The sequence below is a fragment of the Streptomyces sp. NPDC057428 genome (assembly GCF_042803195.1).
In the GTDB taxonomy this organism is placed as follows: Bacteria; Actinomycetota; Actinomycetes; order Streptomycetales; family Streptomycetaceae; genus Streptomyces.
This window is the reverse complement of the sequence record NZ_JBHVCT010000061.1, coordinates 1-41,509: the sequence shown is the minus strand read 5'-3', so window position 1 is coordinate 41,509 and position 41,509 is coordinate 1. Positions and strand designations below refer to the sequence as shown.

Here is a 41,509-nt window from a genome sequence, read left to right as displayed (position 1 = left end):
CCGCGCCCCCGCCCCCCCCCCCCCCACCCGCGCTTTTCCGCATGCATCGCATATTCGATGTGTGGACCGGAGAAGCGCGGGCAGCCGATATGTTGAGCGGCACTCATCCTCATTCCGATGAGATACGCCGCGCCGGACGAACCGTCGAGGAAGGAGCCAATGATGAGCAACAACCTGTGGGGCTACCAGCCTTCTGCCGGGCACACCGCGGGCGCCGACCTGACCGGATACTCGGTCGAGGCGACGGACGGGAGCATCGGGAAGGTCGACAAGCACTCCGACGAGGTGGGTTCCGCCTATCTGGTCGTCGACACCGGTGTCTGGATCTTCGGCAAGGACGTCCTGCTTCCGGCAGGCACGGTCAAGGCGATCGACACGGAACACCGGACGGTGTTCGTCGACCTGACCAAGGACCAGATCAAGGACTCCCCCGAGTTCGACAAGCACAAGCACGCGGGCGATCCTGGCTATCACGCCCAGATCGGCGGCTACTACGACAGCTACCGGGTCATGTGATCCCCGCGCACCGCGATCAGAGGCGGGGCCGGCTCCTCATACGGAGCCGGCCCCGCTGTTCGCGTGTGCCGACGGCTCACCCAGCCCCGACTGGGCCCTGCCGCCCCGGATACCCGTCAGGGAGCACAGCACGGTGCACCTGTCCCCACCCGCGACCTCCTGGATCGCGAGGCAGGGCGTGGGACGGGGGACGACGGGTCCGACGGTCGAGGGCCTGTCCGGCATCCATGTCACAGCCCCGAGAGCGGTCCGCATGACAGATCGTCATCGCGGCAACTGACCCTCCCGGTTGACCTCCGTCACCCGGGCCCGCAGCACGAGCCCCGCCGGGGCCGGCCGGACGACGTCGGGTGGACAGTCCCACTCCGCGCCGCCGCCTGGCGGACGCAACTGCACATACGGCCCGACCCGCCCTATCACCCGGCCCACCCGGCCGTCACGGCCGTCCACCGCGAACGTTCCGGGCTCCGGCACACACGGCTCCAGACCTTCAACTGTCATGAGCAGCCGCCGTTTCCAGCTGCACACTCAGCCGCAGCGCCGTGTCGAGCGTGCACCGGCCGAGGTCGACGAGCGGAACCGGGTCCTCACCCGCGCACGACACCGGGTCGATGCGCAGCGACGGCAGTTTCACGCCGACCCCCGCGAGGCCTGCCTTCAGCCGCACCACCGCGTCCTCCGCGGCCCGCACCCTGCCCGCTGCTTCTTCGCGCCGTTCCGTAGCCGTCTTCATGATCCTCCCCATTTCCACGCTGAGTAGTGACTATGCCTACTCAGCGTGGCCAATTCACGGCTACCGTGGAAGAGGCGCAGATCCAACACCCGCACGTGTGCGACCGGGAGCCGCTATGCCAGGACCGAAGACCCTCGACCCTTCGTCCTCTCCTCGCGCCCTCCTGGGGGCCGAACTCCGCCACCGGAGAGAGGCCGCAGACCTGTCGCAGGACGACTTGGGGGCGCCCCTGTTCGTCAGCGGCTCCTTCATCGGCCAGCTGGAGGCCGGCACGCGGCGGATGCAGGCGGACCAGGCCCGGCGACTGGACGAGGTGCTGGGCGCGGACGGCTTCTTCGTACGGAACTGCGCCGCCCTGAAGCAGTCGAAGTACCCGGACCACTTCGCGGAGGCGGCGGAGGCGGAAACAGCGGCGATCACGATCCGCGAGTACGCGCCCCTGCTCATTCCTGGGCTCCTCCAGACGGAGGCGTACGCGCGAGCCGTTTTCCGAGGGGGGTTGCCTACCCATCCGAAAGAGGCGATCGACGAACTCGTGGCAACAAGACTGGCCAGGGCCGCACTGCTCGCCGATCCAACAACTCCCTTGTTGTGGGTGGTCCTCGATGAGGCCGTTCTGCGCCGGAGATCAGGTGGCAGCGCTGTCATGGCCGAGGCGCTGCAGCACGTGGCATCGCTGGCGCGTCGTCATCGAGTGATCGCGCAGGTGATGCCGTTCTCCGCAGGGGCCCACATGGCCCTCGAAGGCCAGTTGAAACTCATGTCCTTCAACGACGCACCCCCTCTCGCCTACCTACAAGGCCTGGGAACAGGCCAGTTGCAGGACGATCCGGCAACCGTCAGGCACTACGAACTGACCTACGATCTGGTGGCGGCCAGTGCGCTGTCACCGCAGGCATCCCTGGCCCTGTTGGAGTCCGTGGCAGAGGATTACGCCCATGAAGATGATCAGCTTTGACTACGACCTGTCCAAGACGACCTGGCAGAAGTCCTCGTACAGCGGAGCCAGCGGCGGGGATTGCCTCGAAATCAACACCGCCCACCCCGACGCGGTCCCCGTCCGCGACTCCAAGGTGGCCGACGGCCCGGCGCTCGTGTTCCGGGCCGCCGCCTGGTCCGCCTTCGTCGCGGACCTCAAGCGCGACTAGGACGGACGGCCTACGAACGCCGGTGGGTGCGCCGACTCAGGACAGGGAGGCGATGAGGCGTGCGGCTACCTCGGAGGCCGAGGGCATGGCGGCGATCTCGTCACGGATGCGCTGTGCCTCGGTGGTGAACGAGGGCTCGGCGAGCACCTGGACGAGAGCGGCTGCGATCGCCCCGGGCTCCTGCTCCCCGATGGGCAGTGCCAGTCCGGCCCCCGCGGCCTCGACACGCATCGCCTGGCGCTGTTGCCCCGCTGTCCCGGGGACGACGACGGCCGGGACGCCGTGGGCCGCCGTGCCGAACGTGGAGCCGGACCCGCCGTGGTGCACCACGGCGGAGACGCCTTCGAGCAACTCGACCGCCGGCATGAAGGAGACCAGCTCCACCCGTCCGGGAGTCAGTCCGAGACCGTCGGTCGGGGCACCTCCCGTCGTCGCGACCAGGTCGATGTCGAGGGTGCTCAGCGACTGGAGCACGGGGCCGAGCTCCGACGCTCCGCTGGTGGTGAAACTGACCAGTACCCGAGGCCGGCCCGTACCCGGGACGCGAGGCGTGAGCGGCGTGCCCTCAGGGGCGCTGTGCGCCTCCGGCCTCAGCGCGATGCGCTCCAGGACCTGCGGTGCACCGTCGCGCTGGAGGCTGGGCGGGCAGAGGTCCAGCAGCCAGTCGCCGGACTGTGCGTGGGCCGGTGCCTGCAGACCGCGTTCGAGATACTGCGAGCTCGCCGCCGATGCCAGGGCGGCCAGGAGTTCCGGCTCCAGCGCGGGGTCTACGGCGACCACGGCGGACGGGAGCTTGAGAACGGCGGCGACGAGCGGACCCACGAAGTCCAGGTGCTCGGAGACGATCAGGTCGGGCGCCCACTGCCTCGCCCCGGCCAGAGCCTCCTCCACGCCGAGATCGACACGCGCTCCGGCGAAGAACCCTCCGACCAGTTCGGGCGTGGGTGCCGCCAGCATGTTGATGCCGGTACGGCGGGTCACCTCGGCCAGGGTGACCTCGGTCGCGGGGCCGGCCGGGATCAGTTCGAACCCCTGTGCCTCGACGGCGGAGGCCATACCGGCGGCGGAGCAGAAGGCCACGGCATGTCCCTGCTTCTGCATTGCGCGTGCCAGCGGGAGCAGCGGCAGGAAATGCCCGGTCAGCGGGTTGTTGTAAAAAATGATGCGCATGGCAAGTATTTTAGACGTCGTGTGGAGCCACTGGCACTCCACCGCATCCCCGCATAGGTGACGACGGGCCCGGAGCTCAAGCCTTGGAGTCCGAGCGCTCTTTCAGCGGAATGGGTGGAGGGCCTGCCCCCACCCACCCTCCCTGCCTGGCGCGTTGACCTCGTGTGACCGGTTTGCGGCGGAGCGTCGTGACGCTCTAGTGCAGCGCGTCGCAGGTCCTTTGCCGGTAGCTCGTGGCTGCATTAGTCACGCTGCGTGAGTGCTCCGGCCCCTGCCGGAAGCGGTCCTCAAGTTGGGTGGGCGCCTCTGCCCAGGCCAGTGCGGTGCCTTTGGTGTCTGGCTGCTCGCCCATGGCCCGGCTGCTGCCCGCGCCGCGGCGGGGCTTGGCCGCCGCGGCGGCTGGGTTGTGTCACCATCGCCTGGTCGGGCTACTCGCGGATCGGTGTCAGCAAGCTGTGAGCGCGATGGCCCAGATCCGCATCCGGAACGGTCGTGCCGTCGGCGTAGGCCCGGGTGCGTCCGCCAACCGCGGCCGGCAGCCTGGAGCGCTCAGTGAGCCAGGCCGCCAGATCCGGGACGAGACGTAGGACGACCGGTGCGAAGTCGCTGGTGTAGAAGTCGCGGATGTGCGCGGCCAGCAGGGCGATCCGGTGCGGGGAACAGGCATGGGCGAGTTCGGGGAATTCGGTGCTGAACCAGCCATCGGCCAGCTCTCGGTAGAGGTCGTCCTCGGTGGGAGGTTCCTCGCCCTCCTCCTCGACCGGGAAATCGTCAGGGACCGCGTTGTGGCCGGGCCGGTGCTCGGCGCGCCAGGCCGCGAACTCGGCGATCCACGCGTCCTTGCCGATCGGCTGTGCCGGTGCGGGGGTGCCGGCGGTCGCGGTGCTCCCGTCCAGGAGGTCCGAGTGGCGGAGCTCTTGGGCCAGCCGACGGCAGCGGTGGAATTCCGCGTACTGCCGTTCCGACTCGCCCCCGGGGTGGAAGAAGTCTGCCAGGCCCGGGAGCAGCCGAGCAGCGAGGCGGGGGTCCGAGACGGGTTCGAGACGGCACCCGGAGGTGGCGTCCGGTCCGACCGCGGCCAGCCAGAATGCCAATGCCTGGTCTGCATCCGGGAAGTATCCGGCGCCGACCGTCAGCGCGTCGCTGCCGCAGGCGTCGATGTCCCACAGGTACCACCGGTCCGGGCTATCCGCGGCGGCGAACGGCGCGGTGATGGCGAAGCGGGTGCCGTAGGCGTCCCGGCACCACAGGGCCGTGCCGGTCGGTGCGCTGGCGATCGGGTCCTCCGGAAGCGAGACGGTACGTTCCCGCAGGTCCGTGACGGTCTGGACGGCGACTTGGGCTGCTGGGTGCGGGGTGATCCTGGCGAGGGCCAGCAGCAACCGCCACGTGCCGTTGCGGGATTGAGGCTCGTCGGCGGCCGTGACGGCCTGGAAGGCTGCTCGCGCGGTGGCATCGGTCACGGCGTCGAGCAGCTGGTCGGTGCTGTAGGTGTCGAGGATCTCGGCGGCCCCTGCTTCCTGCCGCGCGTCGCTGGCCGCGTCCTGCCCGGCAAGCGTCCGGCCCAAGCGGCGGCACAGCTCGTCCTCGGCCCAGGACACCGAGCCGTCCGCGGCGACCAGACTCGCGACGATCGGTTCGGCGTCGCGGGCCGCGAGATCCATCCGCTGCCGGTCGAGCCGGCGACGGTACTCCCCGAAGTTGGCCGACTCCCCCCACAGGCTTCGCCCCGACTGCCCCCATGGCGCTGCTTCCTGTCCGGACCTGCGAGTGGCGGGATGTCCCGACCGCCCCGCCCTGGCGGCGGACTGCGACGACGACTTCTTCTTCTTGCGAGGCTTGGAAACTGGCATCCGACAATTCTACGAACGCGCTGCGGAGCACCACCGCCAGAATCCCGATTTGCCCGGATAGGCGATGAATGTGCACCACTGCCGGCAGGCCACGGCCATTTCAAGCCTTATGTGAGTGTGAGAGTCCGAGGAGGTCGAACGGGCGGTGCAGGAGGTCGGTGGTCGGGGCGCCGTCGTGTAAGGGGTGCCGGTACCCGGCGAGTGTTATGCGGCTTGCGTGAAGGTGTCGGGGGCGGGTTGGGGGCGGCGTGCGAGGTAGCGGGCGTGCTCGGCTTCGGCGTCGTAGCGCCAGCGGTAGGGGCGGGCGGTGCGGTTGTAGCGGATGGTGTAGGTGGCGATCTGGGCTTCGAGGTCGTCGCGGGAGGCGAAGTCGCCGCGTCGCAGTACGCGGCGGGTCAGCGCACTGAACCACTGCTCGACCATGTTCAGCCAGGAGGCGTGCTTGGGCGTGTGGGTGACGGCGAAGCGGGGGTGAGCGGCCAGCCAGCCCCGGGTGGCCTTGGACTGTGCGAGGAGCCGTTGTCCATGACCAGGTGGATCCGCAGGGCAGGGTCGGTGCACTGGTCCAGTTGCCGCAGGAACGCGGTGAACGTCGCCCGCCGCTACCCGACCCCGCGCGCCAGCCCCGGACGCGAGGAGCGCCGCGAGTTCGAATACCGCCGCCACGGCACGGTCTCCATCGCCCGGTCACGGGCCCCGGTGCCTGCGTGCCGCCCAGCCCCTCGGCCCTGTGATCAGTGCTCCACGCAGCGGCCTGGCCCGTCCCGGCGCCCGCCACGTCGAGAAGTCAGCGAGGACGCCGGGTGCATTCCATCGATCGCGGGGAGGGCGTCCGGCCGCGGCCGGACCTGGACCAGTTGATGGCTCCGCCGCCCGGGGTAGCCGGGATGCCTTCACCGACGTTACGACACGGTGGCCGGCCCGGTCGTGGGCCTGGTGCTCCGGACTGGAGGCGCTGGGGTTTGCGTTGGGAGGATGCTGGTGAACGGTCCTGGTCATGCCGGAGATCTACGGCATGGCCAGGACGGTCTCCTCGACCGCTGTACGGGCTACGCTGACGTCATGTCACCGTCGGACTGGAGACGCCTCACCGAAGCGCACGGAGTGCGTCGCCGACTAGCCATCGTGGGCGGTCACGTCATCAGGCGTCCTTTCCTGCTCCTCGCCCTTGCAGGCCTGGCCTTCCTTGTCACCAGGTTCGGCAAGGACTTCCCCGTGCTCTACGGGATGGCCCCTCTGGGAGCCGTTCTGATCTTCGGGAGCATGGGGCGCTACCGTCCGGCCAGTCCTGCTGCAGAGAGCGGCGAGGACCCCCTGCCGCAGGACGCCGAGGCGAACTGACCGACAGTCGACGCTGCGGTTGAGAGGGCCCTGCGGTACCGACTCCCACCGGCTCGCCGGCACCCGCGCACGAACGCAAAAGCCCACCAAAGCTGGCTGACTTGCCGAGCGTAAGGGCCGTGTCACCGTTGACTTCCGGCAGGCTTCGGCCTTTACGCTCTGCCGGTCATGGCCCTTCTGGATCTCGCCTGTTCCTGCCAGCCTGAGCGTCCGGGGAACGTGGTGGAGTGGCAGAGGGAGCAGGGTGGGGGACGTCGCGGTGCAGGTGAACAGCGACTTCGACGGCCGGTTGAAATGGCGGTCTCGCTATCTGATCCGTAGCGCCCGGCGCCGAGGCCAGACCGGTCTTCTGTTACAGGTGGATCTGCGTGACCCGCCCCGCAGCATGTCACTCAATTGGTGCCTGGTGTCGGTCACCGAGAGTCGGCAACAGCTCTGCAGCGTCGATCGGACCAGCATCAGAAAGGTTCGTTTCATCCCCTTGACCCCAGGCCCTCATCCGCTGCACCTCGAGGTCACGCGGCATTGCGAGCGTCGCTCCACGCAGGTCCAGCGGAACGTTGCACTCGGGCAGGGAGACGTTCTCCTGGTGACGTGTGACCCGGTGCAGCCGAACGTCTTCTACCGGTGCAGTCCCGCGGTGGACACCTGGAGTGCGCAGGTCCTTCAAGCGGATCCGAACGCCTGATGAGCTGAGGCTCGTCAGGGGCCCGCCCTTGTAACGAGGGGCGGCAAAGCGTGTCCCGAGCTCGCCGTACTCTCGAGGCACGAACCATTCCTGCGCGGGCGGGGCGACACGACGACCGCCGTTCATGTGTCGAACCGCGCAGGCCTCAGCGCCGGGGGCAATGACGGGCTGCGGGGACCGCGGCCCGGGCAGCTCTCTCCCCCGGCCGCGCGCGGGGACCCGGCACGCCCCGCCCCCGCCGATGGGCGTACCTCACGCGCCCACGGTCCCGTCGACGCCCTCGCGCAGGAAGTCCGCGTGGCCGTTGTGGCGGCCGTATTCGAGCAGCACGTGCACCATCACCATGCGCAGGGACACCTCCTGCTCCCAGCGCGGCTGGAGCCCCGTCAGGTCCAGGGAGGCGGCCTGCCGCTCGATGCGGCGGGAGTTCTCGACCTCTGCCTCCCAGGCGCCGAAGGCCTCGGCCCGGTTCGAGGTGCTCGCGTCGTACGCGGCCTGGAAGTCGATCCGGTCCGACCACACCATCGGAGCGTCGTTGTCGTCGAACACGCGGCGGAACCAGGCCCGTTGCACTTCGGCCATGTGCCGCACCAGTCCCAGCAGCGAGAGCGTCGAGGGAGGCATCGACCGCTGCCGCAACTGCTCGTCGTCCAGCCCTTCGCACTTTATGGCGAGGGTGGCGCGGTGGTAGTCGAGAAAGGCCCGCAGCGTCTCGCGCTCCCCGCCCACGGCGGGCGGCCCTTTACGCACGTCGGTGGTCACCGGTCGCACTCCTTCACGAGGGGACAGAAGTGCCCAGTATCCGGCTCCGGGACGGGGCGGCAGGCGGCACGTACGACGCCGGCCCCCGGGACGAATCCCGGGGGCCGGCGTCGTACGGATACTGCGGGTACCGCTGGAGCTGCTGATCCGAGGATCAGAAGTCCATGTCACCGCCCGGCATGCCGCCCGGAGCGGCCGCAGAGGCCTTCTCCGGCTTGTCGGCGATGACGGCCTCGGTGGTGAGGAAGAGCGCGGCGATGGACGCGGCGTTCTGCAGGGCGGAGCGCGTGACCTTCGCCGGGTCGATGATGCCCTCGGCGATCATGTCGACGTACTCGCCGGTCGCGGCGTTCAGGCCGTGACCGATCGGCAGGTTGCGCACCTTCTCGACGACGACTCCACCCTCGAGACCACCGTTGACGGCGATCTGCTTGAGCGGGGCCTCCAGCGCGAGCTTCACGGCGTTGGCGCCCGTGGCCTCGTCGCCCGTGAGGTCGAGCTTCTCGAAGACGGCCGAGGCCTGGAGCAGAGCCACGCCACCACCGGCGACGATGCCCTCCTCGACGGCGGCCTTGGCGTTGCGCACCGCGTCCTCGATGCGGTGCTTGCGCTCCTTGAGCTCCACCTCGGTGGCGGCGCCGGCCTTGATGACGGCCACGCCGCCGGCCAGCTTCGCGAGGCGCTCCTGGAGCTTCTCGCGGTCGTAGTCCGAGTCGGAGTTCTCGATCTCGGCACGGATCTGCTTGACACGACCCTGAACCTGGTCGCTGTCACCGCCACCGTCGACGATCGTGGTCTCGTCCTTGGTGATGACGACCTTGCGGGCGCTGCCGAGCAGGTCCAGGCCGGCGTTCTCCAGCTTGAGACCGACCTCCTCGGAGATGACGGTGCCACCGGTGAGGATGGCGATGTCGCCGAGCATGGCCTTGCGGCGGTCACCGAAGCCCGGAGCCTTGACGGCGACGGACTTGAAGGTGCCACGGATCTTGTTGACGACCAGGGTCGACAGGGCCTCGCCCTCGACGTCCTCCGCGATGATCAGCAGGGGCTTGCCCGACTGCATGACCTTCTCGAGCAGCGGAAGGAGGTCCTTCACGTTGCTGATCTTGGAGTTGACGATCAGGATGTACGGGTCGTCGAACGACGACTCCATGCGCTCCATGTCGGTGGCGAAGTACGCCGAGATGTAGCCCTTGTCGAAGCGCATACCCTCGGTGAGCTCGAGCTCCAGACCGAAGGTCTGGGACTCCTCGACGGTGATGACGCCTTCCTTGCCGACCTTGTCCATAGCCTCGGCGATCTTGGCGCCGATCTCGGTGTCAGCAGCGGAGATGGAGGCCGTCGAAGCGATCTGCTCCTTGGTCTCCACGTCCTTCGCCTGCTCCAGAAGTGCGGCGGAGACGGCCTCGACGGCCTTCTCGATGCCACGCTTCAGAGCCATCGGGTTGGCACCCGCGGCGACGTTGCGCAGGCCCTCGCGGACGAGCGCCTGGGCGAGAACGGTGGCGGTGGTCGTACCGTCGCCGGCGACGTCGTCCGTCTTCTTGGCGACCTCCTTGACCAGCTCCGCACCGATCTTCTCGTACGGGTCCTCGAGCTCGATCTCCTTGGCGATGGAAACACCATCGTTGGTGATCGTGGGCGCGCCCCACTTCTTCTCGAGGACGACGTTACGGCCCTTGGGGCCGAGGGTGACCTTGACGGCGTCGGCGAGCTGGTTCATCCCGCGCTCGAGACCGCGCCGTGCCTCCTCGTCGAACGCGATGATCTTGGCCATGTGAAGTGGTCCTCCCGGACTGATGGGGTCTCCCCTGCTCGAACGCAGTTGAGAGCTTGGGGAAGGATTGCTCCGGACCGGGAGGCGCCCGCGACGGACGGCCAGCCTGCTCAGTGGTTCCTTGCCCCGCTGAGCCTGCGGGCCTCACCGGCCCGGTCCAAGTTTCTGTCACTCTCACCTGGAGAGTGCTAACGCCAATGATTAGCACTCGACCCCCTCGAGTGCAAGCGCCTGAGGCCGAGGCTCGCTGGGGAGCGGGCCCCGCCCGGGGCGCACGCGGACGCACGCAGGGCCCGTCCCCCTGCGGAGGAACGGGCCCTGCGTGCGTGAGTAGTGTCGTTGGCCGACCGCGCCGAGCTCAGCCGACGGCGAGCTTGACCATGTCCGCCTGCGGCCCCTTCTGGCCCTGCGAGATCTCGAATTCAACTCGCTGACCCTCTTCGAGGGTGCGGTACCCGTCCATCTGGATCGCGCTGTAGTGGACGAAAACATCCGCACCACCGTCGACCGCGATGAAGCCGTACCCCTTCTCCGCGTTGAACCACTTGACGGTGCCCTGAGCCATGCCTAACTCCCCTATTACTGGCCCTTGCACGAGACCGCACTTCGCGGGCCCGGGTCAGAACTCACCCTCCGACAGGAGAGGGTGGCGTGCGCCGGAACGCGTCGACCGCGGCCGAATGTATCTGCCCAACTGCCCTCTGCAACAGGGCAATCGGACGGGAATTCTGGGCAGGCGCGAACGCCCGGATGGGGAGAATCGGCAAGATTCCAGGGCAAGTCGGGCCTGACAAAGGCGACTTATGCCTCAGGAGGTTCACGTACTTTGGCTGCTTCTTGTCACGGCCGGGCGCATTCTCATATGCGGGCGGCACGGGCAGCGGCGGGGACTTCCCCAACTCTACCGCGCTCAACCATGCAGAATGGCCCCCTCCGCTTCTGATGCGGAGGGGGCCTTCGTGTTCACACAGCGCGGGCGCCCGGCCGGGGTGTCTCCCCGGCCCGCGCGCCGCGACGGGGATCAGCCTCCGGCGACGGCCGGGATGATCGATACGCCTGCGCCGTCCGGCGTCGCCGCGTCCAGACCGCCCTCGAAGCGCACGTCGTCGTCGTTGACGTACACGTTGACGAAGCGGCGCAGCTTGCCCTGGTCGTCCAGGACGCGGGCGCCGATGCCCGGATGGTTCTGCTCCAGCGACGCGATGACCTCGGAGAGGATCGCCCCCTCGGCCGGGACCTCGGCCTGACCACCCGTGTAGGTGCGCAGGATGGTGGGGATACGGACCTTGACGCTCATGTCGGTGCCTTCCTCGGGTCTCGGGTGGTCAGTTGGCGGCGGCGAGGCCAGCGTCGCGGAACGCGTCCAGGCTGGGCCGGATCGTCGCCGACAGTCCGGTCGTGGGGGCGACCGCGTCCAGCGTCTTCAGTCCGTCCCCGGTGTTCAGGACGACGGTGGTCAGGGCCGGGTCCAGCAGGCCTGCCTCGATCAGCTTCTTCGTGACGCCGACGGTCACACCGCCGGCGGTCTCCGCGAAGATGCCCTCGGTGCGGGCCAGCAGCTTGATCGCGTCCACGATCTGCTCGTCGTCGACGTCCTCCACCGCACCGCCGGTGCGGCGGGCGATGTCCAGCACGTACGGGCCGTCGGCAGGGTTCCCGATCGCCAGGGACTTCGCGATGGTCTTCGGCTTCTGCGGCCGCACGACGTCGTGGCCGGCCTTGAAGGCGGTGGAGACCGGGGAACAGCCCTCGGCCTGAGCGCCGAAGATCTTGTACGGCTTGTCCTCGACGAGGCCGAGCTTGATCAGCTCCCGCAGCCCCTTGTCGATCTTCGTGAGCTGCGAACCGGAGGCGATGGGGATCACGAGCTGGTCGGGCAGCCGCCAGCCCAGCTGCTCGCAGATCTCGTACGCCAGCGTCTTGGAGCCCTCGCCGTAGTACGGCCGCAGGTTGACGTTGACGAATCCCCAGCCCTCGCCGAGCGGGTCGCCGATGAGCTCCGAGCAGAAGCGGTTGACGTCGTCGTAGTTGCCCTCGATGCCGACCAGCTCGCCGCCGTACACCGCGGCCATGACGACCTTGCCCTGCTCCAGGTCGTGCGGGATGAACACGCACGAGCGGAAGCCGGCGCGGGCCGCGGCGGCACCGACCGCACCGGCGAGGTTGCCGGTGGAGGAGCAGGAGAGCGTGGTGAACCCGAAGGCGCGGGCGGCCTCGACGGCGATGGCGACGACACGGTCCTTGAAGGAGTGCGTCGGGTTGCCGGAGTCGTCCTTGACGTACAGGCCGCCGGTCACGCCCAGCTCGCGGGCGAGGTTGTCGGCCTTGACCAGCTTCGTGAAACCGGGGTTGATGTTGGGCTTGTCCGCGACATCGGCGGGGACGGGGAGCAGCGGCGCATAGCGCCAGATGTTGTCCGGTCCCTCGGCGATGCGCTTCTTCAGCTCTTCGGGGGAGCCGCTCGGGAGGTCGTACGCCACTTCGAGCGGCCCGAAACAGGACGCGCAGGCGAAAAGGGGGCCGAGTTCGAAACGCTCGCCGCATTCGCGGCAGGAAAGCGCTGCGGCGGGACCGAGATCCACGGCGGAAGAATTGGCGTTTGCTGCGACTGTCTGCGCGGCCATGATGGCGGAGGCCCTTTCTCCTCATCTTCCTTGCGACGTATTTCGCCACAAGACGGAATTGGCACCTTCCCCACCGTGACCTCGCGGTCGGCAGGAGGGTTGCCGGGACTTCAACGGGCCGTTCCCTCAGTCCCTCTGGATGAGCGCGATGGCACCGGACCGTCGATCCGGGCGTTTTTTCGCGGAGCCACCCCGACATGAGGGGGCCATCCGCGTTGTTCAAGACTGTAACCGAAGCACCGGGCGACCGGATGAGTCGTCCGAACCGCGAGATGGATCACACACAGGGAGAATCGACCGTGCTGGAAGAGGTGGAACGCTGGCTGACCAGGCGTTCCTGGTCGGCCGACGACCGCCCGCTCGACCACCTCACCGCCGCGCGGGCGAGGGATCCGCGCGCCGCGCGCGTGAGCGTCGTCCTGCCCGCGCTGAACGAGGAGGCGACGGTCGGCGCGATCGTCGCGGAGATCCGGCGCGAGCTGATGGAGAAGGTCCGGCTCGTCGACGAGCTGGTGGTGATCGACTCCGGTTCCACCGACGCCACGGCCGAGGTCGCGCGGCGGGCGGGCGCCCGGGTCGTGCACCGGGACTCCGTCGTCCCCCGGATCCCCGCCCTGCCCGGCAAAGGTGAGGTCCTGTGGCGGTCGCTGCTGGTGACGAGCGGCGAGATCGTCTGCTTCGTCGACGCCGACCTCAAGGACTTCTCCGCGGACTTCGTGTCCGGGACAGTCGGCCCCCTGCTGACCGACCCTTCGGTGCAGTTCGTCAAGGCGATGTACGACCGGCCGCTGGGCGAGGCAGCGGGCCAGGGCGGGCGCGTGACCGAGCTGGTGGCCCGCCCGCTGCTCAATCTCCACTGGCCCCGGCTTGCCGGGTTCGTCCAGCCGCTGGGCGGCGAGTACGCGGTGCGCCGCTCCCTGCTGGAGCGGCTGCCCTTCCCGGTCGGCTACGGAGTGGAGCTGGGCCTGCTGGTCGACGCCCTGCACACCGTGGGCCTGGACGCCCTGGCCCAGGTCGACGTCGGCGTACGCAGACACCGCCACCAGGACGGCCAGGCGCTCGGGCGGATGGCGGCGGCGATCTACCGGACGGCGCAGCTGAGGCTCTCCCGGGGCCCGCTCGTACGGCCCGAGATCACCCAGTTCGAGCGGGGGCCGGGCGGGTTCGTCCCGCGTACCCACGCGGTGGACACGGAGGAACGGCCGCCGATGCGGGAGATCGCGGAGTACGCGGCCCGGAACGCCGCGTAGCGGTTTCGCGCCACGACGGCTCCGCTCCGGATCTCCGGCCGTTCCTCACGTTTGGCGGCTTCCCTCACGGGCTAGGTTCGGGTACATGGTCTCCGAGCACGCTGCCCAGGTCCTCGTCGCGTCCAACCGCGGCCCGGTGTCGTACGCCCGGCGGGAGGACGGCACGCTCGAATCGAAGCGGGGTGGCGGCGGGCTCGTCTCCGGCCTCAGCGCCGTCGACGACAAGCTGTGGGTGTGCGCCGCTCTCGGCGACGGCGACCGCGAGGCGGTCCGGCAGGGCGTGTCCGAGCCCGGCGTGCGGATGCTCGACATCGACGCCGGGGTCCACGAGGACGCGTACAACGGCATCGCGAACTCGGTGCTCTGGTTCGTGCACCACATGCTCTACCAGACGCCGGTGGAGCCCGTCTTCGACGCGGAGTTCCGGCGTCAGTGGGCCTCCTACGAGAGCTACAACCGGGCCTTCGCACAGGCACTCGCCGAGGAGGCGGGCGAGGACGCGGCGGTCCTCGTGCAGGACTACCACCTCTCGCTGGTCCCCGGGATACTGCGCGAGCTCCGCCCCGACCTGCGGATCGGGCACTTCACGCACACCCCGTGGGCGCCCGTCGACTACTTCCGGCTGCTGCCCGACGACATCGGGGAGCAGCTTCTCAAGGGCATCCTGGGCGCCGACCGCGCGGCCTTCCTGACGCGCCGCTGGGCGGACACCTTCATCGGCTGCTGCACGGAGATCCTCGGCGGCACCGGCCGCACCAGGATCGGGGTGCACGGGCTCGGGGCCGACGCGGACTTCCTGCGCCGCCGCTCCCGCGAGGCGGACGTGGACGAGCGCATGGAGACGCTGCGGGAGCAGGTGGGCGCCGGCCGGCGCACGATCGTGCGGGTGGACCGCACCGAGCTCTCCAAGAACATCGTCCGCGGGCTGCACGCCTACCGGGCGCTGCTTGAGGAGCGCCCCGAGTGGCGCGAGCGCGTGGTGCACATCGCCTTCGCCTACCCCTCACGGCAGGACCTCGCGGTGTACCGGGACTACACGGCCGAGGTGCAGCGGGTCACCGACACGATCAACGCGGACTTCGGCACGGAGGGCTGGACCCCGGTCCTGCTCCACGTCGACGACGACTTCGCCCGCTCGCTCGCGGCGTACCGGCTGGCCGACGTCGCCCTCGTCAACCCGATCCGCGACGGCATGAACCTGGTGGCCAAGGAGGTCCCCGTCGTCTCGGACGACGGCTGCGCGCTGGTCCTCTCCCGGGAGGCGGGTGCGTACGAGGAACTGGGCGAGGACGCGCTCGTGGTCAACCCGTACGACGTGTCTGCCACGGCGCGGGCACTTCACGAGGCGCTGACCATGGAGTCCGGCGAGCGGGCGGCGCGCTCGAAGCGTCTCGCCGCCGCGGCGACCGCGCTGCCGCCGCAGCAGTGGTTCCTGGACCAGCTGGAGGCGCTGCGGGCCTGACCGCCGGAGGACCGGGCCATCGGGCCCGGTCCTCGTCACGCCTCAGCCCCGGGCGAGCTGGCCGGCCAGTGACCGCAGCAGGCCGGCCACCGCTGCCGGGCCGGGCAGCACCAGGTCGGCGCGTTCGGCGAGTTCGGGCACCTCCGAGCCGCTGCACACCAGCAGGCCCTGGGTGCCCCGGGCCCTCAGCTTCTCCACGGCGGCGTAGGCGGCGAGGTCACCGAGGTCGTCGCCCGCGTAGAGGACGGTCTCCGCTTTCGTCTCCCGCACGAACTCCTCCAGCGCCACGCCCTTGTCCATGCCGGCGGGGCGCAGTTCCAGGACGAGGCGGCCGGGTTCGACGATCAGGCCGTGGCGGGCCGCGAGAGCGCTCAGCGGCGCCCGCAGCGCCTCGAAGGAGGCCTGCGGGTCGGCGGCGCGGCGGGTGTGCACGGCGACCGCGCGGCCCTTCTCCTCGATCCAGGTGCCGTCGCCGGCCCCTGCCTCCTCGATCACCCGGGGCAGCTCCGCGCGCACGGCTTCGACGCCGGGGTCCGGGGCGGGTGCGTGGACGTCGCCGCTGACGGCGTCCCAGCGTTCGGCGCCGTAGTGGCCGAGCACGACGAGGTGGTCGAGGCCGGGCGCCCCTGCGAAGCCGCCGAAGCGCACCGCTGTGCCGGCCGGACGCCCGGTGATCACCGCGACGGCGGCGACGCGCGGCGCCAGCGCCGACAGGGCCGGGACGACGTCGGGGTGGGCGCGGGACCGCTCGGGGTCCGGGACGATGTCGGCGAGCGTGCCGTCGAAGTCGAGCGCGACCACCGCGCGGCCGGGCCGGGCCAGGAGCGCGGCGAGGCCGTCACGGCCGGCCTGGGTGGACGGGGTCGGGAGGGGGTGGTCCTGATTGCCCATGCGGCCGAGCGTAGCGGGCGGGCCGCCGGGCCGCGCGGTCCCCCTCGGGGCCGCCCCGCACGGCCGGTGTCCTGTGACGACACCGGCCGGAACGGCACTCAGCGGCGGCCCCGCCTCGCGTCGCGGACCCGCCTGAGCCGGTTGACCGTCACCGGGTCCTCCGCGAGCGCGCGACGGTCGTCCAGGAGCGCGTTGAGCAGTTGGTAGTAGCGGACCGGAGACATGTCGAGCTCTTCGCGGATCGCCCGTTCCTTCGCCCCGGGGCCGGACCAGGAGCGCCGCTCCATGGCCAGCACCGCGTACGCCTGGTCGGAGAGCGGGTCGGCGGTCATGTCGGTCAACCTACTCCGCGGTCTCCGCCTGCCGGGCCTGGGTCGCGATGTCCACGAGCACGGTCTCCGGGTTGGCGCCGGGTTCGACCGCGGTGCCGATCTTCTTCTTGATCGTCTCGCTGGCCTTCGCCCAGGACGTCTTGCCGAAGGGGGGCAGCTGCGAGTTCGGCAGCGCTTCCAGGAACGCGTGGAGCGCCTTGTGCTTGTCGTCGGCCTCCATCACCTCGGAGGCCGTGCCGGTGACGGGCAGCAGGTCGTACTGGTCCGCGAAGGACAGCACGTTCTCGTCCTCGTAGGTGAAGTCGAGGAACTTGCCTATCGCCACCCGGTTGCCGCGCTCCTTGAAGCCCATCATCCAGTCGGCCACGCCCATCGAGCCCTCGGTGGGCCCGTCGGCCCCCGGGAGCGGGACCATCCCGACGTCGACGCCCTTCTTCTTGGCCTCCTGCATGAGCGTGGGGTGGCCGTTGAGCATGCCCACATCGCCCTTGGTGAAGGCTTCGAAGGCCTGCGCCCTGTCGAGCTTGCCGGGCGACACGGGACCGGTGAGGCCCTTGTCGACGAGGTTGTCCTTCAGCCACTTGAAGGTGGCTATGTTCGCCGGCGAGTCGATGTCGTAGTTGCCGACCTCGTCGGTGTAGCCGCCGCCACCGCTGAGGAGCCACATCAGGGTTTCGGCCTGGGACTCCTCCTCGCCGAGCGGCAGCGCGAAGGGGTAGCTCACCCCGCGCTGCTTGAGGGCCGTGGCGTCGCTGCGGATGTCGTCCCACGTCTGCGGGGCCGTGATGCCCGCCTGGGTGAACATCCTCTTGTTGTAGAAGAGCAGCCGGGTGCTGGCCACGAACGGAAGGCCGTAGAGCTTGTCGTCGACCTTGCCCGCGTCGGTGAGCGAGGGGAGGAAGTTGGCCCCCGTACGGATCGTGATCATCTCGTCGGCGGTGTAGAGCTTGCCCGCCTCGGCGTAGTCGGCGTACGCCCCGATCTGCGCGATGTCGGGGGCGTCGCCGGCCTTGACCATCTCGGCGACCTTGCGGTCGACGTCCTTCCAGGAGTAGACGGCCACGTCGACCTTGATCCCGGGGTTCTTCTGCTCGAACTTCGCTGCGATGTCGTCCCAGTAGTGCTGGGAGCTGTTCTCCGCGTCGGTGCCGTAGTCGGCCGCGACCAGCTTCAGAGTGACGTCACCGCCACCCGTGTCCGACCCGCATCCCGACAACGTTGCCGTCATTCCGAGTGCGGCAACCGCCGCGGTCAGACCCACAAAGCGCCGCTGCACAGCCTGTCCATCCCTACATTGGTTGCCGGGTCCACCGCACGAGCGGTGACCCGCGATCCTGCCTCAGGTCCGGTGTGGAGGTCTACACCACCCGGAGTGTCGATGCGGCAATCTAGCAGGGCCGCTTTGTATGGGTGATCAACAAACCACGATAGTGGACTAGACCTTTTAGGGTCGGCGGGCGAAACTGTCTCCCGTGAGACACGTCATCGCCCTCGATGTGGGCGGCACAGGAATGAAGGCCGCCCTGGTCGGGGCCGACGGCACCCTGCTCCACGAGGCCCGCCGGGCCACCGGCAGGGAGCGTGGCGCCGAGGCCGTCGTGGAGACGATCCTCGGCTTCGCCGCGGACCTGTACGCCCACGGGCGGGAGCGGTTCGGCGAAGGCGCTGTCGCCGCCGGCGTCGCGGTGCCCGGCATCGTCGACGCGGAACGCGGCATCGCCGTGTACGCCGCCAACCTGGGCTGGCGCGACGTGCCCCTGCGGAAGCTGCTCGGCGAGCGGCTCGGCGGCATACCGGTCGCACTCGGCCACGACGTCAGGACCGGCGGCCTCGCGGAAGGCCGGATCGGCGCCGGCCGGGGCGCGGACCGCTTCCTCTTCGTGGCGCTGGGCACCGGGATCGCCGGCGCCATCGGCATCGCGGGCACCATCGAGGCGGGCGCCCACGGCTACGCCGGCGAGATCGGCCACGTCGTCGTGCGGCCGGACGGCCCGGACTGCGGCTGCGGGCAGCGCGGCTGTCTGGAGACCCTCGCCTCCGCATCGGCGGTGTCCAGGGCCTGGGCGGCCGCTTCCGGCGACCCTGACGCCGACGCCGCGGACTGCGCGAAGGTGGTGGCCTCGGGCGACCCCGCGGCCGTGCGCGTGTGGCAGGACGCGGTCGACGCGCTCGCCGCCGGGCTGGTCACGGCGCTCACTCTGCTGGACCCCCGCACGCTCATCATCGGTGGCGGTCTTGCCGAGGCAGGGGAAACGTTGTTCACACCACTGCGTGCAGCCGTCGAGGAACGGGTCACGTTCCAGAAGCTGCCCCACATCGTCCCGGCGACCCTCGGGGACACCGCCGGATGCCTGGGCGCAGGGCTGCTCGCCTGGGATCTACTCTCCACGGAGGTATCCGCCTGATGGCCGGACGCGCAGACAGCACAGTTCTCGCAGGTGCCCGGGTGGTGCTTCCCACCGGGACCGTCGAGAACGGCCGGGTGATCATCGAGGGCACCCGGATCGCCGGCGGCACGCCGGAGGGCGCCTGGACCGTCGACCTCTCAGGCCACTGGGTGGTCCCCGGATTCGTGGACATCCACAACCACGGCGGCGGCGGCGCGTCCTTCGCGACCGGCTCCGCCGAGGACGTCCTGGCCGTGGCGCGGGCGCACCGCGCGCACGGCACGACGACCGTCGTCGCCTCCACCGTCACCGGTGAGATGGACTTCCTGGCCCGGCAGGCAGGCATGCTGTCCGAACTGGTCGAGCAGGGCGAGCTCGCCGGAATCCACTTCGAGGGCCCCTTCATCTCGCCGTGCCGCAAGGGTGCCCACAGCGAGGGACTGCTCCGCGACCCCGACCCGGCAGAGGTCCGCAAGCTGCTCGACGCGGCCCGCGGGAGCGCGAAGATGGTCACCCTGGCCACCGAACTCCCGGGCGGAATCGAGTCCGTACGGCTGCTCGCCGAGCACGGCGTGATCGCGGCCGTCGGCCACACCGACGCGTCCTACGAGCAGACCGCCGAGGCGATCGACGCCGGCGCCACCGTCGCCACGCACCTCTACAACGCGATGCCCGCCATCGGGCACCGCACACCTGGCCCCGTCTCGGCCCTCCTGGAGGACGAGCGGGTCACCGTCGAACTGATCAACGACGGCACGCACCTGCACCCCGCCGCCTTCGAACTCGCCTACCACCACGCGGGCGCCGACCGCGTCGCGCTGATCACGGACGCCATGGACGCGGCCGGCGCCGGCGACGGCCACTACGAACTCGGCCCGCTCGCCGTCGAGGTCAGGGACGGGGTCGCCCGCCTCGTGGAGGGCGGCTCCATCGCGGGCTCCACCCTCACCCTGGACACCGCGTTCCGCAGAGCTGTCACGATCGACAGGATCCCCGTCGAGGACGTCGTCCAGTCCATCTCCGCCACCCCGGCGAGGCTGCTCGGCATGTACGACCGGGTCGGCTCGCTGGACCCGGGCAAGGTCGCCGACCTGGTGGTCCTGGACGCCGGCTTCACGCTCAGGGGCGTCATGCGCCGCGGCGAGTGGATCGTCGACCCCCGCACGGGATGACGGCCCGTCACCGGCCGGCGGCAGGTTGAACACGTAACGAAGAGACGGCGGTTGTCCCGGAGGCCTGGGACGGCTGCCGCCTCTTTGGCATGATCACCGGGACAGCGCCGCGGGGAGAGGGCGCGCGGGAACGGACGACCAGGGAACCGGAGGCCGGTGCGGGTGATACTGACCGTCACGCTGAACACGGCACTGGACCTGACGTACGCCGTCCCCGCCCTCGTCCCGCACACCACCCACCGCGTGGGCGAAGTGACCGAGCGGCCGGGCGGCAAGGGCGTCAACGTGGCCCGGGTGCTCTCCGCGCTCGGTCACGACACCGTGGTCACCGGCTTCGCCGGCGGGTCCAACGGGGCCGTCCTGCGGGAACTCCTCGGCGCCCTGCCGAACCGCCCCACCGACGCGCTCGTGGCCGTCGCCGGGAACACCCGCCGCACCCTCGCCGTCGTCGACGGCTCCACCGGTGACACCACACAGCTCAACGAGCCGGGGCCGCACATAGGGTCCGACGAGTGGGCCGCCTTCCTGGGGACCTACCGGGAACTGCTCGCCGGCGCCCGGGCCGTCGCCCTCTGCGGCAGCCTCCCGCCCGGCATCCACGTCGGCGCGTACGCGGAGCTGATCCGGCTCGCCCGTACCGCCGGTGTACCCGTGCTGCTGGACACGGACGGGGAGCCCCTGCGGCGTGGCATCGCCGCCCGCCCCGACCTCGTCAAGCCCAACGCCGGAGAACTCGCCCGGCTCACCGGAGCCCGCGAACCCCTGCGCGCCACCCGCGACGCCCGCCGCCGCGGCGCGCGCGGCGTCGTCGCCTCGCTCGGTCCCGACGGCCTCCTCGCCATGACCCCGGACGGAGTCTGGCGCGCGGCACCGCCGTCCCCGGTGCGGGGCAACCCCACGGGTGCGGGCGACTCCGCCGTGGCCGGACTGCTGTCCGCCCTCGTGGAAGGGCTGGGCTGGACGGAACGGCTGACCCGCGCTGTGGCCCTCTCGACCGCGACCGTCATGGCACCGGCGGCCGGTGAGTTCGACCGCGCCGCCTACGAGGACCTGCTGACCCGCGTCGCCGTCGAACAGCACGCACCGGCGGCCTGACACCGGGCGCGGACCCGGGAAAACACCACGTCCCGGTCATCGCCGTGCGACGACCGGGACGGTGGCTCGGATCAGTGGTGACTAACCCTTGACGTGGCCCGACTTCAGCGACAGCTGGTCGAGGTTGGCGTCGCACGAGTCACCCTCGTTGCACGACAGCATCAGGGTGTTCGACCCCTTCTTGAGCTGGACGTACGCGAACGTCGTCGTCCAGCCCTTCTCCAGGTCGCCCTCCGCCGCGTGCGCGAAGTTCGTCATGTTGATGGACCGCGGGTCCTCGTCGTTGACCGTCAGGGAGGTCTTCGCATCCCTGCCTGGCACGCCGTACGTCACGAACAGCGTGTACGCGCCCTTGTCGGGCACGTCCACGGTCCAGGTCGCCGACCGGCCGACCTCGTTGAGGTTGATGTATTGGCCGTTGGCACCCTTGGCGCCCTTGACGGTGTTGTCCAGCGAGGCAGTACCGCCCAGCGTCAGCGTCGCCGCGTCCTGCTTGGGCAGCTCGACGGGCTCCTTGGACGGCTTGTGGGACTTCTCCGGCTTCGGGGACTCCGACACCTCGCCGGCCGCACCCGTCGACGCACCCGCCTGGTCCTTCTTCTTGTCGCTGTCGTCGCCCGTCATCAGCGCCGCGCCGATGCCGATGAGCACGACCGCGACCACGGCGACGGCCGCGATCAGCAGCGCCTTCGTGTTGGGGCCGCCACGGCCGGGGCCGCCGTTCCTGCCGCCGCCGTGCGGCACCGACCCGTGCTGCGCGGTGACCGGACCGCCCGGGTAGGTCTCGGGCGCCGCGTACTGCGCGCTGGGCTGGCCGTACTGCTGGTTCGGCTGGCCGTACTGCTGGTTCTGGCCGTACTGCTGCTGCGGCGGGACCTGCCCGTACTGGCGCTCGCCGACCGCTCGCACCTGGTTGTACGACGTTCTCGGCCTGCCTGGCTGTGCTGCGGGGCCGGGGTATCCGTAACCACTCTGCCCGGGCGGCTGTGCGCCTGCCGCCCGCCCGTCCTCGTACAGATAGCCGAACGGATCGTCGTCCTCGGGCTTGCTCGCGCCGTTGTTTCCGGCCGTCATCCCTGGGTCACTCCTCACCATGTCGCCAGCCGTCGCCGACCGGCCGAGCCTACCCCGAACGGAGCACACGTCGAATTGGCGTCGGCCGCACAGGAAACCGGGCGTGGTACGGGAACCGCCGGGGCGTGAACGTCAGCCGGCTCTGCGGTGAACCTTGGAACGGGACCGCTTCTCCACGTACATCCGCTGGTCGGCGGAGTGCAGGACCTCTTCCCCGGTCATGCCGCACTCGGCCCAGCCGATACCGAAACTCGCCCCGACCCTGACGGCCCGGCCGTCCACCCGGATGGGCGGAATGATGGCGTTACGCAAGCGTACGGCCAGGTCCGCGGCATCTGCGGCCCCGAGACCGTCCGCGAGGACGACGAATTCGTCACCCCCGAGCCGCGCGACCGTGTCACCGTCCCGTACGCAGGTCGTGAGCCGCCGGGCGACCTCGATGAGAACCGCGTCACCCGCGTGGTGCCCGAAGCGGTCGTTGATGGACTTGAAACCGTCGAGGTCGCAGAAGAGCACCGCGAGCCCCTTGGTCCCGTCGTCGCGGTCCGGGTCGGGCGCCACGGTGTGCACGTGGTGGTCGTACGGGCCGACGCCCGCCACCGTCTCGGGCTCGTACCCGTGCACCGGGGAACCGTCGCCGTACGCCGCGTCGAGGGCCTCGACCGCACTGGAGGTGACCGAGGAGTGAGGCCTCTCACACAGTCGCGCGCCGAGCCGCGAGCGCAGCTCCGCACTGTTGGGCAGCCCGGTGAGCGCGTCGTGCGATGCGCGGTGCGCGAGGTGCATTTCGTTGCGCTTGCGTTCCTCGATGTCCTCGACGTGGGTCAGCAGGAAGCGGGGGCCGTCGGTGGTGTCCGCGACGACCGAGTTGCGCAGCGACACCCAGAGATACGTGCCGTCCCTGCGGCCCAGACGCAGTTCGGCCCGGCCTCCCTCGGCGGACGTGCGGAGCAGGGTGCCGACGTCTTCGGGGTGGACGAGGTCGGCGAAGGAGTAACGGCGCAGGACGGACGCCGGGCGGCCCAGGAGGCGGCAGAGCGCGTCGTTGGTGCGCAGCAGCCTGCCGTGCTGGTCACCGCCCATCTCGGCGATGGCCATGCCGCTGGGGGCGTACTCGAAGGCCTGGCGGAAGGATTCCTCACTGGCCCGCAGCGCCTGCTGTTCGCGTTCGAGCCTGACCAACGCGCGCTGCATGTTCGCTCTGAGGCGGGCGTTGCTGATCGCAATGGCCGCCTGGGAGGCGTACATCTGGAGGGCTTCACGCCCCCAGGCGCCCGGACGGCGGCCGTTACGCGGCCGGTCGACGGATATGACCCCCAGGAGGTCCAGACCTCCGCCGGATGCGTACATCGGCGCGTAGAGGCGGTCGAGGGGGTGCCACTCGTCCTCGAAGCGGGGCTCGGGCCCTTCGGTGTGCCACTGCGGCACGTCGTCATCGAGGAGCACCCAGCCCTCGGTGTGGGGTATGAACCGGAGGCCGTCCCAGGCCTCGCCCATCGACAGCCTGCGCTCCCATGACTCGCGGGAGCCGACCCGGCCGGTGATCAGGGCCTCCGCGGCGGTGTTGCCGGCGAACGCGGCGACCACGAGATCGCCGTCGGGGCGGACGAGGTTCACGCAGCCCAGTTCGTAGCCGAGCCCGGCCACGATGCCGTCGGCCACGCTCTGCAGCGTGTCCGCGAGGCTCCGCGCCGTATTGAGATCAGCGACGGCCTGGTGCAGCTGCCGCATGGTCGCAAGACGGACGTACGGCTCCGACTCGGCCTCCATTGCTCGCACTCCCTGAGACCTCGACAGCAACTCCAGGTTTCATATCGACGTACTTATCGCAGTGTCACCGCCACTGAATCACAGTGAGCTGCGCACCCGGTACACAGGGTCAACAAATACTGCACTCTGTGACTCAAGTCACAGCATGTGGTAAAGGCCGCCCCCGGGGACGACCTCCGGCGTCCCGCCCCTTGCGGAACGCGAACCGGCACGGATGGCCTGCGGGTCCTAGGACCCGGCTGGTCCCCTGGCCCGATGCGGGAGCCCTTCCCGCGGCGTTAGCGTGCCCGGTGTGCTGCAGAAGACTCCCCCCGCCCCACGCCCCGAGACCGTCCCCCATGCTGAGGGGGTGAGCAACGACGAATTCCGCGCCGCCCTGTCCCGTCTGGCCGCGGGGGTGGTGCTGGTCACCGCCCAGGAACCGCCGCTCGACGAGCACGGCCGCGGCGAGGACGTCGGCATGACCGCGACGTCGTTCGTCTCCGTGTCCCTGGACCCGCCGCTGGTGATGGTGAGCCTGCGCAACGACTCACGGATGGACGACCTGCTGGCCGAGCAGCCCCTGTGGTCGGTGTCGGTGCTGGCGGAGAGCCAGCGGCAGATCGCCGGCCGGTTCGCCATGAAGGGCAGGATCAGCGACCGGCTCCTCTTCGCGGACCTGCCCTTCACACGGGGCGGGATCACGGCCGCGCCCCTGGTCTCCGGAGCGCTGGTCACCCTGGAGTGCCGCACGGAGCAGAGCGTCGTCGCCGGTGACCACACGCTGGTGATCGGACGGGTGCTGACGGCCTCCATGCCGAACGCGGACGCCGAACCCCTCGCGTACTTCAAGGGCCGCTACCGCAAGCTGGGCTGAACGGCCCGGCTTGCGGTAGCGGCCCCGCCGAACCGACAGGGCGCACGGGCCGGCGGCTACCAGTCGCGGCCCGAACGTCCGCGCTTCGTGTCACCGCGCTGCTTCTTCTCCCGAAGGCGCCGCTCGTTGATCCCGCGCGGGATCTTCTTCTTCAGGCGCGGCTTGGGCGGCGGCGCGGTGGCCTCCGCCAGCAGAGCGGCCATCCGCACGGCGGCCGTCTCCCGGTTGCGCCACTGCGAGCGGTGCTCCGACGCCCGTACGGACACGACCCCGCCCACCAGCCTGCCCGCGAGGCGTTCGAGAGCGCGCGCCTTCCAGACCTCGGGCAGCGACTCGGTGGCGGCGAGGTCGAACCGGAGCTCCACCTGGGAGTCGCTGGTGTTGACGTGCTGCCCGCCGGGCCCCGAGGACCGCGAGAAACGCCACATGAGTTCGGCCTCCGGAAGGGAGACCGAACCGCGGATGACATAGGGCCCGGACATGACACCCATGTTCCCTGGCGTACGGGCCGCCCGTCACCTTGATTTGCGAGCGTTCGGCCAGAAGTTCGGCAAAGAAAGTAAAGCGAGCAGGAACCTCGTGGCCTCTTGTCTGCGTTAGGACGGGTGACGGTAGCTTTCGTGATGGCACGAAGCCCGCACACGAGCACACGACGAGGAAAGGGACTTCCCATGGCTGTAAGCCTGTCCAAGGGCGGCAACGTCTCGCTCACCAAGGAGGCCCCGGGCCTGACCGCCGTCACGGTCGGCCTCGGCTGGGACGTCCGCACCACCACCGGCACCGACTTCGACCTCGACGCCTCGGCGATCGCCGTCAACAACGCCGGCAAGGTCTACTCCGACGGCCACTTCGTCTTCTTCAACAACAAGGCGACGCCGGACCAGACCATCGTCCACACCGGTGACAACATCACGGGCCAGGGCGAGGGCGACGACGAGCAGATCAACGTCAACCTGGCGGGCCTCCCGGCGGACATCGACAAGATCGTGTTCCCGGTCTCCATCTACGACGCCGAGGCACGCAGCCAGAACTTCGGCCAGGTGCGGAACGCCTTCATCCGCATCATCAACCAGGCCGGCGGCACCGAGATCGCCCGTTACGACCTGAGCGAGGACGCCGCCACCGAGACCGCCATGGTCTTCGGCGAGCTCTACCGCAACGGCGCCGAGTGGAAGTTCCGCGCGGTCGGCCAGGGGTACGCCTCGGGCCTGCGCGGCATCGCCCAGGACTTCGGCGTCAACCTCTGACGTAGCACGGTCCGCCCACGGGAGCCCTTGTCCGACCCCGGTCGGGCGGGGGCTCCCGCGCGTCCGTCACCCTCGCGGCGGTCCTCACCGAACGCACCAGGTCGGCCGAGGGGCGTCGCCGGTAGGATCACGCCCCGCGAACGCCCGACGGGGCCGGTTCGACGCACGGAGGGTGGGACACATGCCGACGCCTGAAGAGATCTGGGCGGCCGCCGATCTGCCCACGCGTCGCCTCGCCGGCCTCGCTCTGAATCCGTCCACGTCGCAGGACGTCCTGCTGAGGCTGCTCGCCGACGCTCCGTCGGCGGTGCGGATGGTGCTGTGCCGGGACCGGATCCTGCCCGACGCCGTCGTCGAGGCCGTCCTCGTACACCCCGACACCCGGACCCGCTCGTTCTTCGCCCGCAACCCCCATGTCGATCCCGCACAACGGGCGCGGCTGGTGGACGATCCGGAATGGTTCGTCCGCGCGCACCTCGCCGAGCCTCCGCGGCTGCCTCACGGCGGTGCGCACCGGCCGCTGCCCGACGAGACCGTCGTACACATGCTCCGTACGTACGACAACGACGCCCTCGGCCACAGCCTCTACCGGCAGATCTCCCCGGCCTTGCGCCGGGCCATGCCCAGACATCCGGTCGCGAAGGTCCGCGCCCTGGGGGTCGGCGAGTGGGGTCTGCTGAGCGCCGGGACACGGGCCGCGCTGCTGGCGGACCCCGACGCCGAGGTCAGGGACCGTGCCGAGAGGCACGCACGACTCGATGACCCGGCGTGGGTGGAGCGCGAGCTGCCCGAACGGTCGTGCCACGCGCGCCGGGACCTGCTCATGCACCGGGCCCTCAGCAGAACCGTCGTGCACACCGTCCTCGACGCTCCGGTCGCCGAGGAGGAGCGGGCAGCGATCGCCGGCAACCCCAGCCTGCCGGCCGACGTGGTCATCCTCCTGGCCGCCGATCCGGACCCGGATGTGCGCGCGAGGATCGCCCACCGCGCGGACCTCGGACCCGTCGAGCGCCGCGCGCTCGCCGTGGACCCCGACCCGGAGGTCCGACTGGCCCTGTCCGTGCACCCCGGGCTGACCGAGGAGGAGCGGGCCTCGATCGACTGCACGATCCCCGCGAACGGCTGCTTCGACGCGCTGCCCGGGTGGCCCTCCGTGCCCCGGGACCCTCAGGACGTCCGCCGGGACGCGACCTCCGGCCACCCCCTTCTGCGGCGGCGGGCGGCGAAGGACCGGTTCCTGCCGCCCGACCTCGTGGAACGCCTGGCCGCCGACGACGATCTCGGCGTACGCGTCCTGCTGGCACAGCACCATCCGGACGCCCCGGGCCCCCTGCTCCTGCGCAGCTTCCTGGAGTACGAGGCTCCCGGGCGGGCACACCTCACCACCCGGCCGAACTTCCCCACCGCGCGGCTGGCCGCCTTCGCCGACCACGAGGACCCCGAGGTCCGCGCCCTTGCCGCCCGTGACCCCCGCACCGAGCCGGCGACCGTGGAGCGGCTCACCCGGGATCCGGACCCGGCCGTGCGAGCCGCACTGGCACGCCACCCGAATCTTCCGCAGCCCCGGCTGTCCGAGCTCCTCGACGACGAGGAGCTGGCCCACGCAGCCGCGGCCAACCCGGCCCTGGCCCCCGGGGTCGTGCACCGGCTGGTGACGACGGACGGGCGACGGGTGTGACCGCTGCGTCGGGACACGTCCTGTGTTCCCTTCGCGCGCTCCCGCCCACCCCAAGCACGTGACGCGCCGCCAGAAAGGGTTATCCCGACGGCCGGACCGGCAAGAAGTGGTCAAAAACTTGTGAGGTAATTGTCGGCGTTCCGTCAATAACAATCGTTCGATGGCACGCTCTCCGCTCGTACCCCCCACAGGAACGAGCAACGGAGAAGGCATGACCCCCCACATGAACACCCGTCGCACCGCCGCCCTGGCCGCAGTTGCCGCAGTTGCCGCAGTTGCCGCAGTTGCCGCGATGGTCGTCGTCGGCGCGACGGGGCCGACGACAAGAGCGCGCTCACCGCGATCGACGTCGCGGGCCACGAGATGAGCCACGGCCTGACCGCCGCGACCGCCAACCTCGACTACGCCGGTGAGTCCGGCGGTCTCAACGAGGCGACCAGCGACATCCTCGGCACCTCCGTCGAGTTCTTCGCCGACAACACCGCCGACGCCGGGGACCAGCTCATCGGCGAGAAGATCGACATCAACGGCGACGGAACCCCGTTGCGGTACATGGACAAGCCCAGCAAGGACGGCGGCTCGGCGGACTACTGGGACACCGGCGTCGGCGGCCTGGACGTGCACTACTCCTCCGGTGTCGCCAACCACTTCTTCTACCTGCTGGCCGAGGGCAGCGGCGCGAAGACCATCGGCGGCGTCGACTACGACTCCCCGACCTCCGACGGCTCGAAGGTCACTGGTATCGGCCGCCAGAAGGCCTACCAGATCTGGTACAAGGCGCTCTCCGTCTACATGACGTCGAGCACCGACTACGCCGGAGCCAGCGTCGCGACCGAGAAGGCGGCCACCGACCTGTTCGGGGCCGGCAGCACCGAACTCGCGGCCGTCGACGCCGCCTGGACCGGGGTCAACGTCAACTAACCCCCGCACACCACAGCACGGGAGCCGGTCAGCCTCGGGCCGGCCGGCTCCTGCCGTCGAGCCAGGTGTCCCAGACCTCCGTCAGGTCCCTGCCGGACGCCTTCTCGGCGTACGCGGTGAAGTCGGCGGTCGAGGCGTTGCCGTGCCGGTGCTCCTTCAGCCAGCCCCTGACGAGACCGAAGAAGGCCGCGTCGTCGTGCATCTCCTGGCGGATGCGGTGGACGACCATCGCCCCGCGTCCGTACACCGGGGGCCGGGACAGATCGGCGGCGCCCGGCGGACGGGACGGCGGGAAGGCCCAGTTCGCCTCGTCGGCGTACGCCTTCTCGAAGCTCTCCTGGACAGTGGGGCCGGAATGATCCTCGCTCCACAGCCACTCCGCGTAGGTCGCGAAGCCCTCGTTGAGCCACATGTCGCGCCAGCTCGCGGGCGTGACGGAGTTCCCGAACCACTGGTGCGCCAGTTCGTGGACGAGCAGCACCAGACCGGGCGGGCCGGGAAAGAACGGCCGGGTCTGTGTCTCCAGCGCGTACCCGGCGTCGTCGGGCCGGCCCACGATCGCCCCGGCCGACGAGAAGGGGTACGGCCCGAACTTCTCCTCGCCCCACGAGACCACCTCGGGAATCCGGGCCAGCACACGCGCGCTCGCCCGGTCGGAGTCCGGATCGACCGCGTTGACCACGGGAAGGCCGTCCCCTGTGACGGTCCGCCTCACGGTGAAGCGGCCGACGGCGACGGTCGCGAGGTAGCTCGCCATCGGCTCCCGGACACGCCAGTGGTACGTGGTGCGGCCCCCAGCCGTCCGGCGGGACGCCGGCTCACCGTTGGAGACGGCACTCCGCCCCTCGGGAACGGTGACCCGGATGTCGTACGACGCCTTGTCGCCCGGATGGTGGTTCCCTGGGAACCAGGTCAGGGAGCCGGCCGGCTCCCCGAGCGCCACCGCCCCGTACGCGGTCCGCAGCCAGCCCTCGTCGGAGCCGTCCGCATCGGTGACGGTGCGGGGCGAACCGGAATAGCGCAGGACCGTGCGGAACGTCCGGCCCGCACGGAGCCGGTCCGCGACCGCGGCTGCCGGACGCAGCGTCAGTTCCGTACCCGCCCGGTTCACCACGGCCGGGCGGCCCTCGACGGTGGCCGAGCGGACCTCCAGGCCGGCGAGGTCCAGGTTGAACGCACTGAGGTCCTGGGTCGCCCGGGCGGTGATCACGGCGGTGCCGCTGAGCCGTCCGGCATCGGCGTCCGTGCCGACCGACAGGTCGTAGTGCGTCACGTCGTAGCCGCCGTTGCCGAGCCGGGGGAAGTACGGGTCCCGCACCCCGGCCGCGCCCGGGGTCCCCACGACCGCGCCCCGGCCGGCCGTGCAGGCGGTGAGGGAGGTGGCCAGGGTGATCGCGGCGAGCAGCCGGACTCCGCCGGGCACGGTGCGGCGCGCGGGCGCCGTTCGCTGGTCCACACCGCGATCCTAGGAGCCCTCCCGGCTCGGTGCGCGGGCGCCGGACGGGCTGCCTGACCGTCAGGACCGGCTGTTCACGTAGCCGGCACCGGCCGCCCGGAGACCGTGGGCCGCCGGCCCCGAAGGCCCGGCGCAGGGCGTCCGCGCGGCATGACACCATCGAACCGTGCTCGACATCGGCTACTCCCTCTCCCGGCGCTTCCCGGACCCCCCGCAGACCGACTACCGCCGCGCGGACGTCCGGGCGCTGCGGCACGACCTGTTCTCCGGGGACGTCTACCTGGCCGACACCAAGGCCGACCGGGAAGTGTCCACAGCCTGGGGATGGGTCCCCGTGCTCGACTTCGCCTGGGCACTGTGCGACATCGTCGAACAGATCGACCGCGATCCCCGAGGCAACCGCTCGCACCGCCAGCAGTACGCCGAAATCGACTTCACCGAGTCCTCCGACCGCATGCTCTTCGAGCGCCGCTTCGGCTGGGTCGACGTCGAGGCCGACTGGATGCCGGGCGACGAGCCCCCGCTGACCTTCAGCCACTCCCTGCTCCGCCGCGAGGCCCGCGACTTCCTCCACGACCTGATCGCCGACCTCTCCGACATGCACGAGGGCCTCGCCGACAACCCCGTCGTCTGGGACCTGCAGGCCCGCTTCCCCCGCCTCTGAGCTGCCCGCGCAGATCGGGCTACGCCTCCACCCGCACCCCGATCTGCGCGGCGAACGCCGGGGCCAGCTCCATCAGCTGCGCCGGGCTGATCACCGCCCCCGCCAGCCGCTCGACGCCCCGCGCGATGTCCAGCTCCGCGACCGTACGCAGATCGACGGACTCCATCCGTACGGCGGAGAAGTCCGCCCGCTTCAGCACGCAGTCGCGGAACTCCACCCGCACCAGGTGGGCCTCACCGAAGTCCGGCTCCGAGAGCACGCAGCCCTCGAACACGACGTCCTTCAGCCGCGCCTTGCGCAGATTCAGGTAGTCGATCTTCCCGCCGCGCACGAGCACCCGCTCCAGCACGGCGCCGTGCAGCTGCACCCCGCCCAGCCGCGCGTCCACGACCTCCACGTCCCGCAGCGAGGCCCCCGCGAGATCGGTGCCCACCCCCCGCACGCCCGTCAGCACCGAGTCGATGAACCGGGCACGCACCAGCTCCGTCCGGTCCAGGGCGCACCCGCGCAGCTCGCAGTCCATGAAGCGGGCACCAGGACCCGAGGCGTCGGCGAGGTCGCTCCCGTCGAACCGCACCCCGTCGTAATCCCCGTCGGGCTGCAGACCCTCCCCGTCGTACTCCACGAGCGGGGGCAGCCGGACCTCCGGCCGCCTCGCCTCCGCCACCGCGTCCTTCGCGCCCCTGCTCCTGTTGCCCGTACGTGTCATGCCCCCCATCGTGACGCACATCACTGACAACGCCCCTGCCCGGTGTCACGGATCAGGTCCTGCGATCCGTCATCCCCGCAGAAGCGCCGACCGCGAGGAGACCACCCATGCAGCGCATCCACGTCGTCGGCGGCGGGCTCGCCGGACTCACCGCCGCCATCACCGCCGCCGAATCCGGGGCCCTCGTCACCCTCCACGAGGCACACGACACCCTCGGCGGACGGGCGAGGACCGCTCAAGGCCCCTACCTCACCAACGAGGGACCCCACGCGCTCTACCACCGCGGCCCGCACCGGGCCTGGCTCGCACAACGGGGGCTCCTCGGCCCGCTCGCCTCCGTGCCGCCGCTCGAAGGCACCCGCTTCTTCTTCCGCAGGGGCGGCGTGCTGCGCAGGACCCCGCCCCTCGCCCTGCTGCGGCTCGCCCGGCGCGGTGCCCACCGTGCCCCGGCCGGCACCGACTTCATCGACTGGGCCACCGGGCAGGTGGGTGAGGAGGGCGCCCGGGCGGCGGCGCACTACATGGGGGTGGCCCTCTTCCACCACGACCCGGGATCGCTCTCCGCCGCCTTCGTCCAGGAACGGCTCCGCCGGGCCGCCGCACTGCCGCCCGAAGCCCGTTACCCCGTCGGAGGCTGGGCGCGGCTCGTCGACCGGATGGCCTCACGGGCCCGGGACCTCGGCGTACGCATCGGGACGGGCGCCCGCGTCGGGGCCGGGGACCTGGCCGGGCTGCGGCGCGGCGGCCCGGTGATCGTCGCCACGCACCTGGAGTCGGCCCGGGCCCTGCTCGACGACCCGTCGCTGACCTGGACCGGCGGCCGCACCGCGCTCCTCGACCTGGCCGTGAGGACCCGCCGGGGCGACCCGTTCGTCGTGTCCGACCTCGACGCCCCCGGCTGGATCGAACGGTTCACGGCCCAGGACCCCACGCTCGCACCGGCGGGCGAACAACTCGTACAGGCGCAGATCCCCCTCGCCCCCGGCGCCCCTCGCGGCGAAGCCGTACGCCGGGCCGAGGACATGCTGGACCTCGGGTTCCCCGGCTGGCGGGAACGCACCACCTGGCGCCGGGAAGCGCTGGCGTCCGGGCGCACGGGCGCCGTCGACCCGCCGGGCACGACCTGGCGCGACCGTCCCGCCGTCGACCGCGGGGACGGGTTCCTGCTCGCGGGAGACATGGTCGCCGCCCCGGGGCTCCTCAGCGAGGTCTCGTTCAACAGCGGCATCGCAGCCGCGCTCCTGGCCGTACGGCTGCTCGGAGGGACCGGGCGCACCACCACCGGGCTTGACCTCAACAACTCTTGAGGTCGCAAGGTGGGTGCGCCGGCCACCACCCACGCCCTCGGAAACCCGCCGTCCACCCCTTCCCGCCCTCCGAGGCCGCAGCCGCCCACCGCGCCGCTGGAGACCGGAGGCACGGCGGGCAGGGTCGTCGTCCTCGTCCCGTAAGCACCGCCCGAGGACGCACCCGTCAGGCCGCGCCGAGCCGTTCCAGCGCGCCGTCGTCGAGCCGGTACACGGTCCACCCGTCCTGCGGACGCGCGCCGAGAGACTCGTAGAAGGCGATGGACGGGGCGTTCCAGTCGAGCACGGACCACTCCAGGCGCCCGTACCCGCGCTCCACACAGATCCGCGCCAGTTCCGCGAGCAACGCCTTGCCATGGCCTTTGCCGCGCCGCTCCGGGCGCACGTACAGATCCTCCAGGTACACGCCGTGGACCCCGCGCCAGGTCGAGAAGTTGAGGAACCACAGTGCGAAACCGACCACTTCACCGTCCTCGTCCGACACCGCGATGTGCGCGTAGGCGGCGGGCCGTTCCCCGAAGAGCGCCTCGCGCAGCTGCTCCTCGGTGGCCTTCGCCTCGTCCAGGGCCTTCTCGTAGTCGGCCAGCTCACGGACCATGGCGTGGATCGCGGGGACGTCGGCGGGGGTGGCTTCACGAATCATGGGGGCAGAGTAGACAAGCCGCCGCGGGTGCTCCCCGGAATCACCCCCGCCCCAGCAGCCTCCGGGCGATCTCCGCGTGGTCCGCCGGCAGCCGCGTCCCCCCTCGGCCGACCACCCACACCCCGTTCTGCAGCACCCGCCCCAGCGTCCACGCCCTGGCCCGCTCCCGGTCGGCCCCCAGCACGCCCGTCAGCAGATCGAACCGCCACAGCACCTCCGCGGCGTCGAACAGGTTGTCCAGCGCAGGCAACAGCTCGAACCCCGGATCACCGGCCAGCGGCTTCGGATCCAGCACGACCCACTCACCGGCCCGTCCGTCCTCCGCGCGGCCGGCCAGGATGTTGTCGTAGTGGAGGTCCCAGTGAAGCAACCGGTCCCCGGGCTCCCCGGCCACCTCCCGCACGGCAGCCGCGCAGTCGAGCAGCAGCCGCCGGTCCCCTTCACCGGCCAGCCGCGCAACCGTCCCGGGGGTCGCGTCCAGCATCCGGGCGGTCACGTCCCCCAGCCGCCGCATCCCCGCAGGAGCCTGTACGCGGACGAGCCGGGCCAGCGACCCGGCGAGGACCCGCACGGCCTCGCGGGCATCGGTGACACCGGTCAACGGGCGCCGCTCGTCAAGCCGTTCCAGCAGCATCGCCCCCGTGGCGACGTCGTACTCCAGAACGCCCACCGCCCCGGCGTCCGCGGCGCCCCAGGCCCGCAGCGCGGCGGGCTCCCCCACGGTCTCCTCGTCCAGCGCCTGGAGCTTCAGCGCCGACGGGGTGCCGTCCCCCCCGCACCACGGGAAGCACCAGAGCGCACATCCCGTACATCGCACCGCCGTCGGGCCGCAGCTCCCACTCCTGTAGGAACCGCACGGCCAGTCCGGGCAACGCGGCCGCGAACTCCCGGCCCCTCGGCCCGCCATGGACCCGCAGACTCTCGACCAGCTCGTCCGGAAGCTCGATCACACCCCGAGCGTACGGGTACCGTCCCTCCAGCGACTCGGCTGCACACGGACAAGCAGGGGATTCATGAGCACCGTCAGTACCGTCAACGGCGGCATTTCGTTCTGGTACGCCCGCGAGGGCATCCCCACCCCCCGCGAGCCCCTTCCGGGCGACGGCACAGCCGACGTGTGCATCGTCGGCGGCGGCTACACCGGGCTCTGGACGGCGTACTACCTCAAGAAGGCGGTGCCCTTCCTCAACATCACCGTCCTGGAGGCCAAGTTCTGCGGCTACGGCGCCTCGGGACGAAACGGCGGCTGGCTCTACAACGGCATCGCGGGGCGCGACCGATACGCGAAACTGCACGGCCACGACGCCGCCGTACGCCTCCAGCGAGCCATGAACGACACCGTCGGCGAGGTCGTCCGCACCGCCGGGGAGGAAGGCATCGAGGCCGACATCCACCACGGCGGCGTCCTCGAAGTCGCCCACACCCCAGCTCAGTTGGCACGCCTCAAGGACTTCCACTCCGTCGAGATCGCCTTCGGCGAGACGGACCGCGTGCTGCGGGGCGCCCGTGAGACCGCCGAGCGCATCCGCGTCAGCGGCGCCGTCGGCTCCAGCTGGACACCGCACGGCGCGCGACTGCACCCGGCCAAGCTGGTCAAGGGCCTCGCCGACGTCGTGGAAGCCCTCGGCGTCACGATCCACGAGTCCACCCCCGTCACGGAGATCAGGCCCAAACACGCCGTCACCCCGTACGGCACGGTGCGCGCCCCTTACGTCCTGCGCTGCACCGAGGGCTTCACCGCGGGCCTCAAGGGCCACGCGCGCACCTGGCTCCCCATGAACTCCTCCATGATCGTCACCGAGCCCCTCCCCGAGGCGGTGTGGGACACCATCGGCTGGGACGGCCGCGAGACCCTCGGCGACATGGCCCACGCCTACATGTACGCCCAGCGCACGGCCGACGGCCGCATCGCCCTCGGCGGGCGCGGCATCCCCTACCGCTACGGATCCGCCGCCGCCAACGTCAACACAACAGCCCGCACCCAGCCCGCCACGATCGAGGCCCTGCGCGACCTGCTGGTCCGCTTCTTCCCCACCACGGCCGGCACCCGCATCGACCACGCCTGGTCCGGCGTCCTCGGCGTACCCCGCGACTGGTGCGCCACGGTCACCCTGGACCGCAGCACCGGCCTCGGCTGGGCGGGCGGCTACGTCGGCTCGGGCGTCGCCACCGCCAACCTCGCCGCCCGCACCCTGCGCGACCTGATCCAGCAGGACTCCGGCCAGGCGGGCCCCACCGAACTGACAGCCCTGCCCTGGGTTAACCACAAGGTGCGCCGCTGGGAGCCCGAGCCCTTGCGCTGGCTCGGTGTCCACGCCCTCTACGCCGCCTACCGCGCCGCCGACCGCCGCGAGGCCACCTCGTCCCGGGCCGACACCGACCGGATCGCGAAGGTGGCCGACCGCATCGCCGGCCGCCACTGACCGCCGACGGTCCCCGCTGACCTGCCCGGAGCCGCACCGCCGGGCCCGCCGCCACGGGCCCGGCGGTGCGGCTCCGGGGCGACGCCGGCCGGTCGCCGCCCTTCGGCAGCCGGCCCGGGCTCCCGTACCGCACACGGGCCCCGCCCCGCACCTGCAGCAACCGGAACGGACCGCCGAGCCTAGGCCGATCAGGAGAACATCCGGCCCCATATGGGTGACAGCGCGTATCCCCGCCCGCCCGCAGAGCCACAAGCGGAATTGACTGAGGGTCACCACAGCGCGGGCACCTCCTCCGGGACGCCTTCGCGCGACCTCGACGCCCGCCTGCCCTTCGGCCTCGCGGGCCATGGGAAGGGACCATCTCTATGCGGGTGCTGCGGAATATCGCCTGGAGTGCGATCGCCTCGCTGCTCCTCCTCGTCGGCCCGGCGCCGACGGCCGCCCACGCCGACACGGGTGACAGGGTCCGCCCCCAGGTCCAGTGCCCGACCGAGGGCCGGACGCGCGGAACGGCCGGAGCGCCCAACCCGGCCCTGGAGCTGTACTACCTGGACGACTGGCGCCTCGGCCCCCGCGTCCTGCCGAGGACCGGCGCCATCGGCAGGATGCTGCGCGGCTACGACCGCACGGGACCGACGTCGGCGTACTGGTTCCTCGGGTGCTACTGGCAGACCAACCCCCAGACCGGCGAGTCCGGTTGGTGGTACCCGGACAACGACGGCTTCGTTCTGGACCGTGCGGGCAACCCGGTGCGGAAGCCGCTGACGCTCCGCGTGGGCCAGCTGGTCGACCTCTTCGGCAGCGGTCGCGGCAACTTCCTCGCCCCCGCCGGCACGCCGTACGCCAAGCGCGCCATCCCGCCGAGCAACCTCGTCAGGTACACCGACGCCTATCCCTACAGCTACCACCTGTACCGGGTGACGGAGGCGTTCACGGTGCAGGCCGGCCGTATCCGGCCCTGGTTCGGGCAGCCCGGTCTGGGGATCCAGTACAAGACGACCGAGCGGGTCTCGGAACTGGTCAACGCCCAGAAGCTCGAAGCCCTGAACTGACCGCAGCCGCACTCCCCCGGGCGGGTTCCGGCACGGCCGGGGCCCGCCCGGGCGCATGCAAGGGGGAACCGACCCGATGAACAGGACCGAACTCACCGAACGCCTCCGCCGCGAGGGTGTCCCGGACGCGCTGTACGACATCCCGGGCGTGCACGGCGTCCCCTTCCAGCTGGACGCCTACTACGTCCTGCGCCAGGAGGCGGACGCGTGGCCGGTCCTCATGCGCCAGCGCGGCGAGGACAGCGTCATCGAGCGCTTCGGCACGGAGGCGGACGCGTGCCGCTACCTGTACGACACCCTCACGGACGTACCCCCGCCCGTACCCGGCGGCGCGGAACGGGTCGACCGGCTCCTGGCCGACGCCGACGAGATCCAGCGCCGGGCGGAGGCGGACTTCGAACGGGCCCCGGGCCGCGACCGTGACGGCGACGGATCACCGGGGGGCTGAACCTCGGGCGGCAGTGCCCGGCGCAGCATGACGACGACGAGCGGTGCTCACCCCGACCGATACATAGATCTATTTGACGTGTCAATTATGTCGTGATTGGGTCCCTTCACATCCAGCCCGACCGGACGCAGCCGGTCACCACGCGGAACACGACCGCCGGGCGCACCAGGCCCGACGCCGCCTCCTTACGGCATCTACCCCAGGACTTGATCATGACTGAACGTCTGACGCGCGGATTCGCCGTGACGGACCGCGAGCCGAAGTGCCCCTTCGATCCGTCGGCCCGCCTCGTCGGCATGGCCCGGGCGGAGGAACCGGCAAAGGTCCCGATGTACGAGCCGAGGTTCGGCGACGCGGACGTGCTCGTCGTGTCCCGGCACGCGGACGCCCGCGCCGTCCTGGGCGACAACCGCCTGCGGTACAGCCATCTGCCGCTCGCCGACGGCAGCCCCCGGACGTTCATGCCCGGTTTTCCGCCCGACTTCGACGGCGCCGAGCACGCCCGCCTGCGCCGCATGCTCTCCGGGATCTTCACCCGCAAGCGGGTGCAGACCCTGCGGCCGATGATCGAGCGGGTCGTGGCCGAGTGCCTGGACGCGACGGAGAAGGCAGGGCCTGGAGCGGACCTCGTCGAGACCTTCGCTCTGGCGGTCCCTTCGAACGTGATCGGCGAGGTGCTCGGGGTGCCTTCCGAGCTGCGTCACGACTTCCACCGGCTCAGCACCGGGATCGTCAACTTCGCGAGCTCCCCGACGGAGTACTTCGCACACCTCGGCGCGTTCCGCGAGTACATCACGCACGTCGTGGAAGAGATCCGCCGGGAACCCGGCGAGGGGCTCATCAGTTCCCTGCTGAGCGAGGACGAGGGAAAGCTCAGCACGGCGGAGATCATCGGCATGACCAGTGCCCTCGTCGTCGCCGGACACGAGACGACCGCGGCGATGATCGGCGTGAGCGCGCTGGCACTCATCCAGCAGCCCGAACAGTTGGCGCTGCTCGCCGGCGGCGAGGACAGCACCGAGAACGCCGTGGAGGAGTTCCTCCGGTACATGAGCATCTCGGGAGTGTTCCCCCGCGCGGCGACCGAGGACGTCACCATCGGTTCATGGCAGGTGAAGGCCGGTGAACGGGTCCTGGTCTCACTGCTGAACGCGAACCGTGACCCGGAACTGCTGCCGGAACCGAACCGGCTCGACCTTTCCCGCGAGCCGGTCGCGCACCTGGCCTTCGGATTCGGCACACACCAGTGCCCCGGTCAGCACCTGGCCCGCCTGGAGCTCCAAGTGGCCCTGCCGGCCCTGTTCCGCCGCTTCCCCGGCCTCGCGTCGGCGGTCCCGGCCGAGGGACTGGCCTTCCACAGCGACGGGGCGAACGTCTACGGCCTGGAGGCACTTCCCGTCAGGTGGTGACGGCGGACTACGCCGGAAGGGGCCTCCGACGCGGGTCGGGGGCCCCCTTCCGGCGTATTGCGGGAGGTGGCGGGAGACGAGTCGGGCGACTCGGGATCAGGCCAGAGGCAGGGTCACATCGAATCGGTTCGAACCAAATGATCCCGGTCGCAGACCGGCGCCGTCCCCCACGACGGGCATTTCCAGCTTCCCGTTTCGCGACGGTGTGGCGCAGGACACGGGAACGAGGTCGGGTCGGCGGAGAGTTAATGGGTGTGAGGCATACAGAAACCAGTGAGTCGTTGCGAGCGCGCGTGCGGGCGGGGGACCGTGCGGCGTTCGCCGACCTGTACGACCAGAACGCTCGCGCTGTGTACAGACATGCCTTGAGGCTGACGGGTAACTGGTCGGAGGCCGAGGAAGTGATGTCAGAGACCTTCCTGGGCGCCTGGCGCACTCGGGAGTCGCTGGATCCGGAGGGTGGTCCCCTCACACCGTGGCTGCTCGGCATCGCCACGCACAAGGCGCACAACGCCAACCGTGGCCTTCGTCGGCGGCTCGCCTTCCTGGCAGGCAGCCCGGAACCCCGGCCGGTGGAGGACTTCGCGGACGAAACGGCCGGCCGGATCGACGATGCCCGCCACCTCGAGTCGGTCCATGACGCCCTGCGTCGGCTGAGCCGCCCGGACCGTGAGGTGATCGCTCTGTGCGTGGGTGCCGGGCTGGACTACCAACAGGCCGCCGAGGCGCTGGGCGTCCCGGTCGGCACCGTGCGGTCGCGGCTCTCCCGGGCCCGGGCGCGGCTGGCCCGCCACAGCTCAGGCCCTGTGTTCCGAAAGAACCGGGAACCGCGGGGCCGTCGCGGAGAGAAAGAGAGTGAAGCCGCAATCGCGGCCCTGTTCTTGCAGGAGGAAACCCGATGAACGCCGACAACTCACGCGCCGGCTTTGCCCGGAGTGAGGCAGAGGAACTGCTCGCCGCTCCGGTCGACTGGGACCTTTCGCCGAGCCGCCACCTTCACCACAAGGACGTTCTGATGCAGCAGATCGATCACGATCGCGACTCCGCCGGCGAGACGTCGCCCGCTCCCTCCCGCCGCCGCAGGCTGCCGCGCCTCGCCCTGTTGGTGCCCGCCACGTCACTGGCTCTGGCCGGCGCCCTGGTCGTCACCCTGTCCGGCGGCGACCACGCTTCCGCCCCGACGGCCAAGTCCGCAGTCTCCTCACCGGCCCGGGTCACCAACGCATCCGTCACGCTGGGCCGGATCGCCGACGCGGCCATGAAGACGGACGCGACGCCGGTCCGGGAGGACCAGTTCGTGTACTTCCGGCTCCTGGCGCGCGAGAACAAGGGCACTCTCGGCGGCCCGGTGGTGCTCGGTGCAGCACACAAGGAGGAACGGTGGCTGGGGCAGAAGCCCGGCCCGGTGACCACGACCGGCTGGTTCCGCTCGAGCGGGAAGGACGCCATGATGCCTGGTCAGCTGGGTCCGATGACCACCACGTCTCCCGTGCGGCCCGGTGCGTGGTATCCCACCTACGCGTGGCTTGCCTCGCTGCCCACCGACCCCGACGCCCTGCTCGAACTGCTCTACGCCCAGACCAGGGTGGATGAGCGGGAATCGAAGGAGGAGGCCGTCTTCGGGACTGTCGGTGACCTGCTCTCCAACGCGATCATGCCGCCCGCGACAGCCTCCGCGCTGTACCAGGCTGCCGCGAAGATCCCCGGCATCACCTGGGTCCCTGACGCCGCCGACGCGGCCGGACGCCATGGCATCGGCATCACCCGCAGGGACGCCCGCTCTCTTACCCGGACCGTGTTGATCTTCAACAAGGACACTCTCGCTTACACGGGCTCGCAGTCGTACTTCATCAACCACGGGTCCAAGGCCAACGCCGGCGGTACTACCGGCGACGTGCTGTACGGCATCGACGCCGTGATGGACCGCGGGGTCGTCGACCGGCAGGGCGAGGTACCCGCGATGACCGCCGGCTGACTCCGGCCCATGGACGGGGACGGCTGAACCGGGGGCTCGAAATGAAAGAACCCCAGGTCGCGAGCTATGTGACCTGGGGTTTTCGCCGAGCCCCCTATCGGATTCGAACCGATGACCTACGCATTACAAGCTCGCCAGAGCGTCAGCCTGCCCTTCCCTGACTATCCCCGGATTCACCGTTTCCACAGGTCATCCCACATGGGTCTCTCCGGGGCCCCATGATCGTTCACGGGGTTTCACCATCCTTCCGGCCCCCATCGGGCCCCGTCGACGGGCACCTGGGCTCCCGGTGGACGGGCTGCCAGGTCAGCGGCGGGCGGAAAAGGGTGCCCGGCGCATCACCCTTGCGATGCAAAGAGGCCCTACCCCGCTGGGGGTAGGGCCTCCGGCCGCCTACGCGGCCACTCTTCCCGGGCCGCTGAGGACACGCTAGCGGCGGGGGTTCATCTGTCGGACCACTCCGTACAAGAGGCTCGGGCGAATTTCCGGCTTGCGGGCTGCGGAACCTCCGTAGCGATTGCGGCAGTCCGCGCCTCGTCCGGAAGATTTCAAGTCCAGTGAGACGGTCGTGATGCTATGAGGTTTGTGGTGCGGGTTCGCGGCGCTTGGCCGGGTCGTTGATCCACGCCTGCTGGGGTATCCGGGGTGGTCGGGGCCGGCGGCCGAAGCGCTCGGG

General features: G+C 70.7%; 39 protein-coding genes, 2 pseudogenes and 1 riboswitch. Of the genes and pseudogenes, 21 read left to right on the top strand and 20 right to left on the bottom strand.

Annotated elements, in window-relative coordinates:
- The first annotated feature begins 162 nt into the window (after positions 1-162).
- Positions 163-516 (top strand): PRC-barrel domain-containing protein, encoded by a 354-nt coding sequence (locus ACFU5K_RS22280; RefSeq protein ID WP_384064419.1) that lies wholly within the window; start codon positions 163-165, stop codon positions 514-516.
- Between the two features lie 264 nt (positions 517-780).
- Here ACFU5K_RS22280 and ACFU5K_RS22275 read toward each other — a convergent pair whose 3' ends face one another.
- Complete coding sequence (locus ACFU5K_RS22275; protein WP_384064416.1) at positions 781-1,017, bottom strand: hypothetical protein; 237 nt, start codon at positions 1,015-1,017, stop codon at positions 781-783.
- On the bottom strand, positions 1,007-1,249 hold the full coding sequence (locus ACFU5K_RS22270) for a hypothetical protein (RefSeq protein WP_384064413.1): 243 nt from the start codon (positions 1,247-1,249) through the stop codon (positions 1,007-1,009). The genes ACFU5K_RS22275 and ACFU5K_RS22270 overlap by 11 nt, the downstream gene beginning before the upstream one ends.
- Positions 1,250-1,364: 115 nt before the next feature.
- Here ACFU5K_RS22270 and ACFU5K_RS22265 point away from each other — a divergent pair, with 115 nt between their 5' ends.
- Both ACFU5K_RS22265 and ACFU5K_RS22260 read left to right on the top strand, forming a co-directional pair.
- Positions 1,365-2,207: a Scr1 family TA system antitoxin-like transcriptional regulator gene (locus tag ACFU5K_RS22265; RefSeq protein ID WP_384064410.1), complete on the top strand. Its 843-nt coding sequence runs from the start codon at positions 1,365-1,367 to the stop codon at positions 2,205-2,207.
- The gene (locus tag ACFU5K_RS22260) at positions 2,188-2,397 is read left to right on the top strand and encodes a DUF397 domain-containing protein (protein WP_384064407.1); all 210 of its coding nucleotides are present in this window, start codon (positions 2,188-2,190) and stop codon (positions 2,395-2,397) included. The genes ACFU5K_RS22265 and ACFU5K_RS22260 overlap by 20 nt, the downstream gene beginning before the upstream one ends.
- A 36-nt stretch (positions 2,398-2,433) precedes the next feature.
- Here ACFU5K_RS22260 and ACFU5K_RS22255 read toward each other — a convergent pair whose 3' ends face one another.
- From ACFU5K_RS22255 to ACFU5K_RS22245, 3 genes are all read right to left on the bottom strand, one after another.
- A complete protein-coding gene (locus tag ACFU5K_RS22255; protein WP_384064406.1) occupies positions 2,434-3,567 on the bottom strand; it encodes a glycosyltransferase in 1,134 nt (377 codons plus the stop codon).
- A 428-nt stretch (positions 3,568-3,995) separates the two neighbouring features.
- On the bottom strand, positions 3,996-5,420 hold the full coding sequence (locus ACFU5K_RS22250) for a hypothetical protein (RefSeq protein WP_384064404.1): 1,425 nt from the start codon (positions 5,418-5,420) through the stop codon (positions 3,996-3,998).
- A gap of 204 nt (positions 5,421-5,624) precedes the next feature.
- Positions 5,625-5,981: a transposase gene (locus ACFU5K_RS22245; protein WP_384064401.1), complete on the bottom strand. Its 357-nt coding sequence runs from the start codon at positions 5,979-5,981 to the stop codon at positions 5,625-5,627.
- 501 nt (positions 5,982-6,482) lie between these two features.
- Between ACFU5K_RS22245 and ACFU5K_RS22240 the strand changes: the two genes are divergently transcribed.
- Positions 6,483-6,761: a hypothetical protein gene (locus ACFU5K_RS22240; protein ID WP_384064399.1), complete on the top strand. Its 279-nt coding sequence runs from the start codon at positions 6,483-6,485 to the stop codon at positions 6,759-6,761.
- A gap of 940 nt (positions 6,762-7,701) precedes the next feature.
- Here the strand turns inward: ACFU5K_RS22240 and ACFU5K_RS22235 are convergent.
- The 5 genes from ACFU5K_RS22235 to thrC form a co-directional block, all read right to left on the bottom strand.
- Positions 7,702-8,211, bottom strand: coding sequence for a DinB family protein (locus ACFU5K_RS22235; protein ID WP_384064396.1), 510 nt, complete (start codon positions 8,209-8,211; stop codon positions 7,702-7,704).
- 154 nt (positions 8,212-8,365) lie between these two features.
- Positions 8,366-9,988, bottom strand: coding sequence for a chaperonin GroEL (gene groL, locus ACFU5K_RS22230; protein WP_384064393.1), 1,623 nt, complete (start codon positions 9,986-9,988; stop codon positions 8,366-8,368).
- Between the two features lie 358 nt (positions 9,989-10,346).
- Positions 10,347-10,553 carry a cold-shock protein gene (locus ACFU5K_RS22225; protein WP_003967346.1) on the bottom strand — a complete coding sequence of 69 codons (207 nt, stop codon included), beginning with the start codon at positions 10,551-10,553 and terminating at the stop codon, positions 10,347-10,349.
- A gap of 456 nt (positions 10,554-11,009) precedes the next feature.
- Positions 11,010-11,285, bottom strand: a complete 276-nt coding sequence (locus ACFU5K_RS22220; protein ID WP_384064391.1) for a MoaD/ThiS family protein — start codon at positions 11,283-11,285, stop codon at positions 11,010-11,012.
- Positions 11,286-11,313: 28 nt separating this feature from the next.
- Positions 11,314-12,612 carry a threonine synthase gene (gene thrC / locus ACFU5K_RS22215; RefSeq protein ID WP_384064388.1) on the bottom strand — a complete coding sequence of 433 codons (1,299 nt, stop codon included), beginning with the start codon at positions 12,610-12,612 and terminating at the stop codon, positions 11,314-11,316.
- 18 nt (positions 12,613-12,630) lie between these two features.
- Positions 12,631-12,758: riboswitch (SAM riboswitch) on the bottom strand.
- A 153-nt stretch (positions 12,759-12,911) separates the two neighbouring features.
- On the opposite strand from thrC, the gene ACFU5K_RS22210 reads away from it, so the two are divergent.
- Both ACFU5K_RS22210 and ACFU5K_RS22205 read left to right on the top strand, forming a co-directional pair.
- Positions 12,912-13,862, top strand: coding sequence for a glucosyl-3-phosphoglycerate synthase (locus ACFU5K_RS22210; protein ID WP_384064426.1), 951 nt, complete (start codon positions 12,912-12,914; stop codon positions 13,860-13,862).
- Between the two features lie 85 nt (positions 13,863-13,947).
- A complete protein-coding gene (locus tag ACFU5K_RS22205; protein WP_384064383.1) occupies positions 13,948-15,324 on the top strand; it encodes a trehalose-6-phosphate synthase in 1,377 nt (458 codons plus the stop codon).
- 42 nt (positions 15,325-15,366) lie between these two features.
- On the opposite strand, the gene otsB is transcribed toward ACFU5K_RS22205, so the two are convergent.
- From otsB to ACFU5K_RS22190, 3 genes are all read right to left on the bottom strand, one after another.
- Positions 15,367-16,215, bottom strand: a complete 849-nt coding sequence (otsB, locus tag ACFU5K_RS22200) for a trehalose-phosphatase (RefSeq protein WP_384064380.1) — start codon at positions 16,213-16,215, stop codon at positions 15,367-15,369.
- Between the two features lie 98 nt (positions 16,216-16,313).
- Entirely contained in the window at positions 16,314-16,547 is a 234-nt protein-coding gene (locus tag ACFU5K_RS22195; protein ID WP_384064378.1) for a DUF3263 domain-containing protein, read from the bottom strand.
- 10 nt (positions 16,548-16,557) lie between these two features.
- Positions 16,558-17,775 (bottom strand): ABC transporter substrate-binding protein, encoded by a 1,218-nt coding sequence (locus ACFU5K_RS22190; protein ID WP_384064375.1) that lies wholly within the window; start codon positions 17,773-17,775, stop codon positions 16,558-16,560.
- A gap of 283 nt (positions 17,776-18,058) precedes the next feature.
- On the opposite strand from ACFU5K_RS22190, the gene ACFU5K_RS22185 reads away from it, so the two are divergent.
- The 3 genes from ACFU5K_RS22185 to ACFU5K_RS22175 all read left to right on the top strand — a co-directional run bounded on the left by ACFU5K_RS22185 (position 18,059) and on the right by ACFU5K_RS22175 (position 21,201).
- Entirely contained in the window at positions 18,059-18,952 is an 894-nt protein-coding gene (locus tag ACFU5K_RS22185; RefSeq protein ID WP_384064424.1) for an ROK family protein, read from the top strand.
- On the top strand, positions 18,952-20,106 hold the full coding sequence (gene nagA, locus ACFU5K_RS22180) for an N-acetylglucosamine-6-phosphate deacetylase (protein WP_384064372.1): 1,155 nt from the start codon (positions 18,952-18,954) through the stop codon (positions 20,104-20,106). Before ACFU5K_RS22185 ends, nagA begins: the two co-directional genes overlap by 1 nt.
- Before the next feature lie 162 nt (positions 20,107-20,268).
- Positions 20,269-21,201, top strand: coding sequence for a 1-phosphofructokinase family hexose kinase (locus tag ACFU5K_RS22175; protein ID WP_384064422.1), 933 nt, complete (start codon positions 20,269-20,271; stop codon positions 21,199-21,201).
- Between the two features lie 81 nt (positions 21,202-21,282).
- Here ACFU5K_RS22175 and ACFU5K_RS22170 read toward each other — a convergent pair whose 3' ends face one another.
- Both ACFU5K_RS22170 and cdgB read right to left on the bottom strand, forming a co-directional pair.
- The gene (locus ACFU5K_RS22170) at positions 21,283-22,275 is read right to left on the bottom strand and encodes a carbohydrate-binding protein (protein WP_384064370.1); all 993 of its coding nucleotides are present in this window, start codon (positions 22,273-22,275) and stop codon (positions 21,283-21,285) included.
- Between the two features lie 132 nt (positions 22,276-22,407).
- Entirely contained in the window at positions 22,408-24,045 is a 1,638-nt protein-coding gene (gene cdgB / locus ACFU5K_RS22165) for a diguanylate cyclase CdgB (protein ID WP_384064367.1), read from the bottom strand.
- A gap of 349 nt (positions 24,046-24,394) precedes the next feature.
- Between cdgB and ACFU5K_RS22160 the strand changes: the two genes are divergently transcribed.
- Positions 24,395-24,901 carry a flavin reductase family protein gene (locus tag ACFU5K_RS22160; protein WP_384064364.1) on the top strand — a complete coding sequence of 169 codons (507 nt, stop codon included), beginning with the start codon at positions 24,395-24,397 and terminating at the stop codon, positions 24,899-24,901.
- 56 nt (positions 24,902-24,957) lie between these two features.
- Here the strand turns inward: ACFU5K_RS22160 and arfB are convergent, their stop codons facing one another.
- Positions 24,958-25,392 (bottom strand): alternative ribosome rescue aminoacyl-tRNA hydrolase ArfB, encoded by a 435-nt coding sequence (gene arfB, locus ACFU5K_RS22155; RefSeq protein WP_329039677.1) that lies wholly within the window; start codon positions 25,390-25,392, stop codon positions 24,958-24,960.
- 180 nt (positions 25,393-25,572) lie between these two features.
- Between arfB and ACFU5K_RS22150 the strand changes: the two genes are divergently transcribed.
- The 3 genes and pseudogenes from ACFU5K_RS22150 to ACFU5K_RS22140 form a co-directional block, all read left to right on the top strand.
- The gene (locus tag ACFU5K_RS22150; protein ID WP_329039674.1) at positions 25,573-26,148 is read left to right on the top strand and encodes a TerD family protein; all 576 of its coding nucleotides are present in this window, start codon (positions 25,573-25,575) and stop codon (positions 26,146-26,148) included.
- A 181-nt stretch (positions 26,149-26,329) separates the two neighbouring features.
- Positions 26,330-27,826 carry a hypothetical protein gene (locus ACFU5K_RS22145; RefSeq protein ID WP_384064361.1) on the top strand — a complete coding sequence of 499 codons (1,497 nt, stop codon included), beginning with the start codon at positions 26,330-26,332 and terminating at the stop codon, positions 27,824-27,826.
- Positions 27,827-28,135: 309 nt separating this feature from the next.
- Positions 28,136-28,747: pseudogene (locus ACFU5K_RS22140) on the top strand (M4 family metallopeptidase); the annotation flags it as partial.
- A 28-nt stretch (positions 28,748-28,775) separates the two neighbouring features.
- Here ACFU5K_RS22140 and ACFU5K_RS22135 read toward each other — a convergent pair.
- Entirely contained in the window at positions 28,776-30,203 is a 1,428-nt protein-coding gene (locus tag ACFU5K_RS22135; RefSeq protein WP_384064358.1) for a M1 family metallopeptidase, read from the bottom strand.
- Positions 30,204-30,369: 166 nt separating this feature from the next.
- On the opposite strand from ACFU5K_RS22135, the gene ACFU5K_RS22130 reads away from it, so the two are divergent.
- Positions 30,370-30,867: a hypothetical protein gene (locus tag ACFU5K_RS22130; protein ID WP_384064355.1), complete on the top strand. Its 498-nt coding sequence runs from the start codon at positions 30,370-30,372 to the stop codon at positions 30,865-30,867.
- A gap of 19 nt (positions 30,868-30,886) precedes the next feature.
- On the opposite strand, the gene ACFU5K_RS22125 is transcribed toward ACFU5K_RS22130, so the two are convergent.
- Complete coding sequence (locus tag ACFU5K_RS22125; protein ID WP_384064353.1) at positions 30,887-31,585, bottom strand: pentapeptide repeat-containing protein; 699 nt, start codon at positions 31,583-31,585, stop codon at positions 30,887-30,889.
- A 98-nt stretch (positions 31,586-31,683) separates the two neighbouring features.
- Between ACFU5K_RS22125 and ACFU5K_RS22120 the strand changes: the two genes are divergently transcribed.
- Positions 31,684-32,883 carry an NAD(P)-binding protein gene (locus tag ACFU5K_RS22120; protein ID WP_384064350.1) on the top strand — a complete coding sequence of 400 codons (1,200 nt, stop codon included), beginning with the start codon at positions 31,684-31,686 and terminating at the stop codon, positions 32,881-32,883.
- 166 nt (positions 32,884-33,049) lie between these two features.
- Here the strand turns inward: ACFU5K_RS22120 and ACFU5K_RS22115 are convergent, their stop codons facing one another.
- Positions 33,050-33,526, bottom strand: a complete 477-nt coding sequence (locus tag ACFU5K_RS22115) for a GNAT family N-acetyltransferase (protein ID WP_384064347.1) — start codon at positions 33,524-33,526, stop codon at positions 33,050-33,052.
- Positions 33,527-33,566: 40 nt separating this feature from the next.
- Positions 33,567-34,476, bottom strand: a pseudogene (locus ACFU5K_RS22110) (aminoglycoside phosphotransferase family protein).
- 63 nt (positions 34,477-34,539) lie between these two features.
- Here ACFU5K_RS22110 and ACFU5K_RS22105 point away from each other — a divergent pair.
- The 6 genes from ACFU5K_RS22105 to ACFU5K_RS22080 all read left to right on the top strand — a co-directional run bounded on the left by ACFU5K_RS22105 (position 34,540) and on the right by ACFU5K_RS22080 (position 40,833).
- The gene (locus tag ACFU5K_RS22105) at positions 34,540-35,949 is read left to right on the top strand and encodes an NAD(P)/FAD-dependent oxidoreductase (RefSeq protein WP_384064344.1); all 1,410 of its coding nucleotides are present in this window, start codon (positions 34,540-34,542) and stop codon (positions 35,947-35,949) included.
- A 365-nt stretch (positions 35,950-36,314) separates the two neighbouring features.
- Positions 36,315-37,001 carry a TNT domain-containing protein gene (locus ACFU5K_RS22100; protein WP_384064341.1) on the top strand — a complete coding sequence of 229 codons (687 nt, stop codon included), beginning with the start codon at positions 36,315-36,317 and terminating at the stop codon, positions 36,999-37,001.
- A 76-nt stretch (positions 37,002-37,077) separates the two neighbouring features.
- Entirely contained in the window at positions 37,078-37,449 is a 372-nt protein-coding gene (locus tag ACFU5K_RS22095; RefSeq protein WP_384064338.1) for a hypothetical protein, read from the top strand.
- Positions 37,450-37,661: 212 nt separating this feature from the next.
- Positions 37,662-38,858, top strand: a complete 1,197-nt coding sequence (locus tag ACFU5K_RS22090) for a cytochrome P450 (protein WP_384064337.1) — start codon at positions 37,662-37,664, stop codon at positions 38,856-38,858.
- 248 nt (positions 38,859-39,106) lie between these two features.
- Positions 39,107-39,760, top strand: a complete 654-nt coding sequence (locus tag ACFU5K_RS22085) for an RNA polymerase sigma factor (protein WP_384064335.1) — start codon at positions 39,107-39,109, stop codon at positions 39,758-39,760.
- A complete protein-coding gene (locus ACFU5K_RS22080; RefSeq protein ID WP_384064332.1) occupies positions 39,757-40,833 on the top strand; it encodes a CU044_5270 family protein in 1,077 nt (358 codons plus the stop codon). The genes ACFU5K_RS22085 and ACFU5K_RS22080 overlap by 4 nt, the downstream gene beginning before the upstream one ends.
- Positions 40,834-41,509: the final 676 nt, after the last annotated feature.

Bases quoted from the DNA above. Each gene is read 5' to 3' on its own strand.
- ACFU5K_RS22280 (WP_384064419.1), top strand. From the start codon at position 163: ATGAGCAACAACCTGTGGGGCTACCAGCCTTCTGCCGGGCACACCGCG.
- ACFU5K_RS22275 (WP_384064416.1), bottom strand. From the start codon at position 1,017: ATGACAGTTGAAGGTCTGGAGCCGTGTGTGCCGGAGCCCGGAACGTTC.
- ACFU5K_RS22270 (WP_384064413.1), bottom strand. From the start codon at position 1,249: ATGAAGACGGCTACGGAACGGCGCGAAGAAGCAGCGGGCAGGGTGCGG.
- ACFU5K_RS22265 (WP_384064410.1), top strand. From the start codon at position 1,365: ATGCCAGGACCGAAGACCCTCGACCCTTCGTCCTCTCCTCGCGCCCTC.
- ACFU5K_RS22260 (WP_384064407.1), top strand. From the start codon at position 2,188: ATGAAGATGATCAGCTTTGACTACGACCTGTCCAAGACGACCTGGCAG.
- ACFU5K_RS22255 (WP_384064406.1), bottom strand. From the start codon at position 3,567: ATGCGCATCATTTTTTACAACAACCCGCTGACCGGGCATTTCCTGCCG.
- ACFU5K_RS22250 (WP_384064404.1), bottom strand. From the start codon at position 5,420: ATGCCAGTTTCCAAGCCTCGCAAGAAGAAGAAGTCGTCGTCGCAGTCC.
- ACFU5K_RS22240 (WP_384064399.1), top strand. From the start codon at position 6,483: ATGTCACCGTCGGACTGGAGACGCCTCACCGAAGCGCACGGAGTGCGT.
- groL (WP_384064393.1), bottom strand. From the start codon at position 9,988: ATGGCCAAGATCATCGCGTTCGACGAGGAGGCACGGCGCGGTCTCGAG.
- ACFU5K_RS22225 (WP_003967346.1), bottom strand. From the start codon at position 10,553: ATGGCTCAGGGCACCGTCAAGTGGTTCAACGCGGAGAAGGGGTACGGC.
- ACFU5K_RS22220 (WP_384064391.1), bottom strand. From the start codon at position 11,285: ATGAGCGTCAAGGTCCGTATCCCCACCATCCTGCGCACCTACACGGGT.
- thrC (WP_384064388.1), bottom strand. From the start codon at position 12,612: ATGGCCGCGCAGACAGTCGCAGCAAACGCCAATTCTTCCGCCGTGGAT.
- ACFU5K_RS22205 (WP_384064383.1), top strand. From the start codon at position 13,948: ATGGTCTCCGAGCACGCTGCCCAGGTCCTCGTCGCGTCCAACCGCGGC.
- otsB (WP_384064380.1), bottom strand. From the start codon at position 16,215: ATGGGCAATCAGGACCACCCCCTCCCGACCCCGTCCACCCAGGCCGGC.
- ACFU5K_RS22195 (WP_384064378.1), bottom strand. From the start codon at position 16,547: ATGACCGCCGACCCGCTCTCCGACCAGGCGTACGCGGTGCTGGCCATG.
- ACFU5K_RS22190 (WP_384064375.1), bottom strand. From the start codon at position 17,775: ATGACGGCAACGTTGTCGGGATGCGGGTCGGACACGGGTGGCGGTGAC.
- ACFU5K_RS22185 (WP_384064424.1), top strand. From the start codon at position 18,059: ATGAAGGCCGCCCTGGTCGGGGCCGACGGCACCCTGCTCCACGAGGCC.
- nagA (WP_384064372.1), top strand. From the start codon at position 18,952: ATGGCCGGACGCGCAGACAGCACAGTTCTCGCAGGTGCCCGGGTGGTG.
- ACFU5K_RS22170 (WP_384064370.1), bottom strand. From the start codon at position 22,275: ATGACGGCCGGAAACAACGGCGCGAGCAAGCCCGAGGACGACGATCCG.
- cdgB (WP_384064367.1), bottom strand. From the start codon at position 24,045: ATGGAGGCCGAGTCGGAGCCGTACGTCCGTCTTGCGACCATGCGGCAG.
- arfB (WP_329039677.1), bottom strand. From the start codon at position 25,392: ATGGGTGTCATGTCCGGGCCCTATGTCATCCGCGGTTCGGTCTCCCTT.
- ACFU5K_RS22150 (WP_329039674.1), top strand. From the start codon at position 25,573: ATGGCTGTAAGCCTGTCCAAGGGCGGCAACGTCTCGCTCACCAAGGAG.
- ACFU5K_RS22145 (WP_384064361.1), top strand. From the start codon at position 26,330: ATGCCGACGCCTGAAGAGATCTGGGCGGCCGCCGATCTGCCCACGCGT.
- ACFU5K_RS22125 (WP_384064353.1), bottom strand. From the start codon at position 31,585: ATGGGGGGCATGACACGTACGGGCAACAGGAGCAGGGGCGCGAAGGAC.
- ACFU5K_RS22120 (WP_384064350.1), top strand. From the start codon at position 31,684: ATGCAGCGCATCCACGTCGTCGGCGGCGGGCTCGCCGGACTCACCGCC.
- ACFU5K_RS22115 (WP_384064347.1), bottom strand. From the start codon at position 33,526: ATGATTCGTGAAGCCACCCCCGCCGACGTCCCCGCGATCCACGCCATG.
- ACFU5K_RS22105 (WP_384064344.1), top strand. From the start codon at position 34,540: ATGAGCACCGTCAGTACCGTCAACGGCGGCATTTCGTTCTGGTACGCC.
- ACFU5K_RS22100 (WP_384064341.1), top strand. From the start codon at position 36,315: ATGCGGGTGCTGCGGAATATCGCCTGGAGTGCGATCGCCTCGCTGCTC.
- ACFU5K_RS22095 (WP_384064338.1), top strand. From the start codon at position 37,078: ATGAACAGGACCGAACTCACCGAACGCCTCCGCCGCGAGGGTGTCCCG.
- ACFU5K_RS22090 (WP_384064337.1), top strand. From the start codon at position 37,662: ATGACTGAACGTCTGACGCGCGGATTCGCCGTGACGGACCGCGAGCCG.
- ACFU5K_RS22085 (WP_384064335.1), top strand. From the start codon at position 39,107: ATGGGTGTGAGGCATACAGAAACCAGTGAGTCGTTGCGAGCGCGCGTG.
- ACFU5K_RS22080 (WP_384064332.1), top strand. From the start codon at position 39,757: ATGAACGCCGACAACTCACGCGCCGGCTTTGCCCGGAGTGAGGCAGAG.